This window comes from Streptomyces sp. NPDC046335 (assembly GCF_055587985.1).
Map to the genome: position 1 here is coordinate 28470 of NZ_JBVJFF010000022.1, position 56533 is coordinate 85002.

Sequence of the window (56533 nt, forward strand, 5' to 3'; positions counted from 1 at the left end):
GGGTTGCCCGCGCCGTTCCCCGCGCCCCTACCCGGGGCCTGGCCGGTTCGTTTTCTGCGGGTCGTGGGGGTTGCCCGCGCCGTTCCCCGCGCCCCTACCCGGGGCCTGGCCGGTTCGTTTTCTGCGGGTCGTGGGGGTTGCCCGCGCCGTTCCCCGCGCCCCTATCCGGGGCTGAGCGGTCCGTGGTCTCTGCGGGGCGTGGGGGGTGCTCGCGTCGTTCCCCGCGCCCCTTGGCCGGGCCCTGATACCCCGCGTGGGGCGGGGCACTCCCTCCATGGCTGGTGACTTCGATCATGGGGGTTTCGTGGGGGTGGGTCGTAGCATGGCGCGCCGCTCCGGATGGAGTCGTGCTTGGTCTCAGGGATGGCGGGTCGCGGGAAACATGGCTGTACGCGCAGGGAAGAAACTGGCCGCACTCGGAGTGGCGGGGGCGCTCGCCGGAGCTGTCGCCGCGGGCAGCGCGCTCTGGCCGGTCTCCGAGGCGGAGGCCGCGGGCACGTCCGCCAAAACCGCCGCAGGCGAGCTCTCGCACTGGCCGAAGCCCGTCGCGAAGAAGCTCGGCAAGGTCATCGCGGCCAACGACCACAAGGGCGCCTACGCGGTCTTCGACGCGGACAACACCACGTACCGCAACGACCTCGAGGAGTCACTGCTGCCCTTCCTGGAGATGAAGGGCCTGCTGACCCGCGAGACCATGGACCCGTCCCTCGAGGTCATCCCCTTCAAGGACACCGCCGGGCACAAGGAGAGCCTCTACAGCTACTACAACCGGCTCTGCGAGGTGGACGACCAGGTCTGCTACCCCTGGGCCGCGCAGATCTTCTCCGGCTTCACGCTGAAGGAGCTCAAGGGGTACGTCGACGAGCTCCTCGCCCGGAAGAAGCCGATCCCCGCCGAGTACTACGAGGACGGGAAGCCGACGAAGACCGAGGTGAAGCCGCCGGAGTTCTCCAGCGGCATGCGGCAGCTCCACAAGACGCTGCGCGCACACGGCATCGAGGTGTACGTCGTCAGCGCGGCCAGTGAGGACCTGGTGCGCATGGTCCTCGCCGACCCGAAGTACGGCTACGGCGTCAAGCCGCAGAACGTCATCGGCGTCGCCCTCCAGCTCAAGGACCGCGAGACCGGCGAGGTCACCAGCTCCCGCAAGGAGATCGCCGAGGGCCGCTTCGACGCGAAGGACCGCGCCGCACTCGCCGGGCGCGAGCTGACGCCGAACCTCTGGGCGCCGCTGACCTGGTACGAGGGCAAGCCCGCGGCCATCAACACGTACATCGACGAGTGGAAGAAGCCGATCCTCGTCGCGGGCGACACCCCGGTCAGCGACGGGCCGATGCTGTTCCACTCCGCGGACGTGGAGCACGGCGGCGTACGGGTGTGGGTCAACCGCAAGGACTCGTACATGGCGCAGCTCGACGGGATGAAGCGCAAGAACGCCGAGCGGCAGCGCGAGCTGGGCCAGAAGGTGACCGCCGACAAGCGGTGGCTGACCGTCACCCCTGAGCAGATCGGCTGACCGGCCTCCGGGCAGAGCTCAGGGGCGCTCCTCGGCCGTCGCCCACGCCGCGACCTGCTTGGCGAGCGCGCCGCCCGCCCTGGTCCAGGCGAAGTGGTCGAGGCGGCCGCCCGCCTCCTGCGCGGTGTAGTGGCGCCGGGTGAGCCGGGCCCCGGGGACCTTGCCGAGCAGGTGGTCGAGGGCGGTGGCGGGGGCGAGGGTGTCGTGCTCCACGGAGACGGCCAGTACGGGCAGTTCGAGGGCGGCGAGGGCCGCTTCGTAGTCGAGCGTGGAGCCCTTGGGGGCGTACCGGCCGGTGCGGCCCTGCCGCGCCCAGTCCCGCATGACGCCCTTGGGCTGGTCGCCACCGAAGCCGAGCCGGGAGCCCGGCCAGCGGCCGAGCAGCGTCGACACCCCGGCGATCGTCAGCTCGCCGAGGAGGAGTCCGGGGCCGCGCAGTGGTCCGTACGCGCGGAAATAGACGGAACCCGAGGCCACGAGGGCCACGCCGGCCACCCGGGGTCCGCGGCCCGAAGCGGCGTACAGCAGGGCGAGTTGTCCGCCCAGGCTGTGGCCGAGGAGGTACAGGGGCGGCTCGGGGCCCAGTTCGGCGCGGACCGCGGCGAGGACGGCGGGCAGGTCCTCCTCGACGAGGTCGCGGTAGCCGTGGCCGAGCGCGTCGGGGTCGGTGACGAGCGGCGTCGCCTCGCCCTGGCCGCGCAGGTCGGCGGTGAGCACCGTCAGGCCCTCGTCGTGCAGTTGGCGCGCGAAGCGGCGGTAGAAGCGGGCTGGGGTGCCCATGGCGGGCAGGATCAGCACCGCGGGGGCCGGGGGCGGTCCCGGTGCCGGTGCGGAGCCGGAGGGCAGGAAGCGGTCCGGCTCGGGGGTGCGCAGGGCTCGCACCGGGACGCGGGCGCCGTCCGGCAGCTCTGCGGTCGTCAGGAGCGGCGGTTCGCCGGCAGCTTCCCCGTGGGTCATGGCCCCAGCATGACCCATCACGCACCCAACCACCCGGCTCCACACGGCAAACCCCCGCCCACACCCACGAGAACGTCCGGAACACGCGGGTTCACGTGCAATTCACGTGGGACGGCGGGAGGTTGGGGACGCTCACGGGCCCGCGTGCGCTTCGCGGCGGGACCACGTGCAAGTTCGCGGCGGGCCCGCGTCCGGTTCACGGCACACCCGCATGCGCGCTGCAAGCACACCCGCATGCGCGCTGCACTGCAGATCCGCATGCGCTGCACGGCGGTTCCGCGCGCGGTTCGCTCAAGTCCGCACGCGGCGGTTCACGCAGATCCGCACGCGCTTCACGCACGGCCGCCCCGCACACGCGGTCCCGCACACGGCCCGCCGCACCCCCCGTCTCGTATACAGCCCGCCCGCAGGCGATAAGCGTGAGGCGCGGGGGGCAACTCCCCCCGCGCCCACCACGCTTGCTCAGCGGACGCGCTCAGCGCACGCGCTCAGCGGCTGTACCGCATCAGCGCCCGCACCATGTGGCAGGTGATGTCGGACGGCGGGTGGATGCCGACGTCCTCCGCCATGCGCCGGATCGTGCTGTTCTTCGCCTGGTTCGGCAGATAGACGCCCGAGTCGAGCAGCGCTATCGCGAGGCGCATGGCCTTGAGGCGGCGGTTGTGGTTGACGTACCACTCGCGGGGGCGGCCGGCGGGCAGCGCCCTCTTGTGGAGTGGTGCGTACGGCAGGTCGATGAGGACGGGTTGGGATACGGACTTCGTCGTCAGTGCGGCAGCGGGCACGGGCATCCTCCTGTCGCGATCAGGGCCCCCCGTCGGCGCCCTCGAACACTACTGTGATTCTACCGCCACCCACTGACAATCATCCCTGGCCAGGCGGGTTTTGACGTATTCGAACAGAGGCGTGCCCGAGGCCCTGGGGCGGGTGTTTCGCGGGTAGCGTGTGCGGCATGGAAATCTGGATCAACCCCGCCTGTTCGAAGTGCCGCAGCGCCCTGAGTGTCCTGGACGCGGAGGGTGCCGACTACACCGTGCGCCGCTACCTCGACGACGTGCCGACCGAGGACGAGATCCGCGCCGTCCTCGACCGGCTCGGGCTCGAACCCTGGGACATCACGCGGACGCAGGAGCAGGCCGCCAAGGACCTCGGTCTCGCGGACCGCGAGGCCTGGCCGCGTGACGCCTCGGCCCGCGACCGCTGGATCACCGCGCTCGCCACGCACCCGAAGCTGATCCAGCGCCCCATCATCACGGCGGACGACGGCACGGCGGTCGTGGCCCGCAGCGAGGAGGCGGTGCGGGACGCGCTGTCCCGCTGAGCGCCGGGCTCCCCATCCAACGGCCGGGCGGCGTGGCACGGCGTGAGCCCGGACACACTTCCCCCAGGTAACACGGGGTTCACATGAGGGCAACGGTCGGGAAATCGCCGGTTGCCACTCTGCTGGGCATCACCACGGCACCGCGGCACCCGCACGTTCTGCGCCGTACCGAGCGTTATGAGGATGAGGCCCCCGTGACCTTCAAGGCTGAGTACATCTGGATCGACGGCACCGCGCCGACCGCCAAGCTCCGTTCCAAGACGAAGATCCTGGCGGACGAGGCGAAGGGCGCCGAGCTGCCGCTCTGGGGCTTCGACGGTTCCAGCACGAACCAGGCCAAGGGCCACGCCTCGGACCGCGTGCTCAAGCCGGTCTTCACCTGCCCGGACCCGATCCGCGGCGGCGGCAGCACGGGCGACGTCCTCGTCCTGTGCGAGGTTCTCAACACGGACATGACGCCGCACGAGTCCAACACCCGCGCCGAGCTCGCCGAGGTCGAGGCCCGCTTCGCCGCGCAGGAGCCGATCTTCGGCATCGAGCAGGAGTACACCTTCTTCGAGGGCGACCGCCCGCTCGGCTTCCCCGTCGGCGGCTTCCCCGCCGCGCAGGGCGGCTACTACTGCGGCGTCGGCTCCGACGAGATCTTCGGCCGTGACGTCGTCGAGGCCCACCTGGAGAACTGTCTGAAGGCCGGCCTCGGCATCTCCGGCATCAACGCCGAGGTCATGCCGGGCCAGTGGGAGTTCCAGGTCGGCCCGCTCGCCCCGCTGGAGGTCTCCGACCAGCTGTGGATCGCCCGCTGGCTGCTCTACCGCACCGCCGAGGACTTCAAGGTCTCCGCGACGCTCGACCCCAAGCCGGTGAAGGGCGACTGGAACGGCGCGGGCGCGCACACCAACTTCTCCACCAAGGCGATGCGCGAGGGCTACGCGCCGATCATCACCGCCTGCGAGTCCCTCGGTGAGGGCTCCAAGCCGCTGGACCACGTCAAGAACTACGGCGCGGGCATCGACGACCGGCTGACCGGCCTGCACGAGACCGCGCCCTGGGACGAGTACAAGTACGGCGTCTCCGACCGCGGCGCCTCGGTCCGCATCCCGTGGCAGGTCGAGGTGGAGCAGAAGGGCTACATCGAGGACCGCCGCCCGAACGCGAACGTCGACCCGTACGTCGTGACGCGCCTGCTCGTCGACACCTGCTGCACCGCCCTGGAGAAGGCCGGTCAGGTCTGATCCCCAGGTGTCATCCGGGCTCGTGTGACCACGCGTCGACGAAGGCGCCCGCCGGTCCGACCGGCGGGTGCCTTCGTCGTTCCCGGCCGTCCGGAGAAGCGGTGTCCGGTGGTCCGAGAGGGGCCGTTTTCGGTCAGGGAGCGTCCGGCGGCCGTTCCGGTGGGTGAGAGGGCGGTACCGGTGCACCTCCCATCTGCTTCAATGGACGGCATGGGCAGCCACCGGAACACCGCGACGGGTCGTCACGACCTGGAGCCTTTCTGGCCCTCCCGGCAGCACCACGACTTCGACCGGGTGTGTTGCCGCGCGATGAACGCGCGGGCCCTCTAAAGCCGTTGCCGCACTGAATCCACCGCACTGCGCCGAATTCATCGCAGTGCGCTGATTCCCGCCGCACTCGGCCTTCGCCTGACGCGCACGACGACGTACGTCTCGTTCTCGACGACTCCCTCTTCGCGCGAAAGAGCTGACCTCACCATGGCGAACTCCCGTTCCTTCCCCGCTTCCGCCCCCGCCTCCGCCCCCGCCGGCGCTCCCCTGCCGCCCGGCCGGGCCCGGCTGCGGGCCGTCGACCCCGACGAGTCCCTCGCGGGCGTCCGCATCCCCGACCTGCTGCCGCCGGGCGCCACCTGGCTGCCCGCGCCGCAGCACGCCCTGCCGACGCTGCCGGGCCGGCCGCCGATGGTCGGCTATCTGCTCCTCGTACCCGCGGGGCAGGAGCAGGCCCAGGAGTCCGGCGCCCCGGAGGCCGTACTGCCCGGGCCCGGCGCTGCGCTCTCGTCGGGGCCCGTCACGGTCGACGCCGTGCGGCGTGCCGCCGAGGTGGACGGGCGGCCGCTCGACCTCACGTATCTGGAGTTCGAGCTCCTCGCCCACCTCGTGGCGCACCCCCACCGGGTGCACACCCGCGACCAGTTGGTGACCACGGTGTGGGGGTACGGCCACGTGGGCGACGGCCGTACCGTGGACGTCCACGTCGCGCGGCTGCGGCGCAAGCTCGGCGCCGAGCACCGCAGGACGATCCAGACGGTACGGCGGGTCGGCTACAAGTACGTGCCACCGGCGCCCCGCTGACCTGCGGCGTCACCGGAGTCGGTCACCGGAGTCCGTGCTCTGCTTCGAGCAGAACCTGTTCCGCCGGCACGGGTCGGCGGTGCAGAGTCGCCCCATGAGACTTCTGATGCTTGGCGGTACGGAGTTCGTGGGGCGCGCGGTCACCGAGGCGGCGCTCGCCCGGGGCTGGGAGGTGACCGTCTTCCACCGCGGCCACCACGCCGCGCCCGAGGGGGTGCGGGCCGTCCACGGCGACCGCACGGCCGAGGACGGCCTCACGGGGCTCGCCGACGGCGAGTGGGACGTGGTGGTCGACACCTGGTCGGCGGCGCCCCGCGTGGTGCGCGCCTCGGCCCGGCTGCTCGCGGGGCGGGCCAAGAGCTACGTCTATGTGTCCAGCGGCTCCGTGTACCGCTACCCGGGCGCGGCCGGCTCCGACGAGGACTACCCCGTGGTGGACGGCGACCCCGACGCGGAGGCCACCGCCTACGCGGAGGACAAGCGCGGCGGTGAGCTGGCCGCCGTCGCGGAGTTCGGCGCCGAGCGGACGGTGCTCGCCAGGGCCGGCCTGATCCTCGGCCCGTACGAGAACATCGGGCGGCTGCCGTGGTGGCTGAACCGGGTCGCGCGCGGCGGCCCCGTGCTGGCCCCCGGGCCCCGGGACTCCCACATCCAGTACGTCGATGTGCGGGACCTCGCCGAGTGGGTCCTCGACGCGGGCGCGGGCGGGCTGAGCGGGCCGTACAACCTGATCAGCCCGCTGGGCCGGTTCACCATGGGCGAGCTGCTCGAAGCGTGCGTCGCGGTGGCGGGCCCGGATGCCTCGCTGCGGTGGACGGCGCCCGACGTGGTGCTCGACGCGGGCATCGAGCAGTGGACGGAGCTGCCGGTGTGGCTGGCGCCCGGTGAACTGCACGACACGATGCACCAGACGTCGTCGGAGAAGGCGATCCTCGCGGGGCTGAGGGCCCGGCCCGTCGAGGAGACGGTGCGGGACACCTGGGAGTGGCTGCGGTCCATCGGCGGCACCCCGCCGCAGCGGCCCGACCGGCCGGTCCTCGGGCTCGCCCCGGAGAAGGAGGCGAAGGTCCTCGGGCTGTAGGCGCGTGAGAACGCCGTCCCCCCGACGCGGTGCGCGTCGGGGGGACGGTCCGTGTGCGGCGTCAGCGCGAGGCGTACGCGTCCGCCGGGTGGCGCGAGGGCTCCGCGGCCGGGACCTCCTCGCTGTGCGAGATTTGGGGAAGCCAGGAGAGCCAGCGGGGGGTGTGCCAGTTGCGCTCGCCGAGGAGTGTCATCACGGACGGCAGCAGGATCATGCGGACCACCGTGGCGTCGAGCAGGACCGCGACGCCGAGGCCCACGCCCATCTGCTGCATGTCCTGCATGGACAGCGTGCCGAAGACCGCGAAGACCGCCACCATGATCACGGCCGCGCCCGTCACCGCGCCCGCGGTGCGTGTGATGCCCTCGCGGATCGCCGCCCGGTTGTCCAGGCCGCGGTCGCGGGACTCGCGGATGCGGGAGACGACGAACACGTGGTAGTCCATCGACAGGCCGAAGAGGACGACGAGGACGAAGAGCGGCATCCAGTTCTCGATCGCGCCGACCTTCTCCGAGCCGATCAGCTCCGCGCCCCAGCCGTGCTGGAAGACCGCGGTCATGACGCCGTAGGCGGCGCCCACGGACAGCAGGTTGAGGGCGATCGACGTCACGGCGATGACCACCGAGCGGAAGCTGAAGAGCATCAGCAGGAACGTCACCGCGGCGATGAAGGCGAAGACGGGCACGATGCCCTTGCTGAGCTGGTCGCTGAAGTCCTCGGAGGAGGCCAGGTCACCGCCGACGTACGCCTCGACGCCCTGTCCCGCCAGGCCGTCGAAGACCGCCGGGACCGTTTCGTCGCGCAGCTCGCCCAGGGCCTTCTTGGCCTCGGCGTCCGTGCCGTCGCCCGGCAGCGGCACCGCGATCTCGGCGACGTCCGCCGCCTTGTGGACGGTGAGTTCGGCGCCGTCGCCCGCCTTCCCGGTCAGGGCGGAGAGGGCGGACCGCACCGGCGCCGCCGTGATGTCGTCCGCCTCGACGACCACGCGGGCCGGGGCAGGGCCGCCGGGGAACTCGGCGGTGATCTTCTTGTACGCGATGGAGAGCGGGGCGTCCGAGCCGAACTGCTTCTCCAGGCCGAGCTGTTCGGTCTTCATGCCGAGCGCGGGCGCCGCCAGTGCCAGGAGCAGCACGGCCGAGCCGACCGCGAAGAGCTTCGGCCGAGCCAGGACCGGCCCGAGAACCTTGCCGGCGAAGGCGCCGCCGGCGTGCGCGCCCTTCTTGGAGCGGCGGTTGAGGAACGGGATGCGGCCCGCGTCGATCCGGTCGCCGAGCCACGCGAGGAGCGCGGGCAGGACCGTCACGGAGCCGATCATCGCCACGCACACCACCAGGATCGTGGCGACGGCGAAGCCCTTGAAGAGCAGCAGACCGGAGAGGAACATGCCGGCCATCGCGACCATCACCGTAAGGCCCGAGACCAGGACGGCGCGCCCGCTGGTGGCGGCGGCGATCCGCAGCGCGGTCTCCGCGTCACGCCCCGCGGCCCGCTCGTCCCGCTCGCGGCGCAGGTAGAACAGGCAGTAGTCGACGCCGACCGCCAGGCCCATCAGGAACATCACGGAGTACGTGGTCTCGAAGAGGTGGAGCTGGTGGCTGGCGAGGGAGAGCAGTCCGAACGCCCCCAGGCACGCCGTGAGCGCGAGGCCCACGGGCAGGAGGGCCGCGACCACGGCGCCGAAGGCGACGAGCAGGATGCCGAGGGCGAGCGGCACCGCGGTGAACTCGGCCCTCGTCAGGTCGTCAGCGAGCAGGTCGGACAGGTGCTTCTCGGAGCTGGCGTCGCCGAACTGGTACACCGAGATGCCGTCCGCGGCCTTCTCCCGCGCCTCGTCGACCGTGTCGAGCACCGGCTGGACGCGGTCGCCCGCCTCGTCCGACGGGCCCTTGATCTCGAAGCGGAGCAGCGCTTCCCTGCCGTCCTTCGAGGGCAGCGGCGCCTGGACGCCGCTGACCTCGCCGGTCGCGGTCAGCGCCTTCGACAGGTCGGCCGCGGCGTCGCGCCAGCCGCCGGCCGTGCGGGCGCCGACCATGACGAGTTCACCGGCGGGCTCGTCGATGCCCGCGTCCTTGAGGATCTTCTCGGCGCGGCCCGAGTCGCCGACCCCCATCTCGTCGTCGGTGGCGGTCACCATGCCGGAGGCCCCGCCGATGACCGTGGCGAGCACCACGAAGACCAGCCAGCCGATGATGGCCGTCTTGCGGTGGTGTGCGCTCCACACCCCGAGTCGTGCCGCGAAGTTCCGCCTCATGGCGTCCCGCCCCCATCGATCGTCCTGCGTGAATAAGCGTTGGATAAGACGTGTCCCACGCTAGGAACCGCGGCCTTCGCGGCCCAGCCGACGAGCCCCCCTCTCCCCGAGGCACAGGGCGACTCCGGGGGGTGTCGTCAGGTACACCCCCGCTCGGGTGGAGGGGCCAATGACCTGCCTGTGCCGTACGGGTGAGACTGTCTCCGTGCCCGGCGCATGACGCGGCGGGCAGCACGGTGTTCACGAGGGGGACGATGACCATGACGAGGATCAAGGACGCAGTGATCGCGGGGGCACAGGGGCTCTACCTGGCGATCGTCGCGTGGGTGGGCGCGACCGTCCTCTTCGTGTTCGCGGTCGTCTCGATCACGCTCATCGTCATCGGGGTCGGCGTCTTCACCACGCCGGTCGTCCTCGCGGGCCTGCGCGCGTACGCCGACGCGCATCGAACCCGGTCAGCCGCCTGGTCGGGGGTGACCATCCCGCGCCCGTACCGCGTCCACCCCACGGCCCCGCGTCCCGGTCTCGCCGGGCAGGTGGAGCGCTGCACGCGCCTGCTGAAGGACCCGGCGACCTGGCGGGACCTGGAGTGGCTGCTCGTGCACATGACCGCGGGCCCGACCGTCGCGATCATCGCCCCGGCCCTGTTGCTCTACATGATCTACGGCTGGGTCCTCGCCCTCGGCGTGTGGAAGCCGATCTACTCCGCGGGCGGCGGCGAGTGGTTCGCCTTCATCCACGTCACCTCGCAGTCCACCGCCAACCAGGCGGCCGCGCTCGGCGTGGGCTTCTTCCTCCTCGGCGTCCTGGTCAACCCCGGCCTGATCCGCACCCACTTCCGCCTGTCCCGCGCGTTCCTCGCGCCCACCCCTGCCATGCGGGAGCGGCTGCTCGCCATGCGCGTCGACCGGCTGACCGAGACCCGGCACGACGCCGTGGACAACTCCGCGGCCGAGCTGCGCCGCATCGAGCGCGACCTGCACGACGGGGCGCAGGCCCGCCTGGTCGCCATGGGCATGGACCTCGGCACCATCGAGGCGCTGATCGAGACGGACCCCGCGAAGGCCAAGCAACTGCTCGCCAAGGCCCGGCAGAACTCCGGCGAGGCGCTGACGGAGCTGCGTGACCTGGTCCGCGGCATTCACCCGCCGGTCCTCGCCGAGCGCGGCCTCGGGGACGCCGTGAAGGCCCTCGCGCTGCGGCTTCCGCTGGCCACGGAGGTCACGGTGGAGCTGACGAGGCGGGTCGAGGCCCCGGTGGAGTCGGCAGCGTACTTCGCGGTGAGCGAGGCCCTGACGAACGCGATCAAGCACTCGGGCGCCGACCGCGTCTGGGTCGACATGCACTACGGCGACGGCATGCTGCGCATCGCGGTCACCGACGACGGCAAGGGCGGCGCCCTCCTCGGGGCGGGCTCCGGGCTTGCCGGGATCGAACGGCGGCTCGGTACATTCGACGGCGTACTGGCCGTCAGCAGTCCCGCGGGCGGCCCGACCATGGTGACCATGGAGATCCCTTGCGAGTTGTCCTAGCCGAAGACCTCTTCCTGCTGCGTGACGGCCTGGTGCGGATGCTGGAGGCGTTCGACTTCGAGGTCGTGGCGGCCGTGGAGAGCGGGCCCGAACTGACCAGGGCCCTCGCGGAGTTGCGTCCTGACGTCGCCGTCGTCGACGTCAGGCTTCCGCCGTCCCACACGGACGAGGGCCTTCAGTGCGCGCTCGCCGCCCGCAGGGCGAGGCCGGGCCTGCCGGTCCTCGTCCTCTCCCAGCACGTGGAGCAGCTCTACGCGCGCGAGCTCCTGGCCGACGGCACCGGCGGCGTCGGCTACCTCCTGAAGGACCGGGTGTTCGACGCCGCCCAGTTCATCGACGCCGTACGCAGGGTCGCGGCGGGCGGCACCGCGATGGACCCGCAGGTGATCCAGCAGCTCCTCTCCCGCCGCTCCGCCGACCAGCCGCTCGGCGCGCTCACCCCGCGCGAGCGCGAGGTCCTCGAACTGATGGCGCAGGGGCGGTCGAACGCGGCGATCGCGTCGCAGCTCGTCGTCACGGAGCGGGCGATCGCCAAGCACACGTCGAACATCTTCGGGAAGCTGGGCCTGCCGGTCTCCGACGACGACAACCGGCGGGTGCTCGCCGTCATCGCGTATCTGGACCAGGGCCGCTGAGCCCCTTGTGGCAGGGGCGCTGAACACGTCGGGCCGCTGATGCGTATGTAGCCCCATGGGACGCACCTCACGAAAACGATCGAAGCTGGCGCGGCGCATGGTCGCCGCGTCCGCGGCTCTGGTCATGGGCGGTGGCGGTCTGATCGCCGTCAACGTCTACGCGAACGCCGAAGACGGCGTCGATCAGCCTCCCGGGCAGAGCGCCGACGCCAGTGCCGGGCAGCGGATGTCGACCATCGACTGTCCGGACGTGGGCAATCAACTGCGGGAGGTTCCCCGAGAAGCGCGCGGCGAGGTCGACGGCAGGCTCGCCGAGCTCGACAGCCAGATCACCCGCGCCTACGAGCGGTTCACCGAGGCCGAGGACAAGGAGTCCGTGCTGCCTCCGCTGGAGGAGCAGCGGCGCGGCACGATCGGCGAGATCGAGGACGCCGTGGACCGGGCGGGCGCCGCCCGGCCCGACGACCTCGGCGGCATGGCACCCTGCACCCTGCGCGCCTCCGGCCAGGAGCGCGGCCAAGGCCAGGACGACGACCAGGGCCAGGGGCAGGGGCAGGGGCAGGACGGCGGCCAGGACGACGGCCAGGACCAAGGCCAGAACGGCAACGGCCCCGTCGCCGCCGACTTCGTGGACATCGAGTCCGTCAGGCCCAACGTCCAGCGCCCCCGCAACCAGCGCGGCGCCTCCCGAGGGACCTTCACCACGGACTGCGGCCGCAACGAGAACGGCAAGTTCAACCCCGACAACGTCATCGCGGCGCCCGGCGTGAGCAACGGCGCCCACCACATGCACGACTACGTGGGCAACCAGGCCACGGACGCCTTCTCCGGCGACGACGAGCTGGCGGGCGGCGAGACCACCTGCCGCAACCAGGGCGACAAGTCGACGTACTACTGGCCCGTCCTGCGGCTCCAGAACGGCCAGGACGAGGACGACGCCCAGGCGGACGGCGGCGGCAAGGACCAGAACGTGGGCGAGATCCAGACACCGTCCGCCGTCACGCTGAAGTTCGCCGGGAATCCGCGGGGCAAGGTCGTCGCGATGCCGCGCTTCCTGCGGATCATCACCGGTGACGCCAAGGCGTTCACCAACGGCGACGCCAACGCCAACGCGTCCTGGAGCTGCACCGGCTTCGAGAACCGGCAGCTCAAGGACAAGTACCCGATCTGCCCCGAGGGCAGCAAGGTCGTGCGGACGTTCAACTTCCAGAGCTGCTGGGACGGGCGGAACACCGACAGCGCCAACCACCGCACCCACGTCGCCTTCGCCGACCGGCGGACCGGCGCCTGCCCGCAGGGCTTCCGCGCCATCCCGCAGCTCGTGCAGCGCGTCGTGTACGACGTGCCGCCGGGGCCCGGCTTCGCCGTCGACTCCTTCCCCGAGCAGCTGCACAAGCCCGTCACCGACCACGGCGACTTCATCAACGTCTTCGACGAACGCCTGATGAAGCGCGTCGCGCGGTGCGTCAACTCCGGCAAGCGCTGCACCTGACCCCCGGGCCCGCCCTTCACCCCGTGCGGTGACCGTGGTGGCCCCCGCCGTGCTCACCCGCGGCGTCCACCACGGTCCCGCCGAGCCGGTCGCGCAGCGCCGAGATGTCCTGGGCGCCGCCGACCGCGACCCAGCTTCCGCCGACGAGGTACGTACCCCCGTAGTCGTTCGCCCCGTCGAGCCATTCGGCCTGGCCACGGGCGTTTGTAAAGGTTACGAGGATGTAGCGCCGGGCACCGTTCTCACAGGTGGCCTGGCGCAGTTCGGCCGCGTCCGTCTGGATGTCGGGCCGGCATTTCGCCCTGGCCGCCAGCTGCTCAAGGCTGCCGCTCGCCGTGCTCGGTGTGCCGTCACCCCCCGAGCCGCAGCCAGCCACTCCCAGCAGCACTCCCGCCGCCAGGCCCGAAAGCGCGCTCCGCGCTGCCCTCATCGTCCCACCAGCCCCTTCCGGCGAGCCGAACCCGCCATGTTCTGACGCACCGTTGAGCGCGGGACGCCTCCCGGATACCGTGCGCCGCAGCCTTCACCCCAGGGGGTACACATGTCCGAACCGTCCCGTCGTTCCGTGCTCGGCACCGCCGGTGCCCTCGGCCTCGGCGCCGCCGTCGGCGGAGTACCGCTGCCGGCGCACGCCGCCGAGGGGCCCGCGAGGGCCTCCGCCTTCGATACGGATTCCGCGCGCTCGGCGCTCAACAGACTCCTGCCCCGACACGCGGAGCAGTTCCGGCTCAGACTTCTCCCCGCGCACGGCCGGGAGGACCGCTTCCGGGTCACCGGGTCCACCGGGCGGATCGAGGTGTCGGGCACGACGCCCGCGGTGCTCCTGACCGGCGTCCACTGGTATCTGAAGTACGTGTGCGGGGCCCACATCAGTTGGAACGGCAGCCAGTTGGACCTGCCGCGAAGACTCCCCGCCCCGGGCAGACCGCTGGAGAGATCCACCTCCCTCCCCCACCGGTTCGCCCTGAACGACACCAACGACGGGTACACCGCCCCGTACGCCGACTGGGCGTACTGGGAGCGGATGATCGACGTACTGGCCCTGCACGGCTGCAACGAAGTCCTGGTGATCGCGGGCGCGGAGGCCGTCTACCACCGGGTCCTCAAGGAGTTCGGCTACTCCGACGCGGAGGCCAGGGCCTGGCTGCCCGCGCCCTCGCACCAGCCGTGGTGGCTGCTCCAGAACCTCTCCGGTTACGGCGGGCCGCTGTCGGAGCGGCTCATCGCGGACCGCACCGAGCTGGGGCGGCGCATCACCCGCAGGCTCCGGGAGCTGGGCATCGCGCCCGTGCTCCCCGGCTACTACGGGCACGTGCCGGACGGCTTCGTCGCGCGCAACGGCGGGGACGCGCGGGTCGTGCCGCAGGGCACCTGGCACGGCTTCGCGCGCCCCGACTGGCTCGACCCGCGCACCACGGCCTTCGCCGAGGTCGCCGCCTCCTTCTACGCTCACCAGGAACGCCTCTTCGGCCCCGCCGACCTCTTCAAGATGGACCTGCTGCACGAGGGCGGCACCGCCGGTGACGTGCCGGTGCCCGCCGCCGCCAAGGGCGTGGAGAAGGCGCTGCGCGCGGCACGGCCGGGCGCGACCTGGGTGATCCTCGGGTGGGAGGCCAACCCGCTGCCGGAGCTGCTGAACGCGGTCGACAAGAAGCGCATGCTGATCGTGGACGGCGTCTCCGACCGGTACGCGAAGGAGCCGGACCGGGAGAAGGACTGGGGCGGCACGCCGTACGCCTTCGGCACCATCCCCAACTTCGGCGGGCGCACGACCATCGGCGCCCGCGCGCACCTCTGGAACGAGCGGTTCTTCGCCTGGCGCGACAAGCAGGGCAGTGCCCTCGTGGGCACCGCGTTCATGCCCGAGGCCACCGACCGCGACCCGGCCGCCTTCGAGCTCTTCTCCGAGCTGGCCTGGGTCGAGGGGCCGCCGGACCGCGCCGCGTGGTTCTCCTCGTACGCCGACTTCCGGTACGGCGGGCGCGACCGGGACGCACGGGCCGCCTGGCGGGCGCTGAACGAGACCGCCTACCGGCACACCGCCGTGGAGCGCAGCGATCCGCACGACTCCCTCTTCGCCGCCCGCCCCGATCTGGCGGCGGCCCGCGCCGCCGAGTACGCGCCGCGCGCCCTGACCTACGACCCGGCCCGCTTCGACGCCGCGCTCACCGGGCTGCTCGGCGTGGCGGGCGCACTGCGCGGCAGCGGCGCCTACCGGAACGACCTGGTCGACGTGGCCCGCCAGGCCCTCGCGCACCGCAGCCGCCAACTCCTGCCGCAGCTCCGGGCCGCGTACGAGCGGAAGGACCAGGAGACGTTCCGCGCCCTGTCGACGCTGTGGCTGCGGCTGATGCGGCTCTCGGACGAGGTCACGGGGACCGCCCAGGCCTTCCTGCTCGGTCCCTGGGTGGCGGCGGCCCGGCGGATGGGGACCAGCGGGGCCGAGCGGGCGGAGTTCGAGCGGACCGCGAAGGTGCTGATCACCACCTGGGGCGACCGCGCCACGGCCGACGCGGGGCGGCTGCACGAGTACGGCAACCGCGACTGGCACGGCCTGACCGGCGACTTCTACGTGCCCCGCTGGCAGCGGTGGCTCGACGAGCTGGGCGACGCCCTCGCGGCCGGACGTGAGCCGAAGGCCGTGGACTGGTACGCCGTGGAGGAGCCCTGGACGCGGGAGCGCAAGGACTATCCCCTGCGGCCCGTCGGCGATCCGCACCGCACCGCGGCCCGGGTCCGCGACGTCCTCGCGCGAGCGCCCTACCAGGGGTCCGTGGAGGTCACCGCCGAGCCGCCGGCCTTCCCGCCGGGCGGCCACGCGCGCGTGCGGGCCACCTTCCGCAACGTCAACGGCCTGCGGGCGACCGGCCGCGTCGACTTCGCGTTGACCGGCATCGAGGCGGAGCCCACGGGGCCCGTGTCGCTGCCACGGGTCGAGCCCGCGGGGGCGGGACGGGTCGAGTGGCGGGCGAGCACACCGGACACACCCCTGGACCGTCCGCTGCGGCCCCTGCCCTACGAGATCGCGGTGCGGTACGGGCCGCGGGGCGAGCGCCGGGTGCGCTCGGTCCACGAGGGGACGCTGTACGAGGCCGGTCCGGTGGGCGGCGCGTGGGCCAGGTACAGCAACAACGCGGCCGTCTTCGGCGAGTGGGACGGGCGGTACGGGATCAACGGCGGCGGCGCCGACCTGTGGAAGGGGACGACGGAGTTCGGCACGCTGTACCGCGAGGGTGCCCTGAAGGACGGGGTCTCGGTGGTGGTGCGCGTCGACTCCCAGGACGCCACCGGGCCCTGGGCGCGGGCGGGCCTCATCGCCCGCAACTCCCTTCCCACGCCCGGCTCCAAGGGGTTCGTCGACCTCGCCGTCACCCCGGCGAACGGCGTCGTGCTCTCGTACGACACCAACGGCGACGGCACGGTGGACACGTACAAGCGCCTCACCGGGATCAAGGCGCCGGTGCTGCTCCGCCTGACGCGGAACGGGGGGTCGGTCACCGGGGCGTGCTCCACGGACGGCGGACAGACGTGGCGTGACGTGGCGACGGTGGCCCTGACGGGGGCGGAGGCCGCGCTGGACGTGGGGTTCTTCATGAGCGCCACGAACGGCGGCGACGGCGGGCGCGGCACGGTGGAGTTCAGCGGCTGGCGCCTGGCGTAGCGGGTGGTCGCTGCCGCGGGGCGGCCCGCCCGCCCCGCGGAAAACCACGGCGCCCACGGGCACGCGTGTGCGAAGGTGTGGCCGTGGACAACGACTGGGAGAAGCGGCTCGGCGAGGCCTGGGCCTCGATCGACGCCTACGGCGAGGACGGCGCGGCACGGTTCCGCGCACGGATCGACGAACTGGTCGCGGAGCTGCCGGACGGCGACCCCGTCGGCGTCTTCGAGCGGGCCGGCGCCTGGGACTCCACCGGACACTCCGACCGTGCCGTGCCGCTCTACGAAGAGGCACTCGCGGGCGGCCTCGGCGGCTACCGCAGGCGCCGCACCCTCATCCAGCTCTCCAGCTCCCTGCGGAACACCGGCAGGGCCGAAGAGGCCGTAGCGCTCCTGACGCCCGAGCTGGACGCGCCGTCCGACGAGTTGGACGACGCCGTGCGCGCCGTCCTGGCCCTGTGCCTGTCGAGTCTCGGCCGCGACCGCGAGGGCCTCTCCCTCGTCCTCGGCGCTCTCGCGCCCCATCTGCCGCGCTACCAGCGGTCGATGGGGAATTACGCGCGTCTCCTCGTGGAGCCGGAGCGGCCCTGAGCCGCGTAGAGGTGACCAACCGACGATTCGCTCGTTCTGCTGAACGTGTCGTCTGATGTGCAGTCCCAGAAGCCGAAGTCCCCGTCCGCCGGCGACCCCGCTCCCGTCGTCGACATGGAGCAGGCCGAGGCGGCCCTCGTCGAGCACTATCCACGGCTCGTCCGGCTCGCCTATCTGGTGCTGCCACCCGGCCTCGGCCGCAACCGCCGGGTCCTGACCGCCCACGCCCTCACCCAGCGCGCCCTGCCGCGCGGCCGCGGGCCGGGCCAGGCGGTCGTCATCCCGTCCCAGCAGGGCGGAGCGCGCCGCCCCGACGCGGGGTACGCGTACGTCCGCCTCCAGGTGCTGCGCGGCGCGCTCGACGCCGGTCTTCCCCTGAAGCGCCTGGCGTGGCCGAAGCGGGCGCAGTTCCCCCCGCTGCTGCCGCAGGTGCGGGGCCTCCAGCTGTTCCCGCGCTCCGGCGGCGCCGACGAACTCGCCCTGGACCAGCGGCTCGCCGCGCTCTCGGCCGCCGCCCGCGCCGCCTACGTCCTGCGGGGCCTGGAGTCGCTCGACGACGCCGGGGTGCGCGCGACGCTCACCGCCGCCGGGTGCCAGGACCCCGATGACGCCATCGAGGAGGCCGACGAGGTCGAGGGGCGCCGAGCCCTGCTCGCCTCCCCCGAGTTCGACCCCTGCTCCCTGCAGGCGCGGCCGACCGACCTGATGCGGCGCAGGCAGCACATGAAGGCGGCGGGCGTCGCGGTGGCCGCCGCCCTGGTCTGCGGTGCGCTGCTCGGCATGCCGGGCGGCGGCTGGGGCCCCGACGGCGCCGCCGCTCCCCCGTACGCGCGCAACCCGGCGGGGCAGGCGGCGCTCGACCCGGACCGGCTCACGCTGGCCGCCGCGGGGGCGTGGAAACGTTCCGCCCGCGAGGACTTCTCCGCCTGGCCCGCGCGCGGCGGCCTCACGAAGGACAAGGCGCTGCTGCGCCGCGCGCTCGCCGTCTGGGCGCGGCCCGGCGAGTCCGTGCAGGTCTCCGCCACCCCGGGCACCGCGAGCGGGGCACCCCCCGGCCCCGCCCAGCTCCTCTACGCCGGTGAGGTCGACGCGGCGCGCGTCGTGCTGTTCTACGACGGTCTGCGCATCGTGCGGTACGCCGAGCCGAAGGAGGGCACGGGCGGCGCCGCCCTCGACTTCGCGCGCGTGGACGGCGCGACCGGGGCCGAGGCGAACGCCGTCGTCGTCAACCGCACCGACGGCAACATCCGCTACTTGACGGCCCCCTGGGTCACCTCCGTCTCGGTCAGCGACCTGCTGAAGCCGGACGGGCGGCCCCTCGCCCTTGAGCGCGACAAGGACGGCGTCACCGCCGCCTTCGCGGGGCCTCCGTCGAGCGGCCGGTGCACCTCGTGGAACGCGCTGCGGCTGCGCGAGGCCTCCGGCACCGTGCGCACGTCCACCGACCTCGGCGAGCTGACCCCCGCCCGGCTGACGGCGGGCCGCCCCGGGGCGCCGCGCGAGGCCACGCCCGCCGACTGGGCCAAGTCCGCGTGCTCCCTGGCCTCGGTCCGCTCCAACGGCGTGCGGTCGGTGAACTCCTGGCAGTACGCCCGCCAGGCGCTCCCCGAGGCCAACGGCGTCGCCCAGTGGGTCTGCACCCGCGCCGACACCTGGCGGGGCGCGGGCAGCAGGACGCTCGCCCAGTTCCAGACGGACCAGGCGGCCGCGGCCGCGGTGGCCGCCAAGGCCGAGGACTCCCTGGCCTGCGGCGCCAGGGACGCCAAGGTCCTCGCGGGCGTCCTGTGGAAGTCGCAGGCGGGGAACTGGTACCTCCTCGGCGCGGGCAGCAAGAACGTCACCTCTGTCGCCGCGACCGGCGGCAGCCGCGCGCAGGGCAACCTCCTGGCGGCCAGGACCGAGCGCGGCACGCAGGCGCGCCTGACCGGCACCCTGGCCGACGGCACGAAGGTGACGACGCTTCGATAGGCGATCACCCCTGTACCGCCCGCGCACCCATCAGTACATTGACGCCATGTCTAATAAGCAGGGCCGGGTGCCCGGGCCCGTCACGTCCGAGCGCATACCGCTCAAGGCACGCAACGTCTCCTTCTCCTGGGAGAACACCCCGCTGCACTGGCTGCCGGGCGACCCGTTCGCCACGCACACCATCAACGTCCTGCACCTGCTGCTGCCCGCCGGTGAGCGCTGGTTCGTGCACGTCTACAAGCAGGTCCTGCCGTACATACGGGACGAGCGGCTGCGCGAGGACGTCATCGGATTCATCGGCCAGGAGGCGATGCACTCTCAGGCACACGACGAGGTCCTGCCGCACCTCAAGGAGCTGGGGCTCGACCCGACGCCGTACACCGCGCAGGTCGACTGGCTCTTCGAGAAGCTGCTCGGCGACCGCACGCTGCCGCCGGGCAGGCCGCGCGAGTGGTGGCTCATGGAGCGCGTCGCGATCATCGCCGCCATCGAGCACTACACCGCCTTCCTCGGCGACTGGGTGCTCAACGCCGACGAGCTGGACCGCAGGGGCGCCGACCCGACCATGCTGGACCTGCTGCGCTGGCACGGCGCCGAGGAGGTCGAGCACCGCTCCGTCGCCTTCGACCTGTTCATGCACGTCGACGGCGGCTACCGGCGGCGGGCACGGACCTGGGCGACGGCGTTCACCGCCCTGGTCTTCCTCTGGCAGCGCGGCGCGCGGTTCTTCATGGAGAACGACCCCACGCTCGTCGACGGCAAGGCGGGCTTCAGGGACTTCCACCGCAGCGGGCGGGCCGGCACCCTGCCCTCCACCGGCGCCATGCTCCGCTCCATCCCCCGCTATCTGAGCCGCGATTACCACCCCTCCCGGGACGGCAGCACCGAGCAGGCCGTGGCCTATCTCGCCGCGTCGCCCGCCGCCACCGCCGCCGAGAAGGCCGCCGCGGGCGCACAGCCGAACGGAGCCGTCTGACATGCCGCGCGTTTCCACCCTCGCCCTGACCGCGGGCGTCGCCCTGCTCGCGCGGCGGGCCGTGCGGCGCCGCATCGCGGCCTCGCCGCTCTGGCCGCTGCCCGCCCTGGAGGAGCCCGTGTCGGGGCGGCCGCGCTCCCGGGCGCTGCGGCTGCGGGTGGCACGGCACGAGAAGGCGGCCGAGGGTGTCATCCGGCTGCGCCTGACGGGCGAGGGGCTTCCGCCGTGGGAGCCGGGCGCCCACCTGGACCTCGTCCTGCCCTCGGGGCTCGTTCGGCAGTACTCGCTCTGCGGAGACCCGGCCGACTCCACCTCGTACACCGTCGCGATCCGCCTCATCGAGGCCGGGCAGGGCGGCAGGGGCGGCTCGCGCGAGGTGCACGAGCGGCTGCGCGAGGGCGTGGAGGTGGAGGTGCGGGGGCCGCGCAACCGCTTCCCGCTCGCCGACGCGCCCTCGTACGTCTTCGTCGCCGGGGGCATCGGGATCACGCCGGTCCTGCCGATGCTGCGGGCCGTGGAGGCGGCGGGGGCCGACTGGCGGCTGCTGTACGGAGGGCGTTCGCGGGCCTCGATGCCGTTCCTGGCGGAGGTCGAGAAGCTCGGCGGTCCGGCGGGACGGGTCACGGTCGTCGCCGAGGACGAGGACGGGCGGCCGGATCTCGCCGCCTTCCTGACCGGCACCCCCGAGGGCACCGCCGTCCACGTCTGCGGGCCCGAGGCCCTGATGGACGCGGTCGGCGCCGCCGTGCCCGAGGGGTGTTCGCTGCACCTGGAGCGGTTCTCGCCGCGTGCCGCGGCCGGGGGCGACCACGCCTTCGAGGTCGAACTGCGCCGCAGCGGGCGCACGGTGACCGTGGCCGCGGACAGCACGGTGCTCGCGGCGGTCCGCGCGGAGCTGCCGGACACCCCGTACTCCTGCGGGCAGGGCTTCTGCGGAACGTGCCAACAGCGGGTCCTTGAGGGAGAGACGGACCACCGCGACGAGCTGCTCACCGACGCCGAGCGGTCGGGTTCGATGCTCATCTGCGTCTCGCGCGCACGGGGTGAGCGGCTCGTGCTCGACCTGTGAACACCCTGCCGGACCGGCCCGGCGGAAAGGCTTGTTTCGCTCGGTAAGGTGTTCGTATGACTACCGGGGTGCGCCGCAGGATGGGTGTCGAGGAGCGGCGGCAGCAGTTGATCGGGGTCGCGCTCGACCTCTTCAGCCACCGCTCGCCCGACGACGTCTCCATCGACGAGATAGCGTCGGCCGCGGGCATCTCGCGGCCGCTGGTCTACCACTACTTCCCCGGCAAACTCAGCCTCTACGAAGCGGCCTTGCGCCGGGCGGCCGACGACCTGGCCGAGCGGTTCGTGGAGCCGCACGAGGGGCCGCTCGGGGCGCGGCTGCGGCGGGTGACGGGCCGCTACCTGTCCTTCGTCGACGAGCACGGGCCCGGCTTCTCCGCGCTGATGCGGGGCGGCCCGGCCGTCGGCTCCTCGACGACGAACGCCCTGATCGACTCCGTGCGGCAGGCCGCGTACGTCCAGATCCTCACGCACCTTGAGGTAACCGACCCGCCCGCCAGGCTCGAACTCGTCGTGCGGTCCTGGATCTCGCTCGCCGAGTCCACGGCGCTGATCTGGCTGGAGGGGCGCCGCATCCCGCGCGCGGAGCTGGAACTCCAGCTCGTGCACGACTTCGCCGCCCTCGCCGCGGTCAGCGCCGCGTACGACGAGGAGATGGCGGGGCTGCTCCGCACCATCCTGGCCAAGGAGCCCGGCGACGGCCCGTTCGCCGACCTGATCGGCCGCCTGGCCGCGCTGGCGCCGTAGACCCCTACTTCCGGTAGGAGGCGTCCAGGTCGCGGATCTCCGCCGAGGCGTGCAGGGTGCGGCCTTCGGCGGGCTTCACGTACTGCCGTACGAGATCCAGCGCGCCCTGGGTGACCCGCGCCTTGGTCTCGTCCGAACGGCCCGGCAGCAGCGCCACCATGACGTGGACGATGCCGTCGTCCCCCGCGCCGTGGCCGACCACGCCGTCCTCGGTCCGCACGAAGCGGGTCTTGCAGGCCTCCGCCCTGGCACCCGCGACGTCGACGAGCAGCGGGTGCAGGGCGAGCGCGAAGCCCCTGCGGTCGAAGTCGTCGCCGAGCCGGCCGGAGTAGTCGACGGTGATCTGCGGCATGGCCATCCCTCATCGTTCCGATGTTTCGCACACCTTTACGGTGATCGCCATGACGGCGCAACTGACGTTCCGCAGTGCGGACGAGAGCGACACGGCCACCCTCACCGGTCTCTACGACGGCGCGGCCCGCTGGATGCTGGAGCGCGGCATCGAACAGTGGAAGCCGGGCGACAAGGACGAGCGGCACTTCCGGCGGCTGATCTCCTCCGGCACCGAGGAGGTGTGGCTGGCCCTCGAAGGCGGCGAGGCCAGTGGCGCGTACGAGGTGTGGTGGGACGACGAGGCGGCGTGGGGGCCCCAGCCGCCCGTGGCGGGCTATGTGCACCGCCTGATGGTGCGGCGCGGGGCGCGCCCGGGGACGGGCCGGACGATGCTGGCGGCGGCCGAGCGGCGGATCGCCGAGGCGGGGCGCACGCTGTGCCGCCTCGACTGCGTCACGTCCAGCCCCCGCCTGCGGACGTACTACGAGGCGGCCGGGTACGCGGTCGTCGGGGAACTGCCGGGCAAGGTCGCCGCCGACGGCAGCACGTACGGCGTGCTGTTGCTGGAGAAACCGCTCGGTTAGGAGGTGCCGCCCGTCAGGCGCAGGGCGAGCAGGGCGATGTCGTCGTCGCTGTCGTGGGCGAAGCAGGCGAGCAGGGTGTCGCAGAGGGCGGCGACGCCGAGGGGCGCGTCGGCCGCGACGGCGCGCAGATGCTCCATGGACACGGCGAGGTCGGTGCCGCGGGTCTCGATGAGACCGTCGGTGACCATGAGGAGCCGGTCGGTGGGACGCAGCACCGTCTCGGTGGGCGGCGGCCGGTCCAGGCCGAGGCCGAGCAGCGGGCCGTTGGCCTTGAGGAACAGGGCGGTGCCCGCGTCGTCGACGACGAGCGGCGGGATGTGCCCGGCGTTGGCGACCTGGGTGCGTCCGGTGGCGGGGTCGACGAGCGCCAGGCAGAGGGTGGTCGTGGCGTCGGGGTGGTAGCGCTGGAGCATCTTGTCGAGGCGGTACGCGAGGGTCCGCGGATCGGACTCGTCGACGCAGTAGGCGCGCAGCGCGTGCCGTATCTCCACCATGACGGTGGCCGCCTCCAGGGAGTGGCCGACCACGTCGCCGATGGCGGTGAGCACTCCCGCCGACGTGGGCAGCGCGGCGTAGAAGTCGCCGCCGATCTCGGTGTCGCTGGACGCCGGTTCGTACCGCACGACGACTTCCGTGCCGGGGGCCTGCGGCACGTGCGTGGGCAGGAAGCTGCGCTGGAGGGTGAGGGCGATGTGCCGTTCCATCTCGTACATGAGCAGCCGTTCGGCGGCGAGGGCGGTGGCGTGGGCGAGCCGCCCCACGAGCCGGTCGGCCCCCGGCTCGCCGGCGGACGCGTACGAGGGCGCGTACGAGGCGACGGCGAGGCACACCGGCGCGCAGCCCTCGCGGCTGCGGGCCACGGTGAGCCGGGCGCCGTCGGCGCGGTCGGTGCTGTCGGCACGGTCGGTGCTGTCGGGCGGCGGTGCCGGGAAGAAGCCGGGCGGCCAGAGCGGGGCGGGCACGACGGTGCTGCGGACGCCCACGCGCCCCGACATGGTGCGCAGGATCAGGCGTGCCACGGCGTCGTGCGCACCGTCGTCGGGCAGTGAGGCGGCCGCCCTGCGGCGGGACAGACCCCGGTGGACGGCGCCGTCGTCAGCGACGATGAACGCCACGGCGGGGCTGCCGGTGAGCCGTCCTGTGCCGACGGCCGCCGCGTGGGCGAGCTCGCTCGGGGAGCGGGCCGACTGCACGTCGAAGATGGTCTCGGCGAGGAGCGTCAGGTGCCCCGCCTCGGCCTCGGCGTCACTGCGGTGCCGGGCCCCGCGAGCGACGGCCCGGACCACGGCCTGGATCTCCTCCGGCTCGGCGGGCACCGTCAGATAGGCCTCGCCGCCCGCGTCGAGGCCGAGGCACCGGTCGGCGGGGGCGACCCTGGCGGCCGAGAAGTGCACGACGGGCAGGGCGGCGGTCGGCGGGGACTCCTTCAGGCGGCGGCAGAGGTCGAAGCCGCTCATGTCGGGCAGGCCCACGTCGACGAGCGCCACGTCGGGCAGGGCGCCGGCGCGCCGGCGCACGTCGAGTTCGACGAGCGCCTCGCCCGCGCTGGCGACGAGCACGACGTCGTGGCCGTCCCTGCGCAGGACCGCGCCCAGCGCGTATCGACTGGCGGCGACGTCGTCGACCACCAGGACAGTGGTGTCTGCCTTGCCGTTGGCGTTCACAAGGCCCCTTTGGGGCAGGTCGGGGCAGGCTCCCGGCGAGCCTGCCCGACCAAGCTAGCGCGACGGCGGCGGCTCCCGGGGGCAGACGGCCCTGGTCCGACCGGGAACGGTGAAGATCCCGCAACTCGTCCCGGTCCGCGTGACCTCGGCGATAGGATCTCCACCCCCCCTCTTCCGCCTGCCGCAACCCGTGCTTCCCGTGGCCGCCCGCGGCGGACGGCCGGCACGGCCCGGCGCTCCCGCGCACCGCGCTGCGGCCTCGGCGCCGGCGGCCGTTCCGCGCGGCCGGGGCGGCGGGCCCTCGTGACCTTCGCGTGACGCCGGGCGTTCACTGGAGTGTCCGGACCGCCGGCCGGCGGCACCACCGCACTCCCGAGGGGCTCCATGACCCAGCACGTCACCGCCGCGCACTCCTTCACCGACTCCGCGCCCACCCGCGAGTGGTGGCGGGACGCGGTCATCTACCAGGTCTATCCGCGCAGCTTCGCCGACGGCGACGGTGACGGCATGGGCGATCTGCCCGGCGTCACGGCCCGCCTGCACCACCTGAGCGACCTGGGCGTGGACGCCGTCTGGCTCTCCCCCTTCTACGCCTCGCCGCAGGCCGACGCCGGATACGACGTGGCGGACTACCGTGCCGTCGACCCGGTGTTCGGCACCCTCGCCGACACCGAGGCCCTCCTGCGCGAGGCGCACTCCCTGGGTCTGCGCGTCATCTTCGACCTGGTGCCCAACCACTGCTCCGACCAGCACGAATGGTTCAAGCAGGCGCTGCGCGAAGGCCCCGGGTCGCCGCTGCGGGACCGCTTCCACTTCCGCCCCGGCAAGGGCACGGACGGCGAACTGCCGCCCAACGACTGGGAGTCCGTCTTCGGCGGGCCCGCCTGGACCCGGGTGGAGGACGGCGCGTGGTACCTCCACCTCTTCGCCCCCGAGCAGCCCGACTTCAACTGGGACCACCCCGCCGTCCACGACGAGTTCCGCTCCATCCTGCGGTTCTGGCTGGACAAGGGCGTCGACGGCTTCCGCATCGACGTGGCGCACGGCCTGGTGAAGGCGGCCGGGCTGCCCGACATCGGCCACGCGGAACAGGTCGAGCTGCTCGGCAGCCAGTCCGTGCCGTACTTCGACCAGGACGGCGTGCACGCCGTCTACCGCGACTGGCGCCGCATCCTCGACGAGTACACGGGCGAGGAGGGCTCCGAGCGCATCGCCGTGGCGGAGGCGTGGACGCCCACGGTGGAGCGCAGCGCCCTGTACCTGCGCCCCGACGAGCTGCACCAGGCCTTCAACTTCGAGTACCTGACCACCGGCTGGGACGCCGCGGCCCTGCGCGCCGTCGTCGACCGCTCCCTCGCCGCGATGAACTCCGTGGGCGCGCCCGCCACCTGGGTGCTCTCCAACCACGACGTCGTACGTCACTCGACGCGCTTCGGGGGCGGCGATCCGGCCCGCGGTCTGCGCCGGGCGAGGGCCGCCACGATGCTGATGCTGGCGCTGCCCGGCTCCGCGTACATCTACCAGGGCGAGGAGCTGGGTCTGCCCGAGGTGACCGAGCTGCCCGACGAGGTGCGCCAGGACCCGGCGTTCTTCCGTACCGCCGGGCAGGGGGGCACGCGGGACGGCTGCCGGGTGCCGCTGCCCTGGTCCGGCGAGCGCCCGCCGTTCGGCTTCGGCCCGGCCGACGGCGGCCCGAGCTGGCTGCCGCAGCCGCAGTCCTGGCGGGGCCTGTCGGTGGCCGCGCAGACCGGTGACCCGACGTCGACCCTGGAGTTCTACCGCGCGGCGCTGGCCGTCCGGCGTGCGCACCCGGCGCTCGGCGCGGGCCGCGGCATCGAGTGGCTGCCCTCCCCCGAGGGCGTGCTCGCCTTCCGCCGCACCTCCGCGGCCGGTTCGTTCGTCTGCACGGTGAACCTCACCGCGTCCCCCGTCGCGCTGCCCACCCCGGGCACGGTGCTGCTCGACGGCACGAACTTCGGACCGGGCACGGCTCTCGAACCGGGCACGGCTCTCGAAGCGGGCCCGGCTCTCGAAGCGGGCCCGGACGAGACCGTTCTTCCGGCGGATTCCGCCGTCTGGTGGGCGATCTGAGGCGCGACCGGTACAGTCCAATCCCGTGACCGCACGGCTAGCCGACATCGCAGCCCAGGCGGGGGTCAGCGAAGCGACAGTAAGCCGCGTGCTCAACGGCAAGCCGGGCGTCGCGGCGGCCACCCGTCAGTCAGTGCTCGCCGCCCTCGACGTGCTCGGGTACGAACGCCCGGTGCGGCTGCGGCAGCGGAGCGCGGGCCTGGTCGGGCTGATCACGCCCGAGCTGGAGAACCCGATCTTCCCCGCGCTCGCCCAGGTCATCGGACAGGCCCTCACCCGGCAGGGGTATACGCCGGTGCTCGCCACCCAGACCCCGGGCGGCTCCACCGAGGACGAGCTGACCGAGATGCTGGTGGACCGCGGGGTCTCCGGGATCATCTTCGTCTCGGGCCTGCACGCGGACACCACCGCCGACACGCAACGCTACGAACAGCTCCGGGCACAGGGCGTGCCCTTCGTGCTCGTGGACGGCTTCTCGCCCCATGTGCGGGCGCCGTTCATCTCGCCGGACGACCGCGCGGCGATGCGCCTCGCCGTCACGCACCTGGTCTCCCTCGGCCACGAGCGCGTCGGACTCGCCCTGGGACCGAAGCGGTTCGTGCCCGTACAGCGGAAGATCGAGGGTTTCGTACGTACGATGCAGGACCGCCTCGGCCTCTCCCCCGACGAGATCGGGACCGACCTCGTGCAGCACTCCCTCTACACCCTGGAGGGCGGTCAGGCCGCCGCCGACGCGCTGTTGGACCGCGGCTGCACGGCGATCGTCTGCGCCAGCGACATGATGGCGCTCGGCGCGATACGGACGGCGCGCCAGCGTGGCCTGGAGGTCCCCGACGACGTCTCGGTGGTCGGCTTCGACGACTCCCCCCTGATCGCGTTCACCGACCCGCCCCTGACCACGGTGCGCAAGCCGGTTCCGGCCATGGGCCAGGCGGCGGTGCGCACGCTCCTGGAGGAGATCGGCGGCACACCCGCCCCGCACAGCGAATTCGTCTTCATGCCGGAGCTGGTGGTTCGCGGTTCAACCGCCTCGGCGCCCAAGCGCCCCTAGGGATTATCAGGGGTGCGGGGTCGTCCTCGGGGTGTAGAGAATGCGGGCCGAACCCGACCAGGGGATGATCGGTCGAGGAACGGGGATCTGGCAGACTCTGTGCCTATGGGTGAGACGACCGTGACGACACTTGAGGGCCGACAGAGCCCCACCTCATCACCCATCGCGGGCGAGGAGAAGGACCGCAATGGGCGGAGTCCGTCGCGGCGTTTCCACCGGCTGCGGACCCCTCGTCGTCCCCGGCTCTGGTTCGAGATCCTGCTGATCGCGGTGAGTTACTGGACGTACTCACTGATCCGCAACGCCGTGCCCGAGCAGAAGGCGCAGGCGCTGCGGAACGCGGACTGGCTGTGGAGCGTCGAGCAGCACCTGGGGATCGCCGTCGAGCGCGGCGTCAACCACGCCGTGGACTCGGTGACATGGTTGATCGTCTGCATGAACTACTACTACGCGACGCTGCACTTCGTGGTCACGCTCGGTGTCCTCGTCTGGCTCTTCCGCGGACATCCCGGGCGGTACGCGGCCACGCGCCTGGTCCTCTTCGCGACGACGGCGGTGGCCCTGCTCGGTTACTACCTGTACCCGCTGGCGCCGCCCCGCCTCATGAACGGCTCCACGTTCATCGACACCGTCCTGGTCCACCACACCTGGGGCTCGATGGCCTCGGGCGACCTGAAGAACATGTCGAACCAGTACGCGGCGATGCCGTCCATGCACATCGGCTGGTCCCTGTGGTGCGGCCTCACCATCTTCGCGCTCGCCTCGGTGCCGTGGGTCAAGGTCCTCGGCCTGCTCTACCCCGTGACGACGCTCGTCGTCATCGTCGCGACGGCCAACCACTTCTGGCTCGACGCCGTGGGCGGCATGATCTGCCTGGCCTTCGGCTTCGCCGTGGCAAGGCTCTGGTCCGGCTCAATGCCGTACGCACTGCCACGCGAGGTGGCCGCACGGGACGCGAACGATCCCGCACTACTGCCGGCCAAGGCCTAGGCGAGGACCGGGAGCAGAGCATGATCACGCAGATTCGGATCGACGGGTTCAAGTCGTTCCTGGACTTCAGTCTCGACGTACCGCCGACGCTGGTCATGCTGGGGCCGAACGGCGCGGGCAAGTCGAACCTCTTCGACGCGCTGCGGCTGGTCGCGGCCGCCGCGCGCGGCGACTTCGAGCAGACGGTGGCGAAAGACACCCGGCTGGTGCCCAGCGCGCTCTTCCACCGGACGGGACGGGACGGCGTCAGGCGCGGCTCGCACCTGACGCTCTCCGTCGGCGCCGTCGTGCCGTCCTCCGCGGGCCCGCTGCCCGTCCAAGTGAGCCTTCTCGTCCAGGGCGCCAACACGGCGAGCGGACGCAGCCGGGCCCTGGACTACTCCTGTGCCGTACGGCTGGACGAATCCAGCGGTCTCGGCGAGGCGGCACAGCGGGCCCGCGAGGCGTTCACCGCCCGCACGGGCGTCGCGACGGGCACCGTGCTCGACAGCGGCGGTGACCTTCTCTGGGGCGGCCCCGACGCCGATGACCTCACCCCCCGGGCCTTCGACGAGCTGGAGCGCAGCACGGAGGCCGGACGCGCGGAGCTGCGCCGCCTCACGGTCAGGGAGTGCGCGTCCTGGCAGGCCCTCACGCTGGACCCGACCGCGATGCGGCACCCTGCCCAGTCCCTCGGCAAGGCCGTCCTGGGGACCGACGGGTCGGAGCTGGCCGCCGTCCTCGACCAGATCGCCCAGCGTGAGCCCGGGGCCTGGCGGCGCCTCGTCGCCGATCTGGCGGCCCTCGTCGAGGGCGTGGACGACGTACGCACCATCTACGACGAGCGCCGCCAGGAAGTCGACTTCGAGGTCGCCTTCAGCCACACCGGATGGTGCACACCTCCCCTGCTGTCGGACGGCACCCTGCGCACGCTCGGCCTGCTGGCCGCCTCTTCCGCCCCTGACCGCGGGGACGTGCTGTGCGTCGAGGAGATCGAGAACGGCATGTATCCGGAGCGGGTCGCGGATCTCGTACGGCGGCTGCGGCGCGGCACCGGCGTGGACCCGGAGCACCCGGAAGGCCCCTACGGCCAGCTCATCGCCACCACCCATTCCCCCGCCCTGCTCGCCGCGCTCCGCGACGACCTGTCCGGCAGCCTCGTCTTCCTCGAACCGGCCGACCGCGTCGACCCGGAGGCGGGCACCATCTCCCGTACGACGGTGGCACGCCCGCTGCTGGAGCGGACCGCGGACAGTGAGCCGGGCCAGTCGGTGTCCCCCGCACAGGTGGACCGCCTGTTGCGACGTCTGGGGCAGGGAGCCGCGTGAAATACCGTCCCCTGAAGTCCGGCCTGCTGGTCGAGGGCAACAGCGACGCGCCCTATCTGAAGCACCTCATCAAGCGGCAGCTCGACGAGCTGATCCTGACGGAGGGACGGCAGGCCGCGCTGGTGCTCGACTGCGAGGTGCCCTTCGGCGTCCGTACCACCGGGGCGCAGTCCGCGGCGGTCCTCGACGACGCGTGGGAGCTCGCACAGGACTGCCATCTGCTCTTCGTGCACGGCGACGACGACGCCAGGGACAAGGCGGAGAAGCTGGTGCGCCACCTGGAGGAGCGCCGCGCGCGGGCAGGGCGTGCGGCGGTGCCCGTTCGGCTCGTGCCCGTCCTGATGACGGAGGCGTGGATGCTCGCCGACCGGAGCGCACTCCAGTCCGTCGCCACGGGCGCCGAGTTGACCGGATACCCCTACCGCAACCCGTCCGACGTGGAGCGACGCGTCCCACTCGGGAACGGGAGACGTCCCCTCGGGCCCAAAGAGGTGTGGCGGGCGCTCCTCGGCGACGAGGCACACGAGATCCTGTCGGAGGACTGTGCGTCACTGCTCGTCCGGCGTACGGATCTCGACGTCCTGGCCCGAGTGCCGTCCTACCGCCTCTGGCTGGACGAGACGCGGTCGGCGCTGCGGGCGTTGCGGTTTCTGTGAGGGCGGGGGTGTGGTGGCTTATCCTCCGTAGAAGCGCTCCTCCATCACTCCCCGTGCCCGGCGTGTGATGCGGCGGTAGTCGTCCAGCATGTCGCCCACGTGGCCCGCGTCGTAGCCCAAGTAGCGGGCCACGGCGGCCAGTTCGCGGCCGTCGGAGGGGAATGTGTCGCCCGCTCTGCCGCGTACGAGCATCACCGCGTTACGGACGCGGGAGGCGAGGACCCAGGCCTCGTCGAGGGTCGCCGCGTCCTGGGCGGGGATCAGATCCGCCGCGAGGGCCGCGGCGAGGGCGTCGCGGGTGCGGGTCGTGCGCAGGGACGGCACGGCGTGGCCGTGTTCCAGTTGCGTCAGCTGGACCGTCCACTCGATGTCGGAGAGGCCGCCCCGGCCCAGCTTGGCGTTGAGCGTGGGGTCGGTGCCGCGTGGCATCCGCTCGGCCTCCATGCGGGCCTTCAGGCGGCGGATCTCGCGGACCGCGTCGTCGGTGAGGCCCTGCGCGGGGTAGCGCAGCGGGTCGGCGAGGGCGATGAAGGCGCGGCCCAGTTCCTCGTCGCCCGCGACCGGTTCGGCCCGCAGCAGCGCCTGCGCCTCCCAGCCGAGCGACCAGCGGCGGTAGTAGGCCGCGTAGGACTTCAACGTGCGGACCAGGGGGCCGCTGCGGCCCTCCGGGCGCAGGTCCGCGTCGATCTGGAGCGGGGGGTCGGCGGAGGGGATCTGGAGCAGTCTGCGCATCTCCGCGACCACCTTCGCGGCGGCCTTGGCGGCCTCCTGCTCGTCGGCGCCCTCGCACGGCTCGTGGACGAACATGACGTCCGCGTCCGAGCCGTAGCCCATCTCGTGGCCGCCGAAGCGGCCCATGCCGATGACGGCGAAGCGGGTCGGCAGCGTGTCGCCCCAGCCCTCGCGGACGATCGCGCGCAGCGTACCGGCGAGGGTGGCGGCGGTCAGATCGGAGATCGCGTCGCCCACGCGGTCGACCAGCGTGCCCGGGTCCTCCTCGGCGGGGCGGTCCTCCGTCCCGTACGAACCGATGAGGTCACCCGCGGCGGTACGGAACAGCTCCCGGCGGCGCACGCCGCGCGCCGCCGTGACCGCCTGCTCGGCGCCGTCCGCGCGGCGCACCGCGGCGAGGATCTCCTGTTCGAGGGCGGCGCGGCCACGCGGCTCGGGGCCGCGCCGGTCGCCGAGGAGGGCGACCGCCTCGGGGGCACGCAGGAGCAGGTCGGGGGCGAGGCGGCCGGCGGAGAGGACCCGGGCGAGGTTCTCCGCCGCGGCCCCCTCGTCCCTGAGCAGCCGCAGGTACCACGGGGTCTTGCCGAGGGCGTCGGAGACCTTGCGGAAGTTCAGCAGGCCCGCGTCCGGGTCGGCGGAGTCCGCGAACCAGCCGAGCAGGACCGGCAGCAGCGTGCGCTGGATGGCCGCCTTGCGGGAGACGCCGGAGGCGAGCGCCTCCAGGTGGCGCAGGGCCCCGCTGGGGTCCGCGTAGCCGAGCGCGACGAGGCGCTCACGGGCCGCCTCCGTGCTCAGCCTCGTCTCGCCGGGGGCGAGCTGGGCGACGGCGTCGAGCAGCGGACGGTAGAACAGCTTCTCGTGCAGGCGGCGCACCATGGAGGTGTGCCGGCGCCACGCCCGGTGCAGCTCGGTGATCGGCTCGGTGCGCATGCCGAGGGAGCGGCCGATGCGCCGCAGGTCGGCGTCGTCCTCGGGCACCAGGTGGGTGCGGCGCAGCTTGTAGAGCTGGATGCGGTGTTCGAGCGAGCGCAGGAAGCGGTACGCGTCGTCGAGCTGCGCCGCGTCCACCCGCCCCACGTAGCCGCCCGCGCCGAGCGCCTGGAGGGCCGCCAGCGTCGACCCGCCGCGGATCGAGGCGTCGCCGCGGCCGTGCACCAACTGGAGCATCTGTACGGCGAACTCGACGTCCCGCAGCCCGCCGGGGCCGAGCTTCAGCTCCCGGTCGACCACCCCCGCCGGGATGTTCTCGACGACCCTGCGACGCATCTTCTGCACGTCGGCCACGAAGTTCTCGCGCTCGGCGGCGTGCCAGACCAGGGGGGCGAGCGTCTCCACGTACTCCTTGCCGAGCGCCAGGTCGCCCGCGACGGGACGGGCCTTGAGCAGCGCCTGGAACTCCCAGGTCTTCGCCCAGCGCTGGTAGTACGCGAGGTGGCTGCTGAGGGTCCGCACCAGGGGGCCGTTCCTGCCCTCGGGGCGGAGGTTGGCGTCGACGGGCCAGATGGTGCCCTCGACGTTGGTCTCGGAGCAGATCCGCATCATGTGCGAGGCCAGGCGTGTCGCGGCGCGCAGCGCCTTGTCCTCGTCGGTGTCGCCGACCGCCTCGCCGACGAAGATGACGTCGACGTCGGAGACGTAGTTGAGTTCGTGGCCTCCGCACTTGCCCATCGCGATGACCGCGAGCCGGCACTGCGCGGCGTCTTCGGGGGCCGCGTCACGGGCCATGGCGAGCGCCGCGCGCAGGGTCGCCGTGGCGAGGTCGGCGAGCTCGGCCGCGGCCTCGGCGACGTCCGTGGTGCCGCAGACGTCGCGGGCCGCGATGGCGAGGAGGCAGCGCCGGTAGGCGACGCGCAGCGACTCGGGGTCGGTGGCTTCGGCGAGGCCCCGCTCGAACTCCTCCACTCCCGGGTGGAGGTCGGCGAACTCGTACATGGCCAGGGCCCGCCAGTCGCGGGGGTGGCGCGCCAGGTGGTCGGCGAGGGCCTCGGAGGCGCCGAGGACGCCGAGCAGCCGGTCCCGCAGCGGCTTGGCGGTGACGAGGGTGCCGAGCAGCTCGCGTCTGCCCTGCTCGTCCTCCTGTGCCTCCACCAGGCGTACGAGGCCGAGCAGCGCCAGGTCGGGGTCGGCGGTGGCGCCCAGGGCGTCCAGGAGCAGCGGGTCCGAGCGGACGGCGCTCAGGCCGGGCGCCTCCAGGAACCGCTCCGCCGCGGAGGGGTCGGTGAAGCCGTGGCGCAGCAGCCGCGTGAACGTGCTGCTCCGGCGCCCGCCGGTCCCCCGCCATCCTCCTTGCAGCGGGCGCTTCGCGCCCTCCCCTTCCCGCGGCAGCGACATGCCGAGCCTCCGTTCGATCACTCCGGCCCCGAGCCTACGGCCTCACCACGGGATTCCGCCCGAGTGGCGGGCGCGCTGTCGCCTCCGGCGTGGGAGCGTTCCGCCCGCGCCGCGGTGTGGGAGGGTTCGATACCCGGCGCGGAGGGTGGCTCCGCCCTGGCACGGGAGGGTGCTCCGCCCCTTGCGCGGGAGGGGGGCTCCGCCCGCGGGCGCGGGAGGGTTTCGCTCCGCTTCGACGCGCCGAAATCGCCGTGACGCGGTCGCTGACAGGCCCCCAACTCCCTGATGTACTCCGCCTCATGGAATACACACTCGAAGTGATCCCCCTGCCGGTGAGCGACGTCGACCGGTCCCTGGAGTTCTACCGCGACAAGCTGGGCTTCCACGTCGACATCGACGCGGAGGTCATGCCCGGCATGCGCATCGTCCAGCTCACCCCGCCGGGGTCGGGCTGCTCCATCGCGCTGGCCGGAGACTCGCTCTGGGAAACCATGAGCGGACCGAAGCCGCCCGCCGGCTCCTACCAGGGCCTCCAGCTCTGCGTCGCCGACGCCACGGCTGCCCACGCCGAGCTCACCGCGCGCGGCCTGGACATCTCGGAGCCGGTCCAGCACGCCCCGCAGGACGGCGGCACCTTCATGTACTTCAACGACCCGGACGGCAACGGCTGGGCGATCCAGGAGTACACGGTCCGCGCGAAGACACCACTACGGGACGCGATCGTGCCGCAGGTCTGACGTCGCGGGCCCCCGGCCACGGGGGGTGACTCCGACCTCCACCTCTCGCCGCGAGAACACGGAGGACTGACATGGCAGTGCCCTGTTGGACGGCCTCGGAAGGTCCTGGTTAGCTGAGCGGAACGGCAAGCCCGTGGGACCGGTGACCGGCGAGAAGAACGAGAGAGGTGCCCGGTGGAGACTCCACGCCTGGAGGAGGTACGCCTGACCTCCTTCAAGAGCTTCACCGAGCAGCGACTGCCCCTGAACGACCTCACCGTACTGATCGGCCGCAACGGCAGCGGCAAGTCCAATGCCCTGGACGCGCTGGTGGTGCTATCCCGGCTGGCCACGGGCGAGCCCCTGCGCGAAGCGCTGGACAGTACGCGTGTGGGTGAGGAGCAGATCCGCGGCGGCGCGGCGGGATGTGCTCCCTTGGGCCGGGACAGCTTCACTGTGGGCTGCCGGGTCAGGTCCGGTGAGGCGGCGTTCGATCTCGACGTGGAGATCGGGGTCTTTCCCGACGTACGCATCCTCAGTGAGCGCCTGACCGCGGCGGAGGGTGTGCGTTACGGAGGGCGCCGCCTGACCGCCGGCCGGTCCCTCCTGACCAGCGGCGGCCCGGTCAAGGGGGACATCCGGGCGCGTTACTTCAACGGCGGGCGCGGCACGGACCCCAGCACCGACTTCACCACGGACAGACTGCTGACCAGCCAGGTGCCGGTCCGTGTCCCGCTCACGAGCGAGGCCAGCCGTCTGGTGCACCGGGCGGCGAGCGACGTACTCGCCGTGCTGCGCGAGGTGTTCCTGCTCGACCCGGTTCCCCACCTGATGCGGCAGTACGTCAACGTCCGCGACTCGGAGCTGCGCCGCAACGCCGAGAACCTGAGCGCCGCGGTGGCGGGCCTCGGCCGGACGGACCCGGCCGCCTTCGAACGCCTCACGGACCTCATCGCGGGCATGCCCGAATTCCCGGTGAGGGGCGTGACCAGCGCTGAGACACCTCTGGGAGACGTCCAGCTGGTACTGCGCGAGGAGCCGCTCCACGGAACGGTGCACGACGTACCCGCCCGGCTGCTCAGCGACGGCATGCTCCGCTTCCTCGCCTTCGGTACGGCACTGCTCAGCGCGCCCACCGCCGACCGCGGCGACCACGGCTCGGACGCCCAGCGCCACCTGGTCATCGAAGAGATCGAGAACGGGCTCTACCCCACTCAGGCTGCCAGGGTCCTCCAGCTCATGAAGGACGAGTCGCAGCGACGCAGGATCGACGTCCTGTTCACGACCCACAGCCCTGCCCTGCTCAACTCCCTCACGGCACAGGACCACTCCGGAGTGGTCGTCTGCTCCCGGGACCCGAAGACGGGCGAGAGCGGCCTGACGCGGCTGACCGAGCTGCCCGGGTACGTGGAACTGCTCGCGGCCGGGGATCTCGGCGACGCGGTGACCAAGGACCGCCTCCCCGAGGCGATGCGGCCGCGCGGTGACGAAGTGACCGGCGTCGAGGACTTTTTGAGGAGCCTGTGAGCAAGCAGCGTCAGGCGGGGCTCAGGCTCCCGGTCGTCGACTTCCTCGACACGTCCGTGCTCGTGGAGATCCTGGACGTGCCCTTCATGAACGACCACAGGGCCGAGGTGCTGGACGAAATGGACAGCCGGATTCGAGCGGGGGTGCACTTCATCCTGCCGACCGCGACCGTCATCGAGACCGGCAACCACGTGTTCCAGGTCAAGCACGGCCATGCGCGCCGTCAGTGCGCGGAACGGTTCATGAACGCCCTGCGGCAGACCGCGGAGGGCCGGGCACCGTGGCGGCTCCACGAACGCACCTGGGACGCCACGTTCCTCATTTCCCTCTGCGACGGCGGCAGCACGGGCATGACGCTCCCGCAGCACGCGGAGGGACAGGTACTCGGCGCGGGCGACCTGAGCATCGTCGCCGAGCGCGACCTGTACGCCTCCAAGGTGCAGGCTCAGGTCCGCATCTGGACCCTGGAGGCGTCGATGAGCACGTGGGCCGAGGCGCCCTGAGCGGTCGCGGAAACCTCGATGCGGCACCCCTGAGCCCCGTACCGTCCGGCCGCTGTCCCGGCTTGTCCCGGCTGTCCTGCGTGACGACCGGGTACGGGTGCGCGTTGGGCAGGCACGGTACGTCGGAGGTGGGCGCGCATGAACGCGGACAGCGGAAACGGCAACGGCAACGGCAGCGGCCGTACGGAACCCGTGGACCCGGTGGACCCGGTGGACGAACCCGGCTGGGACGTCGACCCGGAGGACGAGATCGCCTCGGTGGTCGAGGCGCTCGGGCGTCAGCAGAAGCGGTGGCGCGAGGCCGCCGGACTGACCGCGGTCGAGTTCGCCCACGCGATCGGGTACGGCGAGGACCTGGTGCGCAAGGTGGAGCGCGGGGCGCGGATTCCCCGGCCGGAGTACTTGGACAAGGCGGACGAGGTGCTGGGGGCGCGGGGGTTCATCTCCGCGATGAGGTCGGAGATGGCCAAGGCCCGCTACCCCAAGAAGGTACGGGAGCTGGCGAAACTGGAGGAGCGGGCGGTCGAGGTCCTGCTGTACAGCAACCACAACATTCATGGGCTCTTGCAGACGGAGGACCACATGCGGGCCCTGTTCGGCGGATGGCACCCCGCCTACTCACAACCCGAGTTGGAACGGGTGGTCGCGGCCCGTTTGGCCCGTCGAGCCGTCTTCGAGCGGGACCCCGCACCGGTGCTCAGCTTCATCCAGGAAGAGGTGACGCTCAGCCGCCCGGTCGGAGGCACAATGGTGTGGCGGCGGCAACTCGAACGCCTCCTTGAACTCTGCGAGTTGCGGAACGTCGTCCTACAGGTGATGCCGACCAACTGCGAGGAACATCCCGGAACAGGCGGGCTGATCGAGGTGCTGAAGTTCCCGGACGGCAGCGCCGCCGGGCGCTCTGAAGGAGCTTTCAACGGCCGGCCGGTATCGGATCCGAGGCAGCTCAGAATCCTTGAGCTGCGCTATGGCATGATCCGGGCCCAAGCGCTGACGCCGCGTGAGTCGCAGGCCCTAATCGAGCGAATGCTGGGAGACACATGATCTGCAAGCCCTCTGCCGGGAGCCCTTCCGCGCTGGAGTGGTTCAAGAGCAGTCACAGCAGCAGCGGTGACGGCAACGACTGCGTCGAGGTCGCCACCACCCCCGGCACGGTCCACGTCCGCGATTCCAAAGACACCCGGGGGCCCCGGCTCGCGTTCCCCCCGGCCGCATGGAGCGCCTTCGTGACGCACGCCTCCCTGGGCTGACCTTCGAGAGGGCCTACAGCCGACGACCACGGGCCCTCTCGGAGTACTTGCACGGATAGCCCCGCCCTGCGGCTACAGCACCGGCAGGTTCTTCCGCAGCTCGAAGGCCGTGACCTCTGACCTGTACTCCTCCCACTCCTGCTTCTTGTTGCGCAGGAAGAAGTCGTAGACGTGCTCGCCGAGCGTCTCGGCGACCAGTTCTGACTTCTCCATGAGGGCGATCGCCTCGCCGAGGTTCTGCGGCAGCGGCTCGATGCCCATCGCGCGGCGCTCGGCGTCGGTGAGTGCCCAGACGTCGTCGTCGGCGCCCGGCGGCAGCTCGTACCCCTCCTCGATGCCCTTGAGCCCGGCGGCGAGCAGCACCGCGTAGGTGAGGTAGGGGTTGGCGCCCGAGTCGATCGAGCGGACCTCGACGCGCGCCGAGCCCGTCTTGCCCGGCTTGTACATCGGCACGCGGATCAGCGCCGAGCGGTTGTTGTGGCCCCAGCAGATGTACGAGGGGGCCTCGCCCCCGGCGCCCGCCGTGCGCTCGGAGCCGCCCCAGATGCGCTTGTAGGAGTTCACCCACTGGTTGGTGACCGCCGAGATCTCCGCCGCGTGCCGCAGCAGGCCCGCGATGAAGGAGCGGCCGACCTTGGAGAGCTGGTACTCGGCGCCCGACTCGTAGAACGCGTTGCGGTCGCCCTCGAAGAGCGACAGGTGCGTGTGCATGCCCGAGCCCGGGTACTCGGAGAACGGCTTCGGCATGAAGGTGGCCTGCACGCCCTGCTCCAGCGCGACCTGCTTCATGACCAGGCGGAACGTCATGATGTTGTCGGCCGTGGACAGCGCGTCGGCGTAGCGGAGGTCGATCTCCTGCTGGCCGGGGGCGCCCTCGTGGTGGCTGAATTCGACCGAGATGCCCATCGATTCGAGCATCGTGATGGCCTGGCGGCGGAAGTCCATGCCCACGTTCTGCGGGGTGTGGTCGAAGTAGCCGGAGTTGTCGGCGGGCGTGGGCCGTGAGCCGTCCAGCGGCTTGTCCTTGAGCAGGAAGAACTCGATCTCGGGGTGGGTGTAGAAGGTGAAGCCGAGGTCGGAGGTCTTCGCCAGCGCGCGCTTGAGCACGTAGCGCGGGTCCGCGAAGGACGGGGAGCCGTCCGGCATCAGGATGTCGCAGAACATACGGGCGGTACCGGGGGCCTCCGCACGCCAGGGCAGCACCTGGAACGTCGACGGGTCCGGCTTGGCGATCATGTCCGACTCGTACACCCGGGCGAAGCCCTCGATCGCCGAGCCGTCGAAGCCGATGCCCTCGTCGAAGGCCTGCTCCAGCTCGGCCGGGGCCACGGCCACCGACTTCAGGAAGCCGAGGACGTCCGTGAACCACAGGCGTACGAACCGGATGTCGCGCTCCTCCAACGTACGGAGCACGAATTCCTGCTGCTTGTCCATCTTCCGCTTCCACCCATCCTTGCTGGTCAGGCCGCCTGCCCATGCGCCTCGGGACACACCGGGCACACGAGCATCCCACTCCTCGGTTTCGCGCGCGTTGCGGACCCGTGCCGCGGTGTCCCGAGCCGTGTCGCTTGCCGCGCCTGTGCCCATAGTGCCTGCTGGACGGCGCGGCTGTAACGGCGGCGGCCCCGGCCCCGGCCGGCCACCCCGCTCGCTATAACTTGCATCTCGGATGCTAATTTGAGAGCCAGGACAGACAAGGGGGGCGCAAACCTCCCTTATCCGGCCTGCCCGAGCTGCCTTACCTGTCTTACCTGGCCTGTCTTAGCTGGCCTGTCTTACCTGACCTGCCTTACCTCTTCGGCTTGAGGAGCCCACGTTGCTGTCAGAGCAGTCCGCCGCGACCGTCCGCGCCACCCTTCCCGTCGTCGGAGCGGCCATCGGCGAGATCACCGAGCGTTTCTACGACCGGCTCTTCACGGCACATCCGGAGCTGCTCAAGGACCTCTTCAACCGGGGCAACCAGGCCGCGGGGACACAGCGGCAGGCCCTCGCGGGGTCCATCGCCGCCTTCGCGACGTACCTGGTGGAGCACCCCGACGAGCGGCCCGACGTGATGCTGAACCGCATCGCGCACAAGCACGCCTCGCTCGGCGTGGCCCCCGAGCAGTACGAGACCGTGCGCCTGCACCTCTTCGCCGCCATCGCCGAGATACTCGGGGACGCGGTCACCGCCGAGGTCGCCGCCGCCTGGGACGAGGTCTACTGGCTCATGGCCAACGCCCTCATCGCCATCGAGGCCCGGCTCTACGCCGAGCACGGCGCCACGGCGGCCGGCGGGACCTGGCGCGACTGGGAGGTCGTCGAGCGCGTCGAGGAGACGCCGGACGTCGCCACCTTCCGGCTGCGCCCCGCCGACGGTGAGCCCGCGCCCGCCTTCGGCGCCGGGCAGTACGTGTCCGTGCAGGTCGAACTGGACGACGGGGCGCGGCAGATACGGCAGTACAGCCTGTCGGGGGCGCCGGGTGGTTCGGTGCGGGAGATCTGCGTGAAGCGGGTGCGGGGTGAGGCGGGTCCCGAGGGCGAAGTCTCCAACCATCTGCACGCGCGCGTGCGGGCCGGTTCCGTGGTGCGGGTCTCCGCTCCCTACGGGGACCTCGTTCTCGACGCGGCCGACGCCGACGCGCCGCTCCTGCTGGCCTCCGCCGGCATCGGCGTCACCCCGATGATCGCCATGCTGGAGCAGCTCGCCGCCGCCGGGCACCGGGGGCCCGTCACCGCCCTGCACGCCGACCGCTCCCCCGCCGAGCACGCCCTGCGCGACTCCCACGAGGCGTACACCGCGAAGCTTCCGGCGGGTGCGGCGTACTTCTTCTACGAGCGGCCCGACGCCGGGCACCCCGCGGAGCTCACGGGCCGCGCCGACCTGGCGGCACTCCCGACGATCCCGGCGGGCACGCGCGCGTACCTGTGCGGGCCGCTGCCGTTCATGCGGGCGGTGCGTACGCAGCTCATCGAGCGGGGCGTCGCCGCGGCCGACATCCACTACGAGGTCTTCGGGCCCGACCTGTGGCTGGCACGGGGCTGAGGCGGCCCCTCCGGGAGGAGCGGGGCGGTGGTCGGGGCCGTGGGTCCCGAGTTGGTCGGCGGGGGCGCGTGGGCCGGTCCGCGGGGCGCGGCCGGTCGATGGCCTGCGGGACGCGACCGGCCGATGGCCTGCGGGACGCGGCCGGTCGCCGACCTGCGGGGCACGGCCGGCCGATGGCCTGCGGGGCGCGGCCGGTCGCCAGTCTGCGGGGCACCGCCGGCCGATAGCCTGTGGGACGCGCCCGGTCGCCGGTCTGCGGGGCACGACCGGCCGATGGCCTGCGGGGCACGGCCGGTCGCCAGTCTGCGGGGCACCGCCGGCCGATAGCCTGTGGGACGCGCCCGGTCGCCGGTCTGCGGGACGCGGCCGGCCGATGGCCTGCGGGACGCGGTCGGTCGCCGGTCTGCGGGCTGGTAGCGGCCTGCGAGTCATCGTCGGTGCGGGCCGGTCCGTGGTCCGCTGGGCGGTCCTCGGGCTGCCCGGTGGCTGGCCCTATGTGGGGCGGTCGTCGGGGCGTGTGGTGAGGTTCAGTAGCAGCGGGCCCGTGGGGGAGGCCACGATGTCCGCCACCGTCAGCGGGTCCAGCGAGGCGTAGAACGCCTCCTGGGCTTCGCGGAGTGCGCCGCGCAGGCGGCAGGCGCCGGCCAGTGGGCAGGGCGCCGAGCCCTCGCAGTCCACCATGTCGCCCTCGCCCTCGAAGGACCGCACCAGCGCGCCCACCGACGCCGTACGGCCCGCCTCCGTCAGCGAGAGCCCGCCGCCCCTGCCCCGGCGGGCCTCCAGCATGCCCATCTTCTGGAGCTCGGCGACGACCTTCGCCGCGTGCGTGTACGGCACCGCCACGTCCGCGGCCACCTCGCGCGTCGTGGGCGCCGTATCGCCCGCCACGGCCAGGCGCATGAGGGTGCGCAGCGCCAGGTCGGTGGATCGCATGAGCCGCATGGCTTGAGACTAGGTAATTGGCATCCGTGGCTCAAATTTGTGGGTGGGGGGCGCCGGAGGCGGGGCGCCGGGGGCTCGGGTGGGCGAGGGCGTCCGGCGGGTCGAGTGGTGTGGGCGTGGCCGATGTTCGGCGGTTGGCCTGTTGTCCGTCTTCTCGTCGCTCTACGATCAGCGGACTCGTACGCCCGTTCCTGACGCGTTCCCGACCCGCCCCGCGGTTTCTGTTGCCCGGTTTCCTCAGTTGCTCGGTTTCTTGAATTCCCGAAGGACACACACCATGGGTTCCGCCGACAAGTCACGCAACGCTTCCCGCAAGGCCCGGATAGAGGAGATGCGCCAGGCCGAGCGCGCACGGGAGCGGCGGGGCCGTGCCGTGACCATCACGGTCAGCGCGATCGTCGTCGCCGCGCTCGGCGCCGGCGGCTTCGTCCTCTTCTCCAAGGCCTCCGACGACTCCTCGGACGCGAAGGGCGGCTCCAAGGGCTGGCCCAAGTACACGGTGACCGAGGACGGCGAGAAGGTCTGGGGCAAGCTCGGGCGCACGCACGTCCCCGAGAAGGTCGACTACCCCATGAGCCCGCCGGTCGGCGGTGACCACAACCAGATCTGGATGAACTGCAACGGCGACGTCTACGACCATGAGCTTCCCGAGGTGAACGCCGTGCACTCCCTGGAGCACGGTGCCGTCTGGGTCACGTACAACGACAAGGCGGCGCCGGCCGACCTGAAGAAGCTGGAGGCCAAGGTCAAGGCCACGCCGTACTCCCTCATGAGCCCCGTCGAGGACCAGAAGGACCCCATCATGCTGACCGCGTGGGCGCATCAGCGGACCGTGACCGGCGCGGACGACCCAAAGGTCGCGAAGTTCTTCTCCACGTACGTCCAGGGCAAGCAGACGCCCGAGCCCGGGGCCGCGTGCACCAGCGGTCTTGCCAAGTGACGGACACGGGCCGGCGGCGCCGTACCGCCTGGGCCGCCGGTGCGGTGGCCGCGGCGGCTGTCGCCGCGTGCGGAATCACGGCGGCTGTGGCCTCCACGTCCTCCGGGGGCGGGGGTACGCCTGCTTCCTCGTCGGCCGACGCCGGGTTCGCGCGGGACATGGCCGTGCATCACCAGCAGGCCGTGGAGATGTCGTACATCGTGCGGGACCGCACCTCCGACGAGGAGGTACGGCGCCTCGCCTACGACATCGCCCAGACCCAGGCCAACCAGCGCGGCATGCTGCTCGGCTGGCTGGACCTCTGGGAGCTGCCGAAGGTGCCGGAAGGGGCGCCGATGGAGTGGATGGGCATGGGGGACGCGCCGCCGGGTGCCGACGGGGCGCTGATGCCGGGCATGGCGACGAACACGGAGCTCTCACGGCTGGGGCGCCTCAAGGGCAAGGACGCCGAGATCCTCTACCTGCGGCTCATGACCCGGCACCACCGGGGCGGGGTGCACATGGCCTCGGGGTGCGCGAAGCGGTGCGAGGTCTCCGCGGAGCGGCGGCTGGCCAAGGGGATGGTGGAGTCACAGGAGTCGGAGATCACCCTGATGAAAACGCTGCTGCGGGCCCGGGGGGCCAAGGCGTAGGGCCGGGTGGCTCTGACGGCCCGCACCACGGGTGACCCGGCGGTGCCGGACGCCCAGCGCCTGACCCGGTGTTCGTCCAGTCCCGCCAGACCGGCGTCCAGCAGCTCTTACGTGGCAGGTCCGGACGGTCGCCGGAGGTCATGGTTACCGCAGCGCGGCAAGGCCCTTCTGCAGGTCTTCGGCGTTCATCACGGGCTGGATCTCAATCTTCGCGCCCAGTTCCTCGAAGAACGGCTCGGCAATGGTCGGCAGCCGTGAACTGTCCTGCATGTCGAAGACGAAGGTGCAGGACCGCCCGCCATCGCTGGGGCCGAAGTAGGCTGCCTCGGGCTTGAGCTGTTCCATCATCGACTGCATGAGCTTCTGCAGTGCACCATTCTTGATCGCTTTATTGGAGACCTGGGTGTCCAACTGCGCTCTCAACATGACCCTCATCGCACTCGCTCCTTCCGCCAACCACGACCGGCGTGGTTCCGCCCACACTCGCTGAGACCGGGTGACGTCCCGCTCAGCGTCTCCGCGAGTGTTCGGCGCGGCAACATCTCACCCTCCATCCGTGCTGCCCCGGGCTGCCGGACCGGGAGTCAAGACCGAGTCACCTCGGCGCACGGCATCCACAACGACACATGCACCACGACATGGGTGATGCTCGTGCACCGCGACGCGCACACCAGAGGTGTATATGGACGAGGGAAGGTGCCCATGACGGCTCGGACTCCGGCTGAGCTCGCCCTGGCTCGCTCCCACACCACCGGTGATGGCGCGACCAGGTTCAACGTCAGCTCCCTGACGGTAGAACACCACCCCGATCGACGCGCCACGTTGACCTACCGGCTCGTCGTCGAGCGGGAGGGCCACGCCGACGAGGGCTGGGTGTTCACACTGCCATGGGGCGAGAGGTCCTTCCTTGACGTGCTCACCTCGCCCGCCCCTGACCCCGAGCGTCTCCGGCAACTGGTCCAGCTGGTGCGCGGGCTTCTGGAGGAGTGGTGGGACACCAAGGGGTTCAACCGGCGGTCGGCGCGGATGGGACGCCGATACTCCTGAGCCGGCCGCGCCCGCCCCGCCCCGCCCCGCCCCGCACCGCACCCCGGCGGGGACCGCCCCCGCGCCTCAAGCCAACCGAGGCAAGTCCTCCCGGCGGCAGCGGCCCCGTAGGGGGGTTCCTGTCGTGAAGCGTTCGACCTCCGCCACGGCGAACCGGCCCAGGCGGGCCACCTCGCTTCCCTGGGCCCCGGCGATGTGCGGGGTCACCAGGACGTTGGGCAGGTGGAGCAGGGCATGGTCCGGCGGCAGCGGCTCGGGGTCCGTGACGTCCAGGAAGGCGTCGAGGCGCCCCGAAGCGCACTCCCGCGCCAGCGCCTCCGTGTCGACCAGGGAGCCCCGCGCCGTGTTGATGACGGCCCCGCCGGACGGGATCATGCGGAGCATCGCCGCGCTCAGCAGCCCCCGCGTCTCGGGAAGCTCCGGCGCGTGCACCGTGACGATGCCGCTCCGCCGGCACAGTTCGGGGAGCGGCACCGGTTCGACGCCGAGCGAGGCCGCCTCCCGCGAGGTCACGTAGGGGTCCGTGAGCAGCACGCGGTAGCCAGAGTCCGAGGCCAGCAGCCCCGCGATGACCCGCCGGCCGATCCGGGACGCCCCGATGACGCCGACGGTGCGTGCGTCGGCCCCCACCCGCTCGGTGAACGCCGGCCACCCCGCCGCATACCTCGCGGCGGTCGACAGCGCCCCCTTCGCCGCGAAGGTGACCGCCGCCAGCGTGAACGCCACCACCGGATCCGCGTTGGCGTCCGCCGCCGACGAGACGACGATGCCCCGGTCCCACACCGCGTCCGTCACCATCGGCTTGACCGACCCCGCCGCATGGATGACCGCTCGCAGCAGCGGGGCCCCCGAAAGGACCTCCGGCGTGAGCGGCGGGCACTCCCACCCCGTGATCAGGACCTCCGTCCTGGCCAGCACGTCGAGCGAGCGCTCCTCGGTGAGCGGTCCGGACAGCACGCCGGGTTCCAGCGCCACGCAGGCGGCCAGCCGCTCGCGCAGATCCGGTGTGAAGATCCGGTCCGCGACGTCGGCCCCCATCGCCAGAGCGGCCCTGATCGGCGGACCACCGGCCCGCTTCGCCTGCTGTGCCTGATCTGCCACGCGTGACCGTCCCTCGTAGTAACCGGTTACCCACCAGCGCCTGGAGGCTAGGTCCAATCCGCGAGGACGGTCAAGAGATCGCCTGGCAAAGGGGGTTGACCATGGACAGTAACCGCTTTAGATTCCGGGCACCTTATTCCGACGACGGAGGGGTTGCCGTGCCGACGGTGACGAAGGAACGGGCGGAAACCGGGGCGGTGAAGCCGCCCGGCGCGCGCGACAGCGGGTCAAGTGGGGGGAAATCGAACCGTGATGGAATATGGAAACGGTTTCAGCGCAGCCGTTTCCTGGTTCTCCTCATGGTGCCGGGCCTGGTGTACTTCCTGGTCTTCCACTACGGCGCGTTCGTCGCCAACGCGGTGGCCTTCAAGGAGTACGTGCCCTTCGACGGCCTGTGGGCGAGCCCCTGGGTCGGCACCGAGAACTTCGAGCGGATGCTCGGTGACCCGGACTTCTGGCACGCCACGTGGAACACGCTGTTCATCGCCGTGCTCCAGCTCGTCTTCTTCTTCCCGGCACCCCTCGCCCTCGCCCTGCTCCTGCACAGCCTGAGCTCGGACCTGCTGCGCCGCTTCACGCAGTCCGTGATCTATCTGCCGCACTTCCTGTCGTGGGTCGTCGTCGTCGCGCTGTTCCAGCAGGTGCTGAGCGACACCGGCCTGCTGAACACCTTCCTCGGCGACGCCGGGCTGCACACCGTCGACATCATCGGCAACCCGGACGCGTACAAGCCGCTGGTCGTCCTTGAGGTGATCTGGAAGGACGCCGGCTGGGGGACGATCATCTTCCTCGCCGCCCTCATGCAGGTCGACGAGCAGTTGTACGAGGCCTCCGCCATCGACGGGGCCGGGCCCTGGCGCCGCTTCTGGCACGTGACGCTGCCCAGCATCCGGCCGATCATCATCCTGCTGCTGATCATGCGGCTCGGCGACATCCTCTCCGTCGGCTTCGAGCAGATGCTGCTGCAACGGCAGTCCGTGGGCCCTGAGGTCGGCGAGGTCCTCGACACCTTCGTCTTCTGGCAGGGCATCGTCGGCGGCGACACCGGATACGCGGCGGCCGCCGGTCTCTTCAAGGGCGTCGTCGGCGCGGCGCTCGTCTTCACCGCCAACCGGGTCGCCCACCGGCTCGGCGAGCAGGGGGTCTACAAGTGAGTGCCGGTCAGATAACCAGGCCCGCCTGGAAGGAGCGGCCCCGGGTCGCCACCAAGGCCGCCAAGGGCGTGGCGGTGGCCGTGGTCCTCGCCCTCGTCCTCATCCCGTTCCTCGTCATCGTCTCGACCTCGCTCGCCTCCAACCGTGAGGTCGTCGACAACGGCGGCTGGGTCCTGTGGCCGAGCGATCCGACACTGCGCGCCTACCGCACCATCCTCAGCGGCGGCATCGTCACCAAGGCGCTCGGCGTGAGCGTCGGCCTCACCGTCGCGGGCACGCTCTTCTCCCTGGCGTGCACCACCTTCCTCGCGTACGCCCTGGCCCGCCCCGGCGTCTTCGGCGGCAGGCCCGTACTCCTCCTCATCCTCTTCACCTTCCTCTTCCCGCCCGGCATGATCCCCGCGTTCCTGCTGGTCAAAGGCATGGGAATGATGGATACGTACGCCGCGCTCGTGGCCCCCGTACTCATCAACGTCTTCAATCTCATCGTGCTGCGCGGCTTCTTCCAGGGGATACCCGAGGAGCTGTACGAGGCGGCCCGGCTCGACGGCGCGGGTGACTGGCACATCCTGTGGCGGATCGTCCTGCCGCTCTCCAAGGCGGCCCTCGCGGTGGTCTCCCTCTTCTACGCGGTCAGCTACTGGAACGCCTGGTTCCATGCCTCCATCTACATGGAGTCCGACCACTGGCCGCTCTCGCAGGTCCTGCGTACGTACGTCATCGGCGGCTCCCAGATCGCCGACACCGGTCTGAGCGAGGCCGGCATGGTCTCCGCCCCGCAGACGACCCAGATGGCCGTCCTGGTCATCGCGACCGTGCCGATCCTGCTCGTCTACCCCTTCCTCCAGAAGTACTTCACCAAGGGCGTGCTCACCGGCGCCATCAAGAGCTGACCCCGCTCAAGAAGAGCGCTCAAGAAGAGCTGACCTCTCCACCCGACGTCCCGTCCCGAAGGGTTTCTCACGTGTCCGGTTCCTCGATGTCGCGGCGCACCCTGCTGCGTTCCATAGCCGTCGGCGGCGCCGCGCTCGCCGCCCCGTCCGTCCTCACCGCCTGCTCGACCGACTCCAGCGGCGGCGGCAACGTCTCCAACGCGGGCAAGAAGGTCACTCCGTGGCCCACCTTCACCCCCGCCGAGGGCCCGAAGCCCGACCTCGCCCCGTCCGCCGAGGGCGTGCAGGCCGGATACACGAAGTACCCCGAGAAGCTCGTACGGGCGACCGCCGAGAAGCCGGGTGACGGCAAGCAGAAGATCAAGGTCATGACCATCACCTACGGCACCCCGCCGAAGCCGGCCGGAGAGAACGAGTACTGGCAGGCGGTGAACGAGGCGCTGGGCGTCGAGGTGGAGTTCACCGTCGTGCCCGACGCGGACTTCCGCGCCAAGATGTCCACGCTGATGTCGGGCGACGACCTGCCCGACATGATCAACTTCGGTGGCGGGTACGTGCTGCCGCGCGAGTCGCAGTTCGTGAAGTCCCGGTGCGCGGACCTCAGCGACCATCTCTCGGGCGACGCCGTCAAGGACTACCCCAACCTCGCCAACATCCCCACGTACGCGTGGGAGGGCATGGGCCGCATCGCCGGGCGGATCTACGGGCTGCCGGTCGAGCGCGCCAAGGTGCAGGGCGCCATGTTCATCAACCGCGAGGCGTTCGACGCGGCCGGCTACCGGCCTGGCATGTCCGCCGCCGACTTCCGCGCCATGGTCAAGGAAGGCTCCCGGGGCAGGAAGTCCGCGCTCGGCGCGTCCTCCGTGGGCTTCTACGGCTACCTCTACCACGCGATGTGGCACGGCGCGCCGAACCAGTGGCGGATCAAGGACGGCAAGGCCACCGACATGTACGGGACCGACGAGTTCAAGGCGGCCCTCGCATACATGGCGGCGCTGCGCAAGGACGGCTCGTACAACGCCGACGCCACCTCGATCTCCCAGGTGGACCTGAAGACCCAGTTCTACAACGGCACCGTCCGCTCGATGACGGACGGCTGGGGCGCCGCCATCTCCAACGCCCAGGGCATCAAGGACGAGTTCACGCTCGATGTCGCCGAACCCTACGCGGTCGACGGCGTCACCCCCGTCTACCAGCAGAACCGCGGCTGCTTCGGCTACACCGTGATCAAGAAGGCGTCCAAGGACCGCGTCCGGCTGATGCTGCGCGTCCTGAACTGGCTGGCCTCGCCGTTCGGCTCGAAGGAGTACGAGCTGATGCATTACGGAGTGGAGGGCACGCACTTCAAGTACGACAAGGCGGGCGACCCGGTCGCCACCGAGGCGGGCCTGATCGACTCCAGGACCAACCTGCCCTTCCCCTACCTGATGGACGCGCCGCAGCCGCTGTACTTCCCCGGCTTCCCCGGCCTCACGGAGCGGCTGCACGCCTGGGAGGAGAAAGTCGTGCCGCTGCTGGTCCCCGACGACCACTGGGGGCTGATGTCGGACACGTACAACCGGCAGGGCGCCACGATGCAGCAGATCATCGAGGACGGCGTCACGGCGGTCGTCTCCGGCCGCAAGAGCCTCTCCGAGTGGGACTCCGTGCACAAGAAGTGGCGGTCGCAGGGGGGCGAGCGGGCCGCCGAGGAGTTCCTCAAGGAGTACGAGGCCGCGCACTGACCCGGGGGCCGGACGCGGGATGATGGGTCCGGGGCGGAAACCGCCGCAGGCACAACTGCGCGCCGCGTCCGGCCCGTTGGCGGCCGGGGGCGGCACGTCAGGCACATGGGCGCTAGCTGAGGGAGACACAGTGGGTGAGCGGGTCACCATCCGTGACGTGGCCGCGCGGGCGGGGGTCTCGGTCGCGACCGTCTCGCGGGTCCTGGCGGGCAACTACCCGACGTCCACGGCGTCACGTGCCAAGGTGCTGCGGGCGGTCAAGGAGCTGGACTACGTCGCCAACGCGCACGCGCGTGCCCTGGCGGGCGCGGGGCGCAAGACGATCGCGGTCCTGATGTTCGACGTGGTGGGTGCGTTCTACTCGCAGGTCGCGCAGGGCGTCGAGATGGAGGCGGCCCAGCACGGCCGCCTCACCCTGGTCGCGTCCACGGGCAGTGACCCGGCCCGGGAACTGGCGCTGGTGCAGATGATGCGCGAGCAGGCGGCGGAGGCCGTGGTGCTCGTGGGTGGTGTCATCGAGGACGACGAGTACCGCGAGCGGATGGCCCGCTACGCCGAGGTCCTCGCGGCGGCGGGCTCCCGGCTGGTGCTCTGCGGCCGTCCCGCGCCCGCGCCGGACGTGCCCGCGCTCGTCATCGAGTACGACAACGAAGCGGGCGCCCACGCGGTCACCAGCCACCTGCTCGGCGCGGGCCACCGCCGCATCGCCCTCCTGGGCTACCAGCCGGGCAACACCACGGGCGAGGACCGGCTCCGCGGCTATCTGCGGGCGCTGGCCGACCACGGGGTGCCCCGCGGCGACGCCATCCTGCACGGCGTCGGCTTCGGCCGGAACCACGGCTACCAGGCCATGCGCGACCTGCTCGACAAGGCGGACGGCAGCCCGGACTTCACGGCGGTCTTCGCGGGCGACGACCGTGCGGCCGCGGCGGCGATCATCGCGCTGCGGGAGTACGGGATTCGGGTGCCGGAGGACATGTCGGTCGTCGGCTACAACGACGACCCGGTGGCCGCGGACATCACCCCCGGCCTGACCACGGTCCACATCCCGGCGGAGGAGATGGGCCGGACAGCGGTCCGCAGGGCCCTGACCAAGACCCCCACCCCGCACCCGGCCCAGGAACGCCACGTCCTGGGCACCCACATAGTCATAAGATCCAGCGTCAGCCCCCACCGCCCTTCCAGGAGCTGACCTCAGGGTCCCGACACCGGCAGGACGCAGGGCTAACGCCCCGCCCCTACATCCACCGCTCGACGCCGGGTGAACGCACCCGCCCCCACATCCACCGCTCGACGCCCGGTGAACGCACCCGCCCCCACATCCACCGCTCGACGCCGGGTGAACGCACCCGCCCCTACGTCCACTTCTCGACGCCGGGTAAACGGGTGGGCGGGTGGGAGGCATCCGCCGCGAAGCGGCGGTCCAGGGCGCCGGTGGGCGCCACCGCCGTGGAGCCGCGGCGGTCCAGGGCGCCGGCAGGCGGCACCGCCACGGAGCCGCGGCGGGTTCAGGGCGCCCCGCAGCCGAGGATCGCGTCAGCGACCTCGCGGGGGCGGTCCCGCATCACCAGGTGCCCCGAGGGCCGAAGCACCCGCAGGGTCCCCCCGAGGCCAGAGGCCAGCCCCCGCTGCCGAGCGACCCACCCCCGGTCCCCCCGCCCCGCGGCAGCGGCAGCGGCAGCGGCAAGCACCGTCACAGGCAGCCCCGCGCCCAGCGGGAACCTCCGCCGCAGGCCGGCCAACTCGACGGCCACGTCGCCGTACGCCACGTACTCCATCAGCGAGGCCCGCCACACCCGCCGGCTCCCGTACACCCAGGCCCACGGAGTGGGCGCCACGAGCCGCCGCAGCGAGGGCCCGACCGCCCGCGGCACCCCCACCGCACCCAGCAAGGCCCCGCACAGCCCCGCGCCCCCGGCCCTCACCCCCCGGGGAACGATCACCCGCGCCCGCTCCTCCACACTGGAGTCGACCAGCACGAGCCCGGCCGTCCGCTCCGGGTACAGCCGCGCGAACGCCTCCGCGTGGAACCCCGCGAGCGAGTGCCCGACGACCGTCACCCGCGGCGCCCCGCCGAGCACGGCGTCCACGACCCCCGCTATCCGATCCGCCTCCCCCCGCAGGTCAGGCACGTCGCGCGCGTGCCCGCTGAGCCCGAGCCCCGGCCGGTCGAAGCGGACGACGGTGCGGCGCGGCGCGAGGAGCGGCACCACCGGATCCCAGTCGAACCAGCCGAGCCCGAGCCCCGCGCTCAGCACACACACCGGCCCGCTCCCCGTCACCTGGACATGGTGGGGGACTCCCCCGATCCGTACGAAGGTCACGCCCGCCCCCGCGACGAGCGCCTCGCCGCCGCGAGGGACCACGCGATGACCGCGATCCACACCGCGATGACCAGTACCTGAAGCCGCTGCCCCGCTCCGAGCCCCCACGTCCCGCGCCCCGCGGAGAAGGCGGCCACGGACGCCAGTGTCCACGCGGTGGCCGCGGCCTCAAGGGCGAGCAGGACGGGACCGGCCGGAGCGAGGACCGGCCACCGTCCGGCGCTCCGCCGCGCGGCGAGCGTGAAGGCCACCATGCCGAGCAGCGCCCCGGCGACCGCGAGGCCGCTGCTGGCCGCGTGGGCGGCGTGCGTCCAGGGCACGTCACCGGCGGCCTCCCGCGCCGCGCACCCGGCGGACGAAGTCGGCGTGCAGCTCAGCGGCAGCCGCGAGTCGACGGCGGTGGCCGCCCCGAAGAGAGCGAGCCCGGCCCAGCCCACCACGGCCCACCCCCGCCTCGGCGGCCTCGACAGCGCCACCACCGCGCCCGCGAGCACGAGCAGGCCCGCGAGGAGGTCCGCCGTGCGGAAGAACGTCCCGTACGGCGCCCCCTCGGCGGCGAGTTCACTGACGTACGAGTGGAGGGGCGAGAGCCCGGTCGGCAGGACCGCCTCGGCCGTCCAGGTGCTGTAGAGGAGCGCGCCGAGCAGCAGCAGGACCGTCACCCGGGGACCGGGAGACGAACTGCCGGGGGTGGCGCGGCGCTCCGGTTCGTCCGTGGTGGTCGTCATGCGTCCATGATCGAGGTCGCGGCGGGACCCCGCACACCATCGGATACCCGGCGGGGGTAGGGTTCCGCGCATGGCGAGGACGACGCGGAACCGCACGGGCACCGGGCAGTTGCTGCTGCTCGCCGCGCTGCTCCTCGGCATCGTCACCATGCATACGTTGGGGCATCCCTCGCAGCCCACGAGCGATACGGCCACCGCTTCGGCCCCGGCCGCCGCCCCCGTCCCGGCCGCAGCCTCCGTCACATCTCACGGTGCCGACCACGATGCCGGTCCCGGCGCCGGTCCCCGTGGCGGTCACGACACCCGCGTGGCCGCGCCCGCCCCCGACTCCCCGCACGGCATGACGCACGACGGCCATGGCGGCATGTCCATGGATCCGCTGTCCGTGTGTCTCGCGGTGCTCGGGGCCTTCACGCTCGTGGTCCTGGTGCGGGCGGGCCTCTGGCGGCCCGGCGGGACGCTCGCGCGCGCCCCGGCGGCCGGGCGCCTCCTCTACGGGCCCCGGCCGGAGCCGCCGCCCGTCGTGCTCTCCCGCCTGTCGGTGCTGCGCCTTTAGGCCGGCGCACCGGCTGCTTCACGGTGCGACCGGAAGCAGCAGACGCGCCCCTTCGCACGCACCACACGACGAGGTGTCACTCAGCCATGCGCACAGCGATGCACGCAACCACGACCACAACCACTCCTACGGCCCCGCGTGACGAACCCCCGCGCGCCCCCTCGCGCCGCGCCCTCCTCGGGGCGGCCGCCGCCGTCGCCGGGACGGGAATCCTGACGGCCTGTACGGACTCGGCCTCGGACTCGGGCCACGGCGGCGGGCACGGCCGCTCCGGCGCGCCCGGCCCGGATGGCTACGTCGACCCGGCGGGCCCCGAGGTCGCCGCCGCCGAGCGGAAGCGGGCCGGCGGCGGCCGCGTCCGCGAGGTGAAGCTGACGGCCATGGAGGCCAGGCTCGACCTCGGCGGCCCCACGGTCAGGACCTGGGCGTACGGGGACACGCTGCCCGGCAAGGAGGTCCGCGTCACCGCGGGCGACACCCTGGCCCTCACCCTCGCCAACCACCTCCCCCGGGCCACGTCCCTGCACTGGCACGGCGTCGCCCTGCGCAACGACATGGACGGCGTCCCCGGCCTCACCCAGCAGGACGTCAAGCCCGGGGCCGACTTCACGTACCGCTTCGCGGTCCCGGACCCGGGGACGTACTGGTTCCATCCGCACTCCGGCACCCAGCAGGACCGCGGGCTGTACGCGCCGCTGATCGTCGAGGATCCGAAGGAGCCTCTCCAGTACGACAAGGAGTGGGTGGTCGTCCTGGACGACTGGGTCGACGGGGTCGACGGCTCCACCCCGGACGGCGTCCTCGCCGAGCTGCGCAAGGGCATGTCCGGCCACGACATGGGCGGCGACGGAGACGGCGGCGGGGACGGCGGCTCGGGCGGCATGGACCACGGCGGCCACGGCATGGCGGGCATGTCGCACGCGGCGGCCGGGACCGCGCCCGCCCCGGAGCCGTCCGCCCCGAAGCCGTCAACCCCGGAACCGTCCGGCCCCTCCCGGATGATGATGGGCGCCAGGAGCGACCTGCTCGGGGGTGACGCGGGCGACGTCGCGTACCCGTACTACCTGATCAACGGGCGTACGCCGAAGGCCCCGGTCCAGTTCCGCGCCCGCCCCGGCGACCGCGTCCGGCTGCGGATCATCAACGCTGGCGGCGACACGGCCTTCCGCGTGGCGCTCGGCGGGCACGAGATGACCGTGACGCACACCGACGGCTTCCCCGTGGAGCACGCGAGGACGGACGCGCTGCTGCTCGGCATGGGCGAGCGGTACGACGTCCTGGTCACCGCGGGGGACGGCGCCTTCCCGCTGACGGCGGTGGCCGAGGGCAAGAAGGCGTCGGCGCTCGCGGTGCTGCGCACGGGCGGCGGGGCGGCGCCGACCGCTTCGGCCCGCCCGAAGGAACTGAAGGGCCGCCTCCTCACGGCGGACGAGCTCAGGGCGGCCGAGTCCGTCGCCCTGCCCTCGCGGAAGCCGGACCGCACGGTCAAGCTCCGGCTCACGGGCGGTATGGCGAAGTACGACTGGGCCTTCGACAAGAAGCCCTACTCCCCCGGCAGGCGCCATCCGCTGCGGGCGGGCGAGCGGGTCCGCCTGGTCTTCGCGAACTCCACCTCGATGTGGCACCCCGTACATCTGCACGGCCACACCTTCGCCCTGTCGAACGTGGTGGGCGGCCCGCGCAAGGACACGGCGATCGTGCTGCCCAACGCCACCCTGACGGTGGACTTCGACGCGGACAATCCCGGGCTGTGGATGATCCACTGCCACAACGTCTACCACGCGGAGGCGGGCATGATGACGGTCCTCGGCTACCGCTCGTAGCCTCGTCAGGGGCGCCTCGTCAGGGGCGCGGGGGACTGCGCGAGCAACCACCGAAGAAGCCGCGGACGCGTCTGCCGGGATCCCCGCAGACGCGTCCGCGGCTTGTCGCGCGCTGAGCGCGCAGTCCCCCGCGCCCCCTGACGGGGCCCCCGGCCCGGCGGTCCAAGGCGCCCCGCCAGGTATCGCGTCGCTCTGACGATTACACTGGAGCGCGTGCCTCAACTACGCCTCGCCCTGAATCAGATCGACTCGACCGTCGGCGATCTCGCCGGGAACGCCGAGGCGATCGTCCGCTGGACCCGGCACTCCGCCGAGCAGGGAGCGCACCTCGTCGCGTTCCCCGAGATGGCGCTGACCGGGTATCCCGTCGAGGACCTCGCGCTGCGGTCGTCCTTCGTCCAGGCCTCGCGGAAGGCGCTGCACGCGCTCGCCGCGAGGCTGCGGGACGAGGGCTTCGGCGAGCTGCCGGTCGTCGTCGGCTATCTCGACCGCACCGAGGAGGCCAAGCCCCGCTACGGCCAGCCCGCGGGCGCGCCGCGCAACGCCGCGGCCGTGCTGCACCGCGGCGAGGTCGTACTGACGTTCTCCAAGCACCACCTGCCGAACTACGGCGTCTTCGACGAGTTCCGCTACTTCGTGCCGGGCGAGACCCTGCCGATCGTGCGGGTGCACGGCATCGACGTCGCCCTCGCCATCTGCGAGGACCTCTGGCAGGACGGCGGCCGCGTCCCCGCGACCCGTACGGCAGGGGCCGGTCTGCTGCTCTCCGTCAACGCCTCGCCGTACGAGCAGGACAAGGACGACCAGCGGCTCGACCTCGTCCGCAAGCGCGCCCAGGAGGCCGGCTGCGTCACCGCGTATCTCGCGATGATCGGCGGGCAGGACGAGCTGGTCTTCGACGGCGACTCGATCGTCGTCGACCGGGACGGCGAAGTCATCGCGCGGGCCCCGCAGTTCGCCGAGGGCTGTGTCGTCCTGGACCTGGAGCTGCCCGCCGCCGCCCCGACGCCGCCGTCCGGTGTCGTGGACGACGGGCTGCGCATCGAGCACGTCACCCTCTCCGAGGAGCCCCTGCCCCGTTACGAGGCGGAGCTGACCGGTGGGTACGCCGAGCGGCTCGACGACGACGAGGAGGTGTACTCGGCGCTGGTCGTGGGCCTGCGGGCGTATGCCGCGAAGAACGGTTTCAGCAGCGTCCTGATCGGCCTCTCCGGCGGCATCGACTCGGCGCTCACGGCGGCCATCGCCTGTGACGCGCTCGGCGCGCAGAACGTGTACGGGGTCGCGATGCCGTCCCGCTACTCCTCCGAGCACTCCATCAGTGACGCGGAGGAGCTTGCGCGCCGCACCGGCTGCAACTTCCGCACGGTCTCGATCGCCCCGATGTTCGACGCGTACATGGGCGCGCTCGGTCTGACCGGGCTCGCCGAGGAGAACCTCCAGTCGCGGCTGCGCGGCACGATGCTGATGGCGCTCTCCAACCAGGAGGGCCACATCGTGCTCGCGCCGGGCAACAAGTCCGAGCTGGCGGTGGGGTACTCGACGCTGTACGGCGACTCCGTGGGCGCGTACGGCCCGATCAAGGACGTCTACAAGACGGCGATCTTCCGGCTCGCGCGGTGGCGCAACCGGGCGGCCGAGGAGCGCGGGCAGACGCCGCCGATCCCGGAGAACTCCATCAGCAAGCCGCCGAGCGCGGAGCTCCGTCCCGACCAGGTCGACACGGACTCGCTGCCCGACTATCCGGTGCTCGACGGCATCCTGGAGCTCTACGTCGACAAGGACCAGGGCGCCGACGCGATCGTGGCCGC

The 56533-nt window shown here is 72.2% G+C and carries 50 protein-coding genes (1 of these 50 running past the window's edge); 36 read left to right on the top strand and 14 right to left on the bottom strand.

Going from position 1 to position 56533, the window contains the following annotated elements; genetic code table 11:
• Window positions 1-382 precede the first annotated feature (382 nt).
• Window positions 383-1516 (top strand): HAD family hydrolase, encoded by a 1134-nt coding sequence (locus ACZ6JY_RS38015; RefSeq protein ID WP_469203700.1) that lies wholly within the window; start codon window positions 383-385, stop codon window positions 1514-1516.
• An 18-nt stretch (window positions 1517-1534) separates the two neighbouring features.
• On the opposite strand, the gene ACZ6JY_RS38020 is transcribed toward ACZ6JY_RS38015, so the two are convergent.
• Entirely contained in the window at window positions 1535-2473 is a 939-nt protein-coding gene (locus ACZ6JY_RS38020; protein ID WP_469203702.1) for an alpha/beta hydrolase family protein, read from the bottom strand.
• A 488-nt stretch (window positions 2474-2961) separates the two neighbouring features.
• Window positions 2962-3258, bottom strand: coding sequence for a hypothetical protein (locus ACZ6JY_RS38025; RefSeq protein ID WP_469203704.1), 297 nt, complete (start codon window positions 3256-3258; stop codon window positions 2962-2964).
• A gap of 167 nt (window positions 3259-3425) precedes the next feature.
• On the opposite strand from ACZ6JY_RS38025, the gene ACZ6JY_RS38030 reads away from it, so the two are divergent.
• From ACZ6JY_RS38030 to ACZ6JY_RS38045, 4 genes are all read left to right on the top strand, one after another.
• On the top strand, window positions 3426-3794 hold the full coding sequence (locus tag ACZ6JY_RS38030) for an arsenate reductase family protein (protein ID WP_469203706.1): 369 nt from the start codon (window positions 3426-3428) through the stop codon (window positions 3792-3794).
• 194 nt (window positions 3795-3988) lie between these two features.
• Window positions 3989-5026, top strand: coding sequence for a glutamine synthetase (gene glnII, locus ACZ6JY_RS38035; RefSeq protein ID WP_469203708.1), 1038 nt, complete (start codon window positions 3989-3991; stop codon window positions 5024-5026).
• Window positions 5027-5503: 477 nt separating this feature from the next.
• Window positions 5504-6100 carry a winged helix-turn-helix domain-containing protein gene (locus tag ACZ6JY_RS38040; RefSeq protein WP_469203710.1) on the top strand — a complete coding sequence of 199 codons (597 nt, stop codon included), beginning with the start codon at window positions 5504-5506 and terminating at the stop codon, window positions 6098-6100.
• Window positions 6101-6194: 94 nt separating this feature from the next.
• Complete coding sequence (locus tag ACZ6JY_RS38045) at window positions 6195-7181, top strand: NAD-dependent epimerase/dehydratase family protein (RefSeq protein ID WP_469203712.1); 987 nt, start codon at window positions 6195-6197, stop codon at window positions 7179-7181.
• A gap of 61 nt (window positions 7182-7242) precedes the next feature.
• Here the strand turns inward: ACZ6JY_RS38045 and ACZ6JY_RS38050 are convergent, their stop codons facing one another.
• The gene (locus ACZ6JY_RS38050; protein WP_469203714.1) at window positions 7243-9432 is read right to left on the bottom strand and encodes an MMPL family transporter; all 2190 of its coding nucleotides are present in this window, start codon (window positions 9430-9432) and stop codon (window positions 7243-7245) included.
• A gap of 260 nt (window positions 9433-9692) precedes the next feature.
• Between ACZ6JY_RS38050 and ACZ6JY_RS38055 the strand changes: the two genes are divergently transcribed.
• From ACZ6JY_RS38055 to ACZ6JY_RS38065, 3 genes are read left to right on the top strand one after another with little or no spacing between them, the layout of a single operon-like run.
• Entirely contained in the window at window positions 9693-10964 is a 1272-nt protein-coding gene (locus tag ACZ6JY_RS38055; protein WP_469203716.1) for a sensor histidine kinase, read from the top strand.
• A complete protein-coding gene (locus ACZ6JY_RS38060) occupies window positions 10949-11599 on the top strand; it encodes a LuxR C-terminal-related transcriptional regulator (RefSeq protein WP_469203718.1) in 651 nt (216 codons plus the stop codon). The genes ACZ6JY_RS38055 and ACZ6JY_RS38060 overlap by 16 nt, the downstream gene beginning before the upstream one ends.
• Window positions 11600-11654: 55 nt before the next feature.
• Window positions 11655-13091 carry a DUF1996 domain-containing protein gene (locus tag ACZ6JY_RS38065; protein ID WP_469203720.1) on the top strand — a complete coding sequence of 479 codons (1437 nt, stop codon included), beginning with the start codon at window positions 11655-11657 and terminating at the stop codon, window positions 13089-13091.
• A gap of 16 nt (window positions 13092-13107) precedes the next feature.
• On the opposite strand, the gene ACZ6JY_RS38070 is transcribed toward ACZ6JY_RS38065, so the two are convergent.
• The gene (locus ACZ6JY_RS38070; RefSeq protein WP_469203722.1) at window positions 13108-13521 is read right to left on the bottom strand and encodes a hypothetical protein; all 414 of its coding nucleotides are present in this window, start codon (window positions 13519-13521) and stop codon (window positions 13108-13110) included.
• Between the two features lie 111 nt (window positions 13522-13632).
• Between ACZ6JY_RS38070 and ACZ6JY_RS38075 the strand changes: the two genes are divergently transcribed.
• The 6 genes from ACZ6JY_RS38075 (at window position 13633) to ACZ6JY_RS38100 (ending at window position 22098) form a co-directional block, all read left to right on the top strand.
• Window positions 13633-16752: an alpha-N-acetylglucosaminidase gene (locus ACZ6JY_RS38075; RefSeq protein ID WP_469203723.1), complete on the top strand. Its 3120-nt coding sequence runs from the start codon at window positions 13633-13635 to the stop codon at window positions 16750-16752.
• Between the two features lie 83 nt (window positions 16753-16835).
• Complete coding sequence (locus ACZ6JY_RS38080; RefSeq protein ID WP_469203725.1) at window positions 16836-17339, top strand: tetratricopeptide repeat protein; 504 nt, start codon at window positions 16836-16838, stop codon at window positions 17337-17339.
• A gap of 57 nt (window positions 17340-17396) precedes the next feature.
• Window positions 17397-19307, top strand: a complete 1911-nt coding sequence (locus ACZ6JY_RS38085) for a hypothetical protein (protein WP_469203850.1) — start codon at window positions 17397-17399, stop codon at window positions 19305-19307.
• A 46-nt stretch (window positions 19308-19353) separates the two neighbouring features.
• Window positions 19354-20283 carry a metal-dependent hydrolase gene (locus ACZ6JY_RS38090; RefSeq protein WP_469203727.1) on the top strand — a complete coding sequence of 310 codons (930 nt, stop codon included), beginning with the start codon at window positions 19354-19356 and terminating at the stop codon, window positions 20281-20283.
• 1 nt (window position 20284) lies between these two features.
• Window positions 20285-21352, top strand: a complete 1068-nt coding sequence (locus tag ACZ6JY_RS38095) for a PDR/VanB family oxidoreductase (RefSeq protein ID WP_469203729.1) — start codon at window positions 20285-20287, stop codon at window positions 21350-21352.
• Between the two features lie 56 nt (window positions 21353-21408).
• Window positions 21409-22098: a TetR/AcrR family transcriptional regulator gene (locus tag ACZ6JY_RS38100; RefSeq protein WP_469203731.1), complete on the top strand. Its 690-nt coding sequence runs from the start codon at window positions 21409-21411 to the stop codon at window positions 22096-22098.
• Window positions 22099-22102: 4 nt separating this feature from the next.
• Here ACZ6JY_RS38100 and ACZ6JY_RS38105 read toward each other — a convergent pair whose 3' ends face one another.
• A complete protein-coding gene (locus ACZ6JY_RS38105) occupies window positions 22103-22450 on the bottom strand; it encodes a 5-carboxymethyl-2-hydroxymuconate Delta-isomerase (RefSeq protein WP_469203733.1) in 348 nt (115 codons plus the stop codon).
• 49 nt (window positions 22451-22499) lie between these two features.
• Between ACZ6JY_RS38105 and ACZ6JY_RS38110 the strand changes: the two genes are divergently transcribed.
• On the top strand, window positions 22500-23015 hold the full coding sequence (locus tag ACZ6JY_RS38110) for a GNAT family N-acetyltransferase (RefSeq protein ID WP_469203735.1): 516 nt from the start codon (window positions 22500-22502) through the stop codon (window positions 23013-23015).
• Here the strand turns inward: ACZ6JY_RS38110 and ACZ6JY_RS38115 are convergent.
• Complete coding sequence (locus tag ACZ6JY_RS38115; protein WP_469203737.1) at window positions 23012-24679, bottom strand: SpoIIE family protein phosphatase; 1668 nt, start codon at window positions 24677-24679, stop codon at window positions 23012-23014. The two genes, ACZ6JY_RS38110 and ACZ6JY_RS38115, sit on opposite strands and share 4 nt — an antisense overlap.
• Window positions 24680-25063: 384 nt before the next feature.
• Between ACZ6JY_RS38115 and ACZ6JY_RS38120 the strand changes: the two genes are divergently transcribed.
• The 5 genes from ACZ6JY_RS38120 (at window position 25064) to ACZ6JY_RS38140 (ending at window position 30774) form a co-directional block, all read left to right on the top strand.
• Entirely contained in the window at window positions 25064-26770 is a 1707-nt protein-coding gene (locus ACZ6JY_RS38120; protein WP_469203739.1) for a glycoside hydrolase family 13 protein, read from the top strand.
• A 25-nt stretch (window positions 26771-26795) separates the two neighbouring features.
• Window positions 26796-27821 carry a LacI family DNA-binding transcriptional regulator gene (locus ACZ6JY_RS38125; RefSeq protein ID WP_469203741.1) on the top strand — a complete coding sequence of 342 codons (1026 nt, stop codon included), beginning with the start codon at window positions 26796-26798 and terminating at the stop codon, window positions 27819-27821.
• 105 nt (window positions 27822-27926) lie between these two features.
• Window positions 27927-28811: a phosphatase PAP2 family protein gene (locus tag ACZ6JY_RS38130; protein WP_469203743.1), complete on the top strand. Its 885-nt coding sequence runs from the start codon at window positions 27927-27929 to the stop codon at window positions 28809-28811.
• Between the two features lie 20 nt (window positions 28812-28831).
• Window positions 28832-30118, top strand: coding sequence for an AAA family ATPase (locus ACZ6JY_RS38135; protein ID WP_469203745.1), 1287 nt, complete (start codon window positions 28832-28834; stop codon window positions 30116-30118).
• Complete coding sequence (locus ACZ6JY_RS38140) at window positions 30115-30774, top strand: hypothetical protein (RefSeq protein WP_469203747.1); 660 nt, start codon at window positions 30115-30117, stop codon at window positions 30772-30774. Before ACZ6JY_RS38135 ends, ACZ6JY_RS38140 begins: the two co-directional genes overlap by 4 nt.
• 18 nt (window positions 30775-30792) lie before the next feature.
• On the opposite strand, the gene ACZ6JY_RS38145 is transcribed toward ACZ6JY_RS38140, so the two are convergent.
• Window positions 30793-33837, bottom strand: coding sequence for a bifunctional [glutamine synthetase] adenylyltransferase/[glutamine synthetase]-adenylyl-L-tyrosine phosphorylase (locus tag ACZ6JY_RS38145; protein WP_469203749.1), 3045 nt, complete (start codon window positions 33835-33837; stop codon window positions 30793-30795).
• Window positions 33838-34136: 299 nt separating this feature from the next.
• On the opposite strand from ACZ6JY_RS38145, the gene ACZ6JY_RS38150 reads away from it, so the two are divergent.
• The 5 genes from ACZ6JY_RS38150 to ACZ6JY_RS38170 all read left to right on the top strand — a co-directional run bounded on the left by ACZ6JY_RS38150 (window position 34137) and on the right by ACZ6JY_RS38170 (window position 37833).
• Window positions 34137-34574 carry a VOC family protein gene (locus ACZ6JY_RS38150; protein ID WP_469203751.1) on the top strand — a complete coding sequence of 146 codons (438 nt, stop codon included), beginning with the start codon at window positions 34137-34139 and terminating at the stop codon, window positions 34572-34574.
• Between the two features lie 174 nt (window positions 34575-34748).
• Complete coding sequence (locus ACZ6JY_RS38155) at window positions 34749-36080, top strand: AAA family ATPase (RefSeq protein WP_469203753.1); 1332 nt, start codon at window positions 34749-34751, stop codon at window positions 36078-36080.
• On the top strand, window positions 36077-36583 hold the full coding sequence (locus tag ACZ6JY_RS38160; protein WP_469203755.1) for a hypothetical protein: 507 nt from the start codon (window positions 36077-36079) through the stop codon (window positions 36581-36583). The genes ACZ6JY_RS38155 and ACZ6JY_RS38160 overlap by 4 nt, the downstream gene beginning before the upstream one ends.
• A 138-nt stretch (window positions 36584-36721) precedes the next feature.
• Entirely contained in the window at window positions 36722-37627 is a 906-nt protein-coding gene (locus ACZ6JY_RS38165) for a helix-turn-helix domain-containing protein (protein ID WP_469203757.1), read from the top strand.
• Entirely contained in the window at window positions 37624-37833 is a 210-nt protein-coding gene (locus ACZ6JY_RS38170) for a DUF397 domain-containing protein (RefSeq protein ID WP_469203759.1), read from the top strand. Before ACZ6JY_RS38165 ends, ACZ6JY_RS38170 begins: the two co-directional genes overlap by 4 nt.
• Before the next feature lie 72 nt (window positions 37834-37905).
• Here ACZ6JY_RS38170 and ACZ6JY_RS38175 read toward each other — a convergent pair whose 3' ends face one another.
• Window positions 37906-39267, bottom strand: a complete 1362-nt coding sequence (locus ACZ6JY_RS38175; RefSeq protein ID WP_469203761.1) for a glutamine synthetase family protein — start codon at window positions 39265-39267, stop codon at window positions 37906-37908.
• Window positions 39268-39649: 382 nt separating this feature from the next.
• Between ACZ6JY_RS38175 and ACZ6JY_RS38180 the strand changes: the two genes are divergently transcribed.
• On the top strand, window positions 39650-40858 hold the full coding sequence (locus tag ACZ6JY_RS38180) for a globin domain-containing protein (protein ID WP_469203763.1): 1209 nt from the start codon (window positions 39650-39652) through the stop codon (window positions 40856-40858).
• A gap of 492 nt (window positions 40859-41350) precedes the next feature.
• Here the strand turns inward: ACZ6JY_RS38180 and ACZ6JY_RS38185 are convergent, their stop codons facing one another.
• Window positions 41351-41800, bottom strand: coding sequence for an RrF2 family transcriptional regulator (locus ACZ6JY_RS38185; protein WP_469203765.1), 450 nt, complete (start codon window positions 41798-41800; stop codon window positions 41351-41353).
• A 277-nt stretch (window positions 41801-42077) separates the two neighbouring features.
• On the opposite strand from ACZ6JY_RS38185, the gene ACZ6JY_RS38190 reads away from it, so the two are divergent.
• Together ACZ6JY_RS38190 and ACZ6JY_RS38195 are read left to right on the top strand one after the other, a co-directional pair.
• On the top strand, window positions 42078-42740 hold the full coding sequence (locus ACZ6JY_RS38190) for a DUF3105 domain-containing protein (protein ID WP_469203767.1): 663 nt from the start codon (window positions 42078-42080) through the stop codon (window positions 42738-42740).
• Window positions 42737-43372: a DUF305 domain-containing protein gene (locus ACZ6JY_RS38195; protein ID WP_469203769.1), complete on the top strand. Its 636-nt coding sequence runs from the start codon at window positions 42737-42739 to the stop codon at window positions 43370-43372. The genes ACZ6JY_RS38190 and ACZ6JY_RS38195 overlap by 4 nt, the downstream gene beginning before the upstream one ends.
• A 144-nt stretch (window positions 43373-43516) precedes the next feature.
• Here ACZ6JY_RS38195 and ACZ6JY_RS38200 read toward each other — a convergent pair whose 3' ends face one another.
• Window positions 43517-43807 carry a DUF3303 family protein gene (locus ACZ6JY_RS38200; RefSeq protein ID WP_469203771.1) on the bottom strand — a complete coding sequence of 97 codons (291 nt, stop codon included), beginning with the start codon at window positions 43805-43807 and terminating at the stop codon, window positions 43517-43519.
• A 267-nt stretch (window positions 43808-44074) separates the two neighbouring features.
• Between ACZ6JY_RS38200 and ACZ6JY_RS38205 the strand changes: the two genes are divergently transcribed.
• Entirely contained in the window at window positions 44075-44419 is a 345-nt protein-coding gene (locus ACZ6JY_RS38205) for a hypothetical protein (protein WP_469203773.1), read from the top strand.
• A 66-nt stretch (window positions 44420-44485) separates the two neighbouring features.
• Here ACZ6JY_RS38205 and ACZ6JY_RS38210 read toward each other — a convergent pair whose 3' ends face one another.
• A complete protein-coding gene (locus ACZ6JY_RS38210) occupies window positions 44486-45457 on the bottom strand; it encodes a hydroxyacid dehydrogenase (RefSeq protein WP_469203852.1) in 972 nt (323 codons plus the stop codon).
• A 362-nt stretch (window positions 45458-45819) separates the two neighbouring features.
• Here ACZ6JY_RS38210 and ACZ6JY_RS38215 point away from each other — a divergent pair, with 362 nt between their 5' ends.
• From ACZ6JY_RS38215 to ACZ6JY_RS38230, 4 genes are all read left to right on the top strand, one after another.
• Entirely contained in the window at window positions 45820-46674 is an 855-nt protein-coding gene (locus ACZ6JY_RS38215) for an ABC transporter permease (protein ID WP_469203775.1), read from the top strand.
• On the top strand, window positions 46671-47567 hold the full coding sequence (locus ACZ6JY_RS38220) for a carbohydrate ABC transporter permease (RefSeq protein ID WP_469203777.1): 897 nt from the start codon (window positions 46671-46673) through the stop codon (window positions 47565-47567). The genes ACZ6JY_RS38215 and ACZ6JY_RS38220 overlap by 4 nt, the downstream gene beginning before the upstream one ends.
• Before the next feature lie 86 nt (window positions 47568-47653).
• Window positions 47654-49291, top strand: a complete 1638-nt coding sequence (locus tag ACZ6JY_RS38225) for an extracellular solute-binding protein (RefSeq protein WP_469203779.1) — start codon at window positions 47654-47656, stop codon at window positions 49289-49291.
• A gap of 130 nt (window positions 49292-49421) precedes the next feature.
• Complete coding sequence (locus ACZ6JY_RS38230) at window positions 49422-50483, top strand: LacI family DNA-binding transcriptional regulator (RefSeq protein WP_469203781.1); 1062 nt, start codon at window positions 49422-49424, stop codon at window positions 50481-50483.
• A gap of 163 nt (window positions 50484-50646) precedes the next feature.
• Here ACZ6JY_RS38230 and ACZ6JY_RS38235 read toward each other — a convergent pair whose 3' ends face one another.
• From ACZ6JY_RS38235 to ACZ6JY_RS38245, 3 genes are read right to left on the bottom strand one after another with little or no spacing between them, the layout of a single operon-like run.
• Window positions 50647-50784 carry a hypothetical protein gene (locus ACZ6JY_RS38235; protein ID WP_469203783.1) on the bottom strand — a complete coding sequence of 46 codons (138 nt, stop codon included), beginning with the start codon at window positions 50782-50784 and terminating at the stop codon, window positions 50647-50649.
• Window positions 50785-50799: 15 nt separating this feature from the next.
• Window positions 50800-51657, bottom strand: a complete 858-nt coding sequence (locus ACZ6JY_RS38240) for an alpha/beta fold hydrolase (RefSeq protein ID WP_469203785.1) — start codon at window positions 51655-51657, stop codon at window positions 50800-50802.
• A complete protein-coding gene (locus ACZ6JY_RS38245) occupies window positions 51612-52343 on the bottom strand; it encodes a DUF998 domain-containing protein (protein WP_469203787.1) in 732 nt (243 codons plus the stop codon). Before ACZ6JY_RS38245 ends, ACZ6JY_RS38240 begins: the two co-directional genes overlap by 46 nt.
• A 70-nt stretch (window positions 52344-52413) precedes the next feature.
• Here ACZ6JY_RS38245 and ACZ6JY_RS38250 point away from each other — a divergent pair, with 70 nt between their 5' ends.
• From ACZ6JY_RS38250 to ACZ6JY_RS38260, 3 genes are all read left to right on the top strand, one after another.
• On the top strand, window positions 52414-52899 hold the full coding sequence (locus ACZ6JY_RS38250; RefSeq protein ID WP_469203789.1) for a hypothetical protein: 486 nt from the start codon (window positions 52414-52416) through the stop codon (window positions 52897-52899).
• A gap of 98 nt (window positions 52900-52997) precedes the next feature.
• Complete coding sequence (locus tag ACZ6JY_RS38255; protein WP_469203854.1) at window positions 52998-54722, top strand: multicopper oxidase family protein; 1725 nt, start codon at window positions 52998-53000, stop codon at window positions 54720-54722.
• 213 nt (window positions 54723-54935) lie between these two features.
• On the top strand, window positions 54936-56533 hold the 5' portion of the coding sequence (locus ACZ6JY_RS38260; protein WP_469203791.1) for an NAD+ synthase. Its footprint extends 163 nt past the window's final position; 1598 of the gene's 1761 nt are visible here — the first part of the coding sequence; it begins with the start codon at window positions 54936-54938; its stop codon lies off the right edge, out of view.

Bases quoted from the DNA above. Each gene is read 5' to 3' on its own strand.
- ACZ6JY_RS38015 (WP_469203700.1), top strand. From the start codon at position 383: ATGGCTGTACGCGCAGGGAAGAAACTGGCCGCACTCGGAGTGGCGGGG.
- ACZ6JY_RS38020 (WP_469203702.1), bottom strand. From the start codon at position 2,473: ATGACCCACGGGGAAGCTGCCGGCGAACCGCCGCTCCTGACGACCGCA.
- ACZ6JY_RS38030 (WP_469203706.1), top strand. From the start codon at position 3,426: ATGGAAATCTGGATCAACCCCGCCTGTTCGAAGTGCCGCAGCGCCCTG.
- ACZ6JY_RS38040 (WP_469203710.1), top strand. From the start codon at position 5,504: ATGGCGAACTCCCGTTCCTTCCCCGCTTCCGCCCCCGCCTCCGCCCCC.
- ACZ6JY_RS38045 (WP_469203712.1), top strand. From the start codon at position 6,195: ATGAGACTTCTGATGCTTGGCGGTACGGAGTTCGTGGGGCGCGCGGTC.
- ACZ6JY_RS38050 (WP_469203714.1), bottom strand. From the start codon at position 9,432: ATGAGGCGGAACTTCGCGGCACGACTCGGGGTGTGGAGCGCACACCAC.
- ACZ6JY_RS38055 (WP_469203716.1), top strand. From the start codon at position 9,693: ATGACGAGGATCAAGGACGCAGTGATCGCGGGGGCACAGGGGCTCTAC.
- ACZ6JY_RS38065 (WP_469203720.1), top strand. From the start codon at position 11,655: ATGGGACGCACCTCACGAAAACGATCGAAGCTGGCGCGGCGCATGGTC.
- ACZ6JY_RS38070 (WP_469203722.1), bottom strand. From the start codon at position 13,521: ATGAGGGCAGCGCGGAGCGCGCTTTCGGGCCTGGCGGCGGGAGTGCTG.
- ACZ6JY_RS38075 (WP_469203723.1), top strand. From the start codon at position 13,633: ATGTCCGAACCGTCCCGTCGTTCCGTGCTCGGCACCGCCGGTGCCCTC.
- ACZ6JY_RS38090 (WP_469203727.1), top strand. From the start codon at position 19,354: ATGTCTAATAAGCAGGGCCGGGTGCCCGGGCCCGTCACGTCCGAGCGC.
- ACZ6JY_RS38095 (WP_469203729.1), top strand. From the start codon at position 20,285: ATGCCGCGCGTTTCCACCCTCGCCCTGACCGCGGGCGTCGCCCTGCTC.
- ACZ6JY_RS38100 (WP_469203731.1), top strand. From the start codon at position 21,409: ATGACTACCGGGGTGCGCCGCAGGATGGGTGTCGAGGAGCGGCGGCAG.
- ACZ6JY_RS38105 (WP_469203733.1), bottom strand. From the start codon at position 22,450: ATGCCGCAGATCACCGTCGACTACTCCGGCCGGCTCGGCGACGACTTC.
- ACZ6JY_RS38110 (WP_469203735.1), top strand. From the start codon at position 22,500: ATGACGGCGCAACTGACGTTCCGCAGTGCGGACGAGAGCGACACGGCC.
- ACZ6JY_RS38120 (WP_469203739.1), top strand. From the start codon at position 25,064: ATGACCCAGCACGTCACCGCCGCGCACTCCTTCACCGACTCCGCGCCC.
- ACZ6JY_RS38130 (WP_469203743.1), top strand. From the start codon at position 27,927: ATGGGTGAGACGACCGTGACGACACTTGAGGGCCGACAGAGCCCCACC.
- ACZ6JY_RS38135 (WP_469203745.1), top strand. From the start codon at position 28,832: ATGATCACGCAGATTCGGATCGACGGGTTCAAGTCGTTCCTGGACTTC.
- ACZ6JY_RS38145 (WP_469203749.1), bottom strand. From the start codon at position 33,837: ATGTCGCTGCCGCGGGAAGGGGAGGGCGCGAAGCGCCCGCTGCAAGGA.
- ACZ6JY_RS38150 (WP_469203751.1), top strand. From the start codon at position 34,137: ATGGAATACACACTCGAAGTGATCCCCCTGCCGGTGAGCGACGTCGAC.
- ACZ6JY_RS38165 (WP_469203757.1), top strand. From the start codon at position 36,722: ATGAACGCGGACAGCGGAAACGGCAACGGCAACGGCAGCGGCCGTACG.
- ACZ6JY_RS38170 (WP_469203759.1), top strand. From the start codon at position 37,624: ATGATCTGCAAGCCCTCTGCCGGGAGCCCTTCCGCGCTGGAGTGGTTC.
- ACZ6JY_RS38175 (WP_469203761.1), bottom strand. From the start codon at position 39,267: ATGGACAAGCAGCAGGAATTCGTGCTCCGTACGTTGGAGGAGCGCGAC.
- ACZ6JY_RS38185 (WP_469203765.1), bottom strand. From the start codon at position 41,800: ATGCGGCTCATGCGATCCACCGACCTGGCGCTGCGCACCCTCATGCGC.
- ACZ6JY_RS38190 (WP_469203767.1), top strand. From the start codon at position 42,078: ATGGGTTCCGCCGACAAGTCACGCAACGCTTCCCGCAAGGCCCGGATA.
- ACZ6JY_RS38200 (WP_469203771.1), bottom strand. From the start codon at position 43,807: ATGAGGGTCATGTTGAGAGCGCAGTTGGACACCCAGGTCTCCAATAAA.
- ACZ6JY_RS38205 (WP_469203773.1), top strand. From the start codon at position 44,075: ATGACGGCTCGGACTCCGGCTGAGCTCGCCCTGGCTCGCTCCCACACC.
- ACZ6JY_RS38210 (WP_469203852.1), bottom strand. From the start codon at position 45,457: ATGGGGGCCGACGTCGCGGACCGGATCTTCACACCGGATCTGCGCGAG.
- ACZ6JY_RS38215 (WP_469203775.1), top strand. From the start codon at position 45,820: ATGGTGCCGGGCCTGGTGTACTTCCTGGTCTTCCACTACGGCGCGTTC.
- ACZ6JY_RS38225 (WP_469203779.1), top strand. From the start codon at position 47,654: ATGTCGCGGCGCACCCTGCTGCGTTCCATAGCCGTCGGCGGCGCCGCG.
- ACZ6JY_RS38245 (WP_469203787.1), bottom strand. From the start codon at position 52,343: ATGACGACCACCACGGACGAACCGGAGCGCCGCGCCACCCCCGGCAGT.
- ACZ6JY_RS38250 (WP_469203789.1), top strand. From the start codon at position 52,414: ATGGCGAGGACGACGCGGAACCGCACGGGCACCGGGCAGTTGCTGCTG.
- ACZ6JY_RS38255 (WP_469203854.1), top strand. From the start codon at position 52,998: ATGCACGCAACCACGACCACAACCACTCCTACGGCCCCGCGTGACGAA.